We start from the raw sequence: 57,671 nt of genomic DNA, 5'->3' as shown, positions 1-57,671 counted from the left end.
ATACATGGCGCCTACAGGCTGACATGTTTTTGCAGGGTTTACCTTTAGACCACTTCTCTCTTTATATTCGCCTTTTGTATAATCTAGCATGCTTCTTCAACTCCTTCCACTTTTCCTTTTAATAGGGGCTCCTTGTTCCATGGTGGAGTAAGATAGCTCCATGCCGGAGTAAGTATTCCAGCCTCCACGTCTTTTGCAAAGTTTGCAGCCCCCTTGAAACCGGCATAAGGACCGGCATAGTCGTAAGAGTGCATTTGCTTGGAATAAGTTCCCATTTTGTGTACAATATATTTGTCCTTGATTCCCGAACCGAAAAATTCCGGTTTGAGTATCTCTATGATCTTTTCAGTTTCATAGTGGTTGAGGTCGTCGATTATAAGACTTCCATCTGCCATGTTCTTCATAAGTCCTTCATAGTCTGCGATTGGCATTTCTTTCTTAAGCTCATCAACCTTGTCTGCAGGAATTCTTAAAGAATAGTTTTTTTCATCCTTTTCAACCGTTATCTCTTCAATATTCCTTGTATCTGCATCAAGCTTGATGTATGGAATGACATCCCTTCCTTCATAGTCGTCTCTATGACCGAACTCATATCCGGCAACAATTGTCTCAATGCCTATTTCTCTTAATAGCCCTTGGTAGTGGTCTGCTCTGGAACCTCCTACATATAGAACTGCAGTTTTTCCGTTAAGTTTTTCCTTCGCACTATTAAGAGTATCTTTGATTTCTGCAACCTCTTCAGCAATAACTTCTTCTGTCCTTGCTATAAGACCTTCATCACCGAAATATCTGGCAATGTTTCTTAATGTCTTTGAAAAGTTTTCAACTCCTATGAAGTTACCCTTCAGCCAGTTTAGACCATATTTTTCCTCAATCATGTCTGCTATGTAGTTGATTGATCTGTGACACTGAACAACGTTGAGATCCGATTTGTGCGCATTGGCTATTTCATCTATAGTTGAATTTCCCGTCATTGTAGTTACTAGATTATATCCTATCTTTGAAAGAACTCTCGAAATCTCCCATTCATCTCCACCGATGTTGTATTCTCCAAGTAGATTTATGGAAAATTTTCCAACTGGAGAGTCGTTTGTTCCTACCACTTCCTTCATTAGCTTGTTGTTTGCGATATGGTGACCTGCAGACTGGCTTACTCCCTTGTATCCTTCACAGTTGAAAGACAATATCTTCACACCGGTCTTTTCAGACATTTCCCTTGCCACTGCATCAATGTCGTCACCTATAAGTCCTACGGGACATGTTGCTGAAATGGATATGGCCTTTGGCTGGAAGAGTTCTACTGCTTCTTCTATTGCCTTCTTAAGCTTCTTCTCTCCACCAAATACTATGTCACTTTCCTGCATATCAGTTGTAAAGCAATAATTGAGGAAATTCTGGCCACCTTCACGTGCTTTACCCTTGTTTCTTCTGGTACCCCATGCATAGTAGGCACAACCTACAGGACCGTGTACTATGTGAACCATGTCAACTATCGGACCTATTACAACACCCTTACAGCCTGCATAACAACAGCCTCTGTTTGTGATTATACCGGGTACGGTTCTAGTGTTTGCCGCTATTTCCTGTCCTGCCCCTTCCTTCACTACTACGTGTTTTTTCCTGTTTTTCATTACCTTGGCAGGATAAACTTCCATTAAATCATCTAGGAATTTATCTGCATTTTTTTTCAATTCCGACATATTATCACCTCTTTCTTATACGATTTTTTTATACGATTGCTGCATGATCTTTTTCGTCCGTCCTGATTCGTACAGCTTCCTCTATATTCGATATGAATATCTTGCCATCTCCCATGTTGCCCGTCTTGTTTTCCTTGATTATGATGTCAACCACCTTGTCAACATCCTCATCGTCAACTACAAGAAAAAACATTCTTTTGGCTATGAGCCTGTAGTTTTCTGTTATTGATTCCATAACCTCCGGCTCTGCCACATTTGGTGCCATGGAGCCTTCAATCAAGTTCTCAATGATTTCATAGTCTACCTTTTGCTTGCCCCTTCCGAATACCTTTCTGCAAGTGAATGCAGGATAACCGGCTTCCATAAGCGCTTGCTTGGTATCTCCTATCTTGTTCATCCTTATTATTGCAGCTATCTCTTTCACAGAGCACCTCCTAGAGTCCCGGTTTTCCTGAGCTTACAGTATAGGCATTTTCCACTTCCGTTACGAATATCTTTCCGTCTCCGTACTTACCTTCTCCTGTCTTTGCGTTCTTGGAGATTATGCCAACCACCTCATCTGCAAACTGATCTTCAACAACCATTATCAGAAGCTCCTTGGGTATCTCGTCGTATCTCACATCTCCCACCTTGACACCCCTTTGCTTTCCTCTTCCAACTACGTCCATCTTAGTCACAGCCGGATATCCAGCATCGCTGAGTTCACTTAGAACAATGGATGACTTTTCCGGTCTTACAATCGCTCTTATCATCTTCATATAATAAATCCCTCCGATTAAATTCAATATTTCATATCTCTTTATAATTTTATATATTTTGTTTTTCTCTATGGATACAATCTTTATTTGATAAACAATCTGTTTTTTGGTACAATAAAATGAGCTATGCAAAGACGACGTCAATGTCGCCACTTGCTGCGCTTACCCGGAATGGAAATAATCTCAATGCTTGCCGGCGTGAATTATTTCCATTCCTTCTATTTTATTATGCACCCAAAAATCCATATTGCATCAATATCTCTTCAAGTCTGTCCTGAGTCATAGGCTTTGGTATTACGAACATTTCGTTATCCTGTATCGCCTTGGCAAGAGTCCTGTATTCATCAGCCTGAGGATCCTTAGGATCGAAATCTATTACTGACTTCTTGTTTATTTCCGCTCTCTGAACAACATTGTCCCTTGGTACGAAGTGTATCAGTTGAGTTCCAAGCTCCTCAGCAAAAGCCTTAAGCATTTCGAATTCGTTGTCTACCTTTCTCGAGTTGCAGATTATTCCACCAAGTCTTGTTCCACCAGTGTCAGCAAATTTAAGTATACCTTTTGATATATTGTTTGCAGCATACATTGCCATCATCTCTCCGGATGCAACTATGTAAATCTCTTCCGCTTTACCTTCACGTATCGGCATTGCAAATCCACCGCACACAACGTCACCAAGAACGTCGTAGAATACATAGTCAAGGTCATCTTCATATGCTCCCAATGATTCAAGCATGTTAATTGAAGTTATGATACCTCTACCTGCACAACCTACTCCTGGCTCCGGTCCGCCTGATTCAACACATTTGATTCCTCCGAATCCTTCCTTCAGAATTTCATCAAGGTCAATGTCGTCTCCCTCTTCACGAAGAGTGTCAAGAACTGTCCTTTGTGCCAATCCGTTCAAAATCAGTCTTGTTGAGTCTGCTTTGGGGTCACACCCTACAATCATGATTTTGTTTCCCATTTCAGCCAATGCAGCTGTAAGATTTTGTGTGGTTGTTGATTTTCCTATACCACCTTTTCCATAAATAGCTATCTGTCTCATTTTGAACACCATCCCTCTTTAAAATATATTTATTTATATTATCCGGCAATCATTGATTCCGGAAAATATCTATATATGTTTATATGGAAATACAATAAGTATAAAGCGCTAAATCTTTATCTGTAATTGTAGAAAATAGTAACAAATGATTATGACAAGTTTTATGCTGTTTTGATAAAATTGTATAGTTAAAGTAAAATTGAATAATTTATTGATAAAAAGAATATATTATGAATAATTGTTGTTAATATAAAATTTAAGAAAAGTTGTTTTTTAAGTGTTAGTTAAGCATTATGCTCTTTTAGCGAACTTTTTGTTTTTTGTAATGTTATTCGTTCGTTTTTGCGTTAACATTATTTAAGTCTTCCGTTTTGTAAGTTTGTTGTTTTGTATTGCAGTTAATATAGCATAAATTAATAAATATTTCAAATGGTTTTTTTATGCATTTTCTTGGATAATTAAATCAAGATTTGTTGTAAGACTTAATATTTACAAAATGGTAACATTTTCACGAAACATTAAATTTTTTTAATATTTTTTATGTGTTTCTTTGTGGAATCGTTATCATGATCAAAAAAAATAATCACCGGTTATAAAAATGATACAACTTATAGAGGACTTCATAAGACTGGACTTTAGGTGAACGTTCGTGGAAAAGATTTTACCTTGAACGTCATATAAATAAAAAATCCAGACAATCATAAAATTGTCCGGATCCTAAATTATCTATTATATTTCAGTCCTGCCCTCTAGAGCCTTGACAAGGGTCACCTCGTCGGTATACTCTATGTCTCCTCCAATGGGTATTCCGTGGGCAATTCTAGTCACCTTTATGCCCATGGGCTTCACAAGCCTTGATATGTACATTGCTGTGGCTTCCCCTTCGATGGTAGGATTGGTGGCTAGTATTATCTCGCTGACCTTCTCATCAAGGCGTGTTATGAGCCCCTTGATATTGATATCGTCAGGTCCTATGCCGTCTATTGGAGATATGGTACCGTGAAGTACATGGTAATATCCTTTGAATTCCCTGGTTCTCTCCATGGCGGCAACATCCCTTGCATCCTCCACAACACAAATGACGGATTCATCCCTCTTTACGTTGCTGCAGATGCTGCACGGGTCCTTGTCAGTCATGTTCCCGCAAACGGAACAAAACTTTATGTACTTCTTTGCATCCACAATAGACTGGGCAAGTTTGACGACATCATCGTTTCTCATATCCAATATGTGGAAGGCAAGTCTCTGGGCCGTCTTCCTGCCTATTCCCGGCAGCTTTGACATTTCCTCAATAAGCTTGTTGATTGGTGCCGCATATTGTTCCATATTTAAACCCGACTAGAACATTCCTGGAATATTCATTCCTCCGGTGATCTTGCCCATTTCCTTTTCCATCATCTCTTCAGCCTTTTTAACCGCCTCGTTTACAGCTGCGATTATGAGGTCCTGAAGCATTTCAATATCATCGGGATCCACAACTTCAGGTTGGATCTCTATGTTTACAAGCTCCTTCTTTCCATTTACTACAGCCTTTACTGCTCCGCCGCCCGCAGTGGCTTCAACTTCCCTTGTTTCCAGTTCAGCCTGCATCTCGCCCATCTGCTTCTGCATTTTTTGTACCTGTTTCATCATATTGTTCATATTACCGCCCATTCCTCCGGGCATTCTTCTTCCTTTAGCCATAATGACCTCCTTGTTTAATCGATAATTTTCACTTTGTCTTTTCCAAATAATTCAAAAGCCTTCTCATTGATTTTCTTTCTTATTTCCTCATCAGACTCTTTTTTTTTTGAGTCTTCGATTATAAATCTAACTTTCAAATCTTTTTTCAATATATTTTTAAAGACCTGCTCCATAAACGCTATACTTTCCTTGGCATTTGCCCTGTTCAGATGGAATGTATATTGTTCTGCAAATCTTAAAATCACTTCTCCCTTTACAACCCTGTATGGCTGTGACTCCTTGACTATTGCATTGAGGCTTATCCTTTGCTTCTTTACTGTCTGCAGTATAAGGCCCCAGTTTTCCTGTACCTGTTTAAGGATTTCGGCATCATCCCCTGACAATACTACCGGTTCTTCAACAAGAACACTTTGACTTGCAGCAGCCTCATCACCAGCCCCATGGTCTGTGTTCCGTTTCGCTGGCGGCTCATTTACAGTATCCTTTGGCTGGGTTTCTACAACCGGTCTTTCTATATATACAGTTTCAACTGCAGCCGCCGTTTTTGTGCTAAGTAGCTTGATAAGGCTCGTTTCAAGGAGTATCCTGCTGTTTACCGCCCTCTTGCAAAGGGCCAAGGTTTCGGAAAGCTCCTCTATATACCTTATGTTGTCGTCGACGCTCACCTTCATGCTCTGGCCCTTCATAAGCTTTATGGCATCTTCGCCTGTATTCACAAAGCTCTGGCCGTCCTCTACGGACTTTAGTATTAGAAGGTTTCTCAAATGCTCTATAAGGCCTTCCAGAAACAAGGTTATTTCCTTACCCTGGGATAGTATTTCATCAAGTACCGTCAACAGCTCCTTGATGTCTTTTTCTATAAGAATATCGGTAAATCTTATTATTGTATTGTAGTTGACTGTTCCTAGAAGTGTCACTACATCTTCATATGTTATCTTGTCAACGCTGTAAACAAGGCATCTGTCCAGAATTGAAAGAGCATCCCTCAGGGCTCCCTCGGAACTGTTTGCAATCATCCTCAGCGCATTTTCCTCTGCTTCAATTCCTATATCATCGCAGATTTCCTTCATGGCACTCATCATGTCGCCAACGGATATCCTCTTCAGATCAAAGCGCTGACATCTTGACAGTATGGTGGCCGGTATTTTCTGGGGCTCCGTAGTCGCCAGAATAAACAAAAGATGCTCAGGAGGCTCCTCCAAAGTCTTAAGAAGGGCATTGAATGCTCCCTTTGAAAGCATGTGGACCTCATCGATAATATACACCTTGAACCTGCTCTGTGACGGCAAAAACTTCACCTTCTCCCTCAGATCCCTGATGTCCTCCACACTGTTGTTTGAAGCGGCATCCATCTCTATTACGTCCATATTCCTTTCGGACAGTATGCTGAGACACGTTTCACATTCATTGCAGGGGTTTCCATCTGTGTTGTTTGTGCAGTTGACGGCTCTTGCAAATATCTTGGCCGTGGAAGTCTTGCCCGTCCCCCTTATGCCTGAAAACAGATATGCATGGGCGGTCGAATCTCTCATTATTTGATTTTTGAGTGTTTCCGTTACATGGTCCTGACCTACAACCTCGTCGAAGGTCTTGGGTCTGTATTTTCTGTAAATAGCCTGATGTGACATATTGCACCACCCTTTTTCGTATCTTATTTATTATATCAAATATACCGCTATAATCAAGACACAATCCACCAATCTTTGCCTATGAAAGTTTTCATTATTATAAAATCGCTTGAAACGTTTCGATTTTATTTTATCGGTTAACTTTCTTCGGCGATATTATCCTCTTCGAGTCTAACGCAACATAGTTGCTCTATCCTGCCTATGAAAGTTTTCATTTAACAAATTCACCTAAAGCCTTGTGCTTTGCAGTTTGCTTGACTCGTTTTATTGTTTGTGATATATTGTTTTTTATTAATCGGTCGAAATATTTCAACTGACCGGTAATTTGGGGACTCCATGTCCTGAGAATTTTAAAAATATTGATTCATATTGATTAACTATTGGTTTGGAGGAGGATTCAATTTGAAAAAATATACCTGCTACAACAGGGAAGACATGATACTGAGGGATCACCTGGCAACGGACAGGACCGTACTGGCTAATGAAAGAACCTTTCTAGCCTACATAAGAACGGCACTGAGTTTGATAGTTTCCGGCGCATCTTTTATCAAGTTTTCCGATACACCATTAATACAGTATATCGGCTATTTCCTTATCCCCCTTGGTCTTTACATAGGAATTGCCGGAACGAAAAATCATCTGAACATGAGAAAAAGACTGTCTCATCTTCAGCATTTTGATTCAGAAGATAAACCCTACGAGCCTGAAGATGATTCAACCGAATAATAATAAAAAAACACACGTACATATGTACATGTGTTTTTTTAGATCGTGCACCCTTACTCGAAAAAGCAAGACCCGCGTTACCCTGGTAGTTAACTCAAACCCGGATTACCTGCGGCACATGAAAAAATCCGCTTACCGCTGCTTCATTCCTGACCTGACGGGGTTCACAGCATTCCATTGCGCAGGACCAAATTATCAACATCACTTGCCGGGGGCAGACCAGACCCTACAATCCCTAATAAGGGGATTCAACCCCGCTATAGCGGATTGCGGGCAACAAGGTACCGCTAACACCCCGTCTAGCACGATCGTTGGCAGAAAGGAAGGGATTCGAACCCTTGTGCCGGTTTCCCGACAACACGCTTTCCAGGCGTGCACCTTCAGCCACTCGGTCACCTTTCCACGACTAAATAATACTACAAATTAACGTAGCTTTAACATTATACATAATATAGACTGCCCTGTCAATCAAGATAATCCATTTTCCGACATATTAATTTTATTTAATTTTTTTCACCGACACGGGATAATGGCAATTGCCAATAATGAATATTTTTACGAAATATTTATGTAACCGCCGCAATACCTTTTGACTTTATAACTTCATATATATTATAATTAATTAAACAATACAAAGGAGGATTTGCCATGGCAATCACTAAAGACACTATGATAGGCCAATTATTAAGGGAAAAGCCTGAAGCTGCCGAGATACTGTTTCAATACGGCATGGGATGCATAGGATGCCCTTCTTCACAGATGGAATCTCTCGAACAGGCCGCTGCAGTTCACGGTATAGATTTGGAAGAACTCTTAAAGAGTCTCAACGAAGGTTAAACTGAAGCTCCGGATTTCCGGAGCTTTTTTATTTTTTTGCAATATCAACCTGTCCATGATACTTGTTTCTGCTCATTAGATACTGATTGACTACTCCCGAAACTATTATTATCAGACCGACAATTGAACTCGCCAGGATTTTTTCATCCAGAAATAAACTAATGTAGATCAAGGAAACAAATGGAGTCAAATACAGCAAATTTGCAATTATTTCCGTCCTTCCATGCTCCAGTGCCTTAAACCAAAATACATAGCTTATTCCATTTACAAAGCAACCGTTTAAAATTATCCAAATCCAGACTCCTCCTTGGGGCAAGGCAAATCCCACAGTCATAATCATGGTAGGTATTAAAAAAATCAAGGCAGTTAGAAAATATATGAACACACTGAAGGTATTGTCATATTCCACTTTTTTTCCAAGAACAGAATAGAGCGCAAATACAAAAGCTCCGCAAATAGCCAGAAAATCACCGTATGGGTTGGTAAACTCCATACTTAATATATTACCATTAGTAGCTATTATTATCATCCCCAGAAAGCTTATGGCAATGTTTGATATCTTGCTTCCTGTCACTTTCTCCTTGAGTATGACAAAAGAGAGCACCATGACGAAAATGGGCCACATATATGCTATTATAAATCCTTCTGAAGCCGTTGTTCTTGCCAGTGCTCCATATAGAAAAATATAATACAGATAATTGCCTAAAAAGCCGAGACTGCCCATGTGCAGGTAATCGGAAACCTTGTATGATTTTATCACCTTCCACTTTCTTTCCCAAACAACCATAAATCCCAGAATCAAAGTTGAAAAAACAGTAGAATAGAACAGCAGTTGGATATTGTCAATATCAATCATGGCTTTTTTTGAAACAACCGGAATTGCACCCCACAGCATAATGCACAAGCCAAGATTAAAGTATCCTATGATGGAATTGTTTTTACTTTTTGTTTTTATCATGACTTCGCCTCTTTATCGTTTATCTGTCCTTAAAATACAGGATTTACCAAAATATAACCCATCGTAAGATTCACTCCATTATACATCAATATAATTCATAAGGCAAAAGCTCAAAAAGGCAAAGACCCCCGGAAAACAAATCCCAGAGGCCCAATTTCTCTTGTATTCACTGATCTTCAAATTTTCTTAGTCTACTAGTCTCTCTGACAAAGCTCTACAAGAACTCCTGCAGTGTACTTTGGATGACAGAAAGCAATCTTTGCTCCGCCTGCTCCGTATCTTGGCTTCTCGTCTATCATTCTTACGCCTTTTTCCTGCATTTCAGCTATTGCTGCTTCAATGTCGTCTACTCTGTAGGCTATGTGCTGGACTCCTTCACCCTTCTTGTCTATGTATCTTGCGATAGGTCCGTCAGGATCTGTAGACTCAAGAAGTTCAACCTCAGTATCTCCTATTGGAAGGAAAGCTACCTTTACCTTCTGCTCTTCCACAACTTCTGTTCCTGCAAGATCAAGTCCCATTACTTCTTGATAAAACTTGAGGGTTTCTTCAAGATTCTTGACTGCAATACCTATATGGTCTACTTTTTTTACCATTATAATTCTCCTCATTTTTGTTTTTATGTTTATCTGCAGTAGCCTTCAGCTACAAATTGTCGTTGTAGTTATGATTTTCTTTACTGCTAAATTATCTTTGAAAGAAGCAAATCCCTTTCCGTAAAGGGGTCAGTCTCCTTCTTCATAAGTTTGCTTGAAGCATTGTCCATTTCTCCGTTGTTGTCGGTTTCCCTGAGAACAACTTTTCTGAGCTGCTCTTCGACAAGTTCTACAAGCTCCCTTTTCAAATTCAGCTTTCTTCTTTCTTCAAGTATCCCTTCCACTTCCATGTAGGAATAGTGCTTTTCAATTTCATGGTACATCTTGTCTATGTTTTCATTCTTGCTGGCTGTCACCATGACAACGGGAGGCCTTCTATCCATGTTCTGGTTGAGGTCAAGCATCATGTTGATCTCAGTGGCAGTCCTCTGCGCTCCCATTATATCGCTTTTGTTGACTACAAAGATGTCGCCTATTTCCATTACTCCGGCCTTTATGGACTGTATGTCGTCTCCAAGGCCCGGTACCGATACCATTACAACAGTATCTGCAGCCTTGACTATGTCAACTTCTGACTGGCCAACTCCTACGGTCTCGATTATTATATAATCACATCCGTATGCATCTAAAATCTTTACTGTGTTCCTGGTAGCCTTTGCAAGTCCGCCAAGATGGCCTCTCGTTCCCATACTCCTTATGAATACGCCGGGGTCAAGGGCAAGGTCATTCATCCTTATCCTGTCGCCAAGAATGGCTCCTCCGGAATAGGGACTTGTAGGGTCAACAGCTATTATTCCAACCTTCTTGTCATGCTTCCTTAGAAGCTTCACAAGCTTGTCCGTAAGGGTACTTTTACCGGCTCCCGGAGGACCTGTAATACCGATTACATGGGCATTGCCTGTATGCTTGTATATTTTTCTTATTACTTCTTCCGACTCATCCAAGTCATTCTCTACAATAGAGATTAGGCGGGCACAGGCCCGCTTGTCTCCATTCAACATTCTTTCAATTAATTCCATTAAATCATCATCGCCTTAATGTTTAATTAGTACTTCTGTTGTTAGTTTTTTACGTTTGCTTTTATGAATTCAGCAGTCTCCGAAGTCGGTGTTCCAGGTGTGAACACTGCAGCTATTCCAGCTTCAAGAAGTCCTGGAATATCGTCTTCAGGAATAACTCCTCCGCCGATTACAAGGATATCGTCTGCATTCTGAGCCTTAAGAAGCTCGATTACCTTTGGGAAAAGGTGGTTGTGAGCTCCTGAAAGGATGCTCATTCCTATTACGTCAACATCCTCCTGGATTGCTGCAGCCACTATTTGCTCAGGTGTCTGTCTAAGTCCTGTATATATAACTTCCATACCTGCATCTCTAAGAGCTCTAGCGATCATCTTCGCTCCTCTGTCATGTCCGTCAAGACCAGGCTTGGCAACTAATACTCTAATTGGTTTACTCATTGTAGTTTTTCCTCCTAATACTCAATCCTAAAGCATTACGCTTTGTTCATATTCGCCAAATACTTCTCTCATAACTCCACAGATTTCTCCAAGAGTTGCATATTCCTTGACAGCATCAAGAATGAGAGGCATAACATTGTCAGTTCCTTCACAGGCAGTTTTAAGAGCTGCAAGCTTCTCTTGAACTGCTTCGTTGTCTCTCTTGGCTCTTAGGTCAACAAGCTTCTGCTTCTGCATTTCACCAACGATAGGATCAACCTTGAGAAGTCCCTTAGGAGCTTCCTCTTCGATCTTGAACTGGTTCATTCCAACAACTATTACTTCGCCGCTTTCAACTTCCATCTGATACTTGTATGCAGCATCAGTTATTTCCTGCTGGATGTATCCCGCATCTATAGCTCTTGGAGCTCCACCGATCTCATCGATCTTAGTGATGTATTCCATGGCTTTTTCTTCGATTTCATTTGTTTTGGCTTCTACATAGTATGAACCTGCCAAAGGATCAACAGTATTTGTAACTCCACTTTCGTGAGCAACTATCTGCTGGGTTCTAAGTGCGACTCTAACTGAATCTTCAGTTGGAAGTGCAAGAGCCTCGTCCTTTGAGTTTGTGTGCAATGATTGAGTACCGCCAAGTACAGCTGCAAGAGTTTGAATTGCAACCCTTACGATATTGTTTTCAGGCTGTTGAGCCGTAAGTGTAGATCCACCGGTTTGTGTGTGGAACTTAAGCATCATTGACTTAGGATTGGTAGCTCCGAATCTATCCTTCATGATCTTCGCCCAAAGTCTTCTTGCGGCCCTGTATTTTGCAACCTCTTCAAGCAGGTCGTTGTGAGCGTTGAAGAAGAATGAAAGTCTAGGTGCAAATGAGTCAACGTCAAGTCCCGCCTTGATTGCAGCTTCAACATATGCAATACCGTCAGCAAGAGTGAATCCTACTTCCTGTGCCGCAGTTGATCCTGCTTCTCTTATATGGTATCCGGAGATACTGATTGTATTCCATTTTGGAACGTTTTGCGAGCAGTATTCGAATATGTTTGTTATAAGTCTCATTGACTGCTCTGTAGGGAATATGTAAGTTCCCCTTGCTATGTATTCCTTCAGGATGTCATTCTGGATTGTTCCTCTAAGTTTATCTGCTGAAACACCTTGCTTTTCCGCAACTGCAATGTACATTGCAAGAAGTACGGATGCCGGTGCGTTTATTGTCATTGATGTACTTACCTTGTCAAGTGAAATGCCGTCGAAAAGTATTTCCATGTCTGCAAGCGAGTCTATTGCAACTCCAACCTTACCTACTTCACCTTGCGACAGTTCATGGTCTGAATCGTATCCAATCTGTGTTGGGAGGTCGAATGCTACTGAAAGACCTGTAGATCCCTGGTCAACAAGATACTTGTATCTTTTGTTGGACTCTTCTGCAGTTGAAAAACCTGCATACATTCTCATAGTCCACAGTCTTCCCCTGTACATTGTAGGCTGATAGCCTCTTGTGTAAGGGTATTGTCCAGGATAGCCTATTTCATTCATGAAGTCCATGTCTGCAATATCTTCAGGCGTATAAAGTCTGTTTATGCTGTCTCCAGATCCAGTTGTGAATTCCTCTTTTCTTTCAGGTCCTCTCGCTAGAGATTTTCCCAAAGTTTTTTCTTCCCAGTTTTTTCTTTCTTCTGACAAGATTCCCAGTTTCTCATCATTAAACATAAAATTTTACCTCCAAAGTACGTTTTTACATACTAAATATATAGTTAATATATAGTTAATTATTTAAAAATGCAAGTTTTATTGCAAAAATGATTTATTTTTTTTAAATCTTGCATTTCCATTGCGTTTTAGTCGGCTTTTGCAGCCTCTTTTTTTGCGAAAACCTTGCTGAGATCATGAGGCGTATGCAGATGGGAGCTTTCTTTCAACGAGTTTTCATAGTATTCCATAAGCTCCTCCTTGAAATCGGGATGAACGCAATTTTCTATTATGGTTATTGCTTTTTCTTTTGGTGATAATCCCCTAAGATCCGCTATTCCCTGCTCCGTTACTACCACATGCACGTCATGCTCCGTATGGTCAACATGCTTTACGAAAGGAACCACGCTTGAAAGCGTACCGTTCTTGGCAGTTGACATTGTGATGAATATTGTCAGGTAGGCATTTCTAGCAAAATCTCCTGAACCTCCTATACCGTTCATCATCCTTACACCATTAACATTTGTGGAGTTTACATTGCCATAGATGTCAAATTCTATTGCAGTGTTCATCGCAATAACTCCAAGTCTCCTTATTACTTCAGGATTGTTGCTTATTTCCTGAGGCCTCAGTATTATCTTGTCCCTGTACTTGTCGAAATTCTCATAGAAATCATCGAGCCTTTCCGGTGATATGGTTAGTGATGTAGCAGACGCAACATCTACCTTTCCGCAGTCGATGAGATCCAGAACTGAATCCTGCAAAACCTCCGAATATATGTTGAGATTTTCGAAATCCGATTCACACAGTCCACCAAGGATTGCATTTGCAACACTACCCACTCCAGACTGCAGAGGAAGCAGCTTTTCAGGCATTCTTCCCGCCTTGATTTCATCCTTCAGGAAATCTATTATGAATTTTGAAACCTTCTTTGAATCCTCGTCTATGGGTGTTACTCCCCTTGTTTTATCTGTAATGTCCGAGTATACTATAGCCTTGATCTTTTCCGGGTCGCATGGAATATATGTAGTCCCTATCCTGTCTTCAGGATTAAGAACTGGTATCGGCTTCCTGTGAGGCGGATTTGCAGGACTGTATATATCATGGATACCTTCCAGTGATTCAGGCTGGGATGTGTTTATTTCAACTATGACAACGTCTGCCATATCTACCAGTACATTTGAGTTCCCTATTGAAGTGGAAGGTACTATTCCCCCGTCTTCAGTAATTGCTACAGCTTCAACGATTGCAACATCTATGTTTCCAAAGTAGCCGTACTTTATCCACTGAGGAACATGACTGAGATGCATGTCTGCATATGCTATTTCTCCTGCATTGATGCTGTCTCTCATACTTTTATTTGTCTGGTATGGATACCTTTTCCTGACAACCCCTGCTCTTGCCAGCGCTCCGTCCAGTTCATCGCCTACTGATGCTCCCGTTATCAGTGTTATCCCCAGTTTTTCCCCATTTTCAGCTCTTTCCGCTATGGCAAGAGGCACAGCCTTGGGATATCCTGCAGGTGTAAAACCGCTGGCACCAACTACCATTCCATCCTTAACCAACAAAGCCGCTTCTTCAGCACTTACAATCTTGCTTTCAAGTTCACTGCATCTGATTCTTTTATCCATCTCTGGACACCTCCATTTAAAATTAACCAATAGAATAAAAAAAGCACGAATAAAGGCATAGAATGCCATTAACCGTGCATCACTCGCTTAGAAATAAGGGGAAATCTTATTACCACGAATAAATAGGATATTCTTTTATGTTCTTATAATATACCATTAATCTGATTTTGTCAATTATTTGATAAAATATTGTCAATCTTCGTCATCCATGAGGGAATCGAATCTTTTCTTGCAGTTCTGCACGGCAGTCTTTATTGCCTTCTTCGCGGAACCGAAATAAGCAGTATCAATTGTATATTCAATGTCATCTATGTCGCTCAGGCATTTGCCTTTCAACATGTCGTTGGTGAACTTCTTTGCAAGATTTGTGGACAGGGTACAGTCGGCTTCGATGATCTCACCAGTCTGGGTCTTCACCAGCAGGGCCACAGCTATGACCTCGTAAAGCTTCCTCGCCGTGATGTTGGAAGGAAGCTTTGCATAACCCGTCACAATGATCTCATCTGCAATATTGTCTATCATAGGATTCTCCCGATGTCTATTTGCTCATGAATTTGGATACGTCGATTATGAATCTGTCATGTGTACCTTCGCCGATAGTCTTTTCATCCACAAATGTCCTCACCTTGAAGACAAGCTTTTTCCTGTCGACCTCTATAAGTTCGCATTCCGTCTTGTAGCTTTCTCCCAGATTGACTGCAGCCTTGTGGCTGACATTGACATGTGTTCCAACCGTGCTGAATCCTTCGGGAAGGTAGTCCTTCACACAAGCTGCACATGTACCCTCCATATTGGCGATCATCATCGGAGTCGAAAGAACCTCAACGAAGCCGCTTCCAATGGCTGCTGCAGTATCCTTGTGCTCAACAATATTTTCCGTCTGGAACTTAAGTCCCGGTGTTATGTTAAAATCCATGGCGACACCTACACTAGCTCGTCAAGTTTTGCTCTGTTGAATCCTTCAACAACTTCATCGTCTACCATTATTATAGGCACTCCCATATATCCCATGCCCATAAGCTCTTTTCTTGCTTCCATGTCCGTTGACACATTCTTTTCTTCGAATTCCACGCCCTTTTCCTTAAGATAGTCCTTTGCAGAGACGCAGTGAGGACATGTATTACTTGAATAAACAACTACCTTTGCCATAGTTGTACCTCCTATTTTTCTTTTTATTATATTTTTTATTCTACCACAAGTGAAGGGGAATTTCTATAGGATGAACGCAAGTTATGTTTATTAAATTCCTGTATTTTTCAGCAAATCGTTTACAGGTGCGAAAACAAAAGACCCGCCTGGATGAGCGGGTCGGTTTTGCTGACATGTATTTATGTTTTCCTAAAATCCCATGGATGACGATGAAGAAGTTGATGAGCTTGGCATTCCAACATCTATGGAATTCTCAAACATCATTCTTGATATATTGTATCCCACAAGAAGCTGATATCTCCCGATTTCAGCCTGCTTCAAGCTTGTTTCGGCATCGGATACATCCTGAATAGTCGCAAGGTCGTATTCATAGAAAAGTTTTGAAACCCTGAGAGCCTCTCTTGAAAGGGTTATGGTCTCATCCATGTTGTTCAGTGACCTTTCAGCCTTCACAAGCTCAAGATATTTTGTCCTTACATCAAGCTCTATGTCCCTGAATGACTGCTCGTAGTTGTGCATTGCCTCTTCAAGCTCCTCAACGGCATACTTGTACTGTCTGTTGCCGGAGGTATAGTATGATTTATAGGCACTGGTCTCAACCTCTTTAAGCTCATATTCAGCCCACTTGTTTGCACTTTCCGGCCTGTTGTCAAAGGCAAGTTCAACCGCCTCTTCTATTGACAGGTTTGTCATGTCACCATTCTCCACACCTGAAACAAACTTCACCTTCTCACCCAGTTCAAGACCAACGGTATTGTTGAATTCAAGCTTTTTGATTTCAAGTTCATCAATTGCGTTGTCAAGGTCGGTCTTTGCAGTATTCACTGCAAGTTCCTCCTGAAGGAGGTCAAGCTTAGTTATCACTCCTGTCTCATACTTTATCTGAGCCGTTTTCAAATGACCAAGTTCATTCTGATATGCAGTAGAATTAAGCTCTACGGACTTCTGTGCAAGAAGTACCTGATAATATGCTGTAAGGGCGCCGATCTTCAAGGCTTCCTCAGTCTGTCCTATTGTATTTTCAAGTACAAACAGCTGCGTTTCAGCTCCCTTGACTCCATAGCCCTTTTTAAGAAGAAGTGTATTGATAAAATCATCGGTTATGTTGCCGGGCAGATATGCCAGAGGCAGCTTCAATAGATTCTCCATATCTTCCTGAAGATCTTCCTGATCGTCGATCAACTCCTTCGTATTTCCTATATTTCTAAGAAGGCTTTTTACTGCATAGCTGTTTTCTATTGCAAGGTTTTGAGCCTCTTCAAGGGTAAGCTCCATTTCAGCCACTGCAGATGTTGTTTCCATTGATGTCGTTGTTGCCGTCAAGCCTTCCGTTGCAAATGCCGGCATTGACAACGCCAGAGCCGCTGCGCAGGCAATTGCTGTTATTTTAGTTTTCATTGCAATCCTCCTTTTCACCAAAACCTTCAAGAACCTGGTCCACTATGTATCCGTAGTCCGGCTCTTTTCCACCAGCCTTGAACATGACCATTCCGATGTAATGGTTGGACAATCCCATGATGCAGGAACAAAGAATCTCCTTGTCCACTGTCTTCCTTATTAAACCTTCATCAATTCCCTGTTCAATAAGTCTTATGACGTCCAAGGTATGCTTGCCCATGTTTTTTAAAAAAACATCCTTTACCCTTTTTGAAATAAGGTCTCCCTGGGCAAAGAATACCTCTGCAAGACTGGTATGTACTGTAATTATATTATACTTGTATTTAAGAAATTTCGCCAGTTTTTCTTTGAAGGACAATTCACTGACAAATATCTCATGAACCTCCTGGAGACCCATTTCAACATTCCTGATAAAGGATTCCTCGAAGATTTCCTTCTTGCCGGAGAAATATTCATATACTGTCCCCTTTCCAATTCCTGCATTTTTGGCAATTTCTTCTATTTTAGCATTGTGAAAACCCTTTGTCCTGAATATCTCAAAGGCGGAATTCAATATGAGGTCCCTTTTGCTCATCTCAGGCATTGTGGGCCTCCTCCCAGTGTATCTTCCTCTTTACAAACTCTGCAATATCGTCAATTATGGTATATATTACCGGCACATATACCAGAGTCAGTATGGTTGACAACAACAATCCTCCAATTACTACTATGGCAAGGGGCATTGACATCTCCGCACCTTCTCCTATTCCAAGAGCCAGAGGGAACAGTCCAAGGACTGTAGTCATGGCGGTCATCAGAATCGGTCTGAGTCTTATGGGGCCTGCATTGAGAATTGCTTCCCTTCTTTCCTCTCCATCGGCACGCCTCTTGTTTATATAGTCAACAAGGACTATGGCATTGTTGACTACTATACCTACGAGGACTATGAATCCTATGACTGCAGGAACGCTCAGGTCAACCCTTGTAATGAACAGTCCCAAAAATCCTCCCGACAGTGCAAGGGGGACAGTCAGCATGATTGAGAGAGGCTGGATAAGCGATTCGAACTGGGCTGCCAGAATCATGTAAACCAGGACTATTGCAAGTACGAGAACAAGTGAAAGGTCTCGGAATGCATCCTCAATCATCTCGGTCTCTCCTCCGAAGGAAAGTATGTATCCCTGGGGCATATCATACTGGTCTATCAGTGTACTGATATCTCCGGTAACGCTCTGGATATCCCTTCCGAAGGTCTCGCAGCTAACAGTCACAACCCGTGCCTGGTCCTCACGCTGAATGCTTACAGGACCTCTTGAAAGTTCTATGTCTGCAACCTGCGACAGAGGAACCGTACCTCCCGTCGGAGTCGATATCTGCATGAGACCCAGATTGTGGATACTTTCACCGTATATCTCGTCACCCTTGATTACAACATTGATCTCTTCACCTTCAAACTTGAAAGTCGTTGCCCTCTTTCCTGAGAGGGTGGAACTTACTCCTGTCGCTATGCCGTATGAAGTGAGGCCGTACTGGGACGCCCTGTTCTTGTCTATGTTCACATGAACCTCGGGAACTCCTTCCTCAATGGAGGTGGTTACTTCTCTTGTTCCTTCAACCTTCAGCATCATGTCCTTTACATCGGAGCTTATCTTTTCAAGTATGTCCATGTCGTTTCCTCTGATGCTGATGCTTATTCCACCGCCTCCCATGCCGGATCCCATCATCATGGATGCGGCAGATATGCTGAATTCCGCACCTGGAATGTCCTTGGCAAGCTTTCTAACTTCGTCTGCAACCTGGGATGAGGACCTGTCTCTTTCTGAAAGGTCAACAAGCATCACCATCATGGATGCCATATCCGAAGAACTCCCCCCCATGCTTCCGAACTGTCCTCCTGAACCGATTCTCGAGAAAACATAATCGATTTCAGGTATATCGTAGAGCAGATTCTCAAGCTCCGTCACAACCTCGCCGGTCTCTTCAAGTTCTGCGCCTGTAGGCAGATTCACTGTTATGTTGATCTGTCCTTCGTCAGTGGCAGGGAAGAAAGAAGATCCGACTGTGGTCAGCGATACCGCACTTACCACAAAGATGACTATGCTCAGTACCACTACCATTATCCTGTGGTCGAGACCTGCTTTGAGTACTCTTTTGTATATCTTTCGTATCTTGTTGAGGAATCCCTTTTCAAGCTTCTCCCCTTCTTCCTCGGCATGAACATCAAACTTGATGTTCTTGATTGTAAGAAGCTGGGAAGACATCATGGGTATGAGTGTCAGCGCAACTCCAAGAGAACTTATGAGGGCAAATGTTATAGTCATTGCCAGTTCCTTGAATATTGTGGACGTAATACCCTCAACGAATACTATTGGAAGGAATACCGCAATGGTAGTAAGAGTGGATGCCGTAACTGCAGTTGCAACTTCATTGGCTCCCGTCACGGAAGCCTCCTTGATCTTCATCCCCTCCGTCCTGTGCCTGAAGATATTCTCAAGAACAACTATGGAGTTGTCAACAAGCATACCTATTCCAAGAGCCAGTCCTCCAAGAGTCATCATGTTCATGGTAACGTCGGAGAAATACATAAGTATGAAAGTGGCTATTATGGAAATCGGTATGGTCAGGGATATGATGATCGTGGACCTTATATTCCTGAGAAACAAAAGAAGTATTAGAATCGCAAGTGTTCCACCCGTCAGACCTGACTGCACCATTCTCATTATGGCCTGGTTGATGAAATCAGCCTGGTCAAAGACTGTCTTAATATCGATGTTCGGATATTCCTTTTCAAGTTTCTCTATCTCACTGTTTATGAGCCTGCTTACATTAACCGTATTGACACCGGACTGTTTCATTATGGAAATTTCCAAGGTGTCCATGCCGTTGTACTTGGCGATTGTCGACCTATCAGTATTGACAAGGTCAACCGTACCCAGGTCCTTAAGCTTTACAATCCCTCCCGTCATGAGAGGTATGTTTGCATTCCTTATTTCATTTACGGACTCGTATTCTCCGAGAGTCCTCACTGTCAGAGCCTTGCTTCCCTTGAACACTTCTCCTCCCGGAAGATTGAGGTTGTCGCCTGCAAGTATCCCTGCTATATAATCAGAAGTCAGACCATAGCCCTCCACCCTGTCCTCGATGAGCTCTATTTCCACTTCCCTCTCGTACCCTCCAAGGACGTCAACGGAAGCAACACCTTCAAGCCTCTCCAATCTCGTCTTTACAATATCCTCGGCAATATTCTGGGTCGTATAGATATCTCCCTTGCTCTCTATTGTCATATACATGATGGGCATGGCGTTGGGGTCAAACTTGAACACCGTAGGACTCGTTGAATCCTCCGGCAGATACCCCTTCACAAGGTCTATCTTTTCCCTCATCTCCAATGCCGCAAAATCCATGTCCGTACCGAAGTCGAACTGCAACACTATGAGGGAAGCCCCTTCGAAAGAATAGGACTGTATTGTATCTATATTCTCAACAGTTGTAAGAACATCCTCCAGTGGCTTCGTTATGAGGGTCTCCATCTCCTCGGGACCTACTCCCGAATAGCTCGTGGACACTACCGCAATGGGAAATTCTATTGACGGCAAGAGGTCTACTGGCAGCATTGAAAGGGATACTGACCCTATAAGTATGACAATGAGGATTATCATTACAATTGTAACGGGTCTCCTTACTGCAAATCTTGAAAACATAATCACTCACCCCTTACAACTTTGACTTTTGTACCGTCGCTTACGTAGTTCTGCCCCTTGACAACTATGCTTTCCCCTTCCGAAAGGCCTGAAAGAATCTCTACGCGTTCTCCCGTATCAAGGCCTGTTTCAACAACCTTTGCGGCTACAAAGCCGCCGGACTCAACATACACTATGGAGTTTCCTTCCTTTTCAAGAAGGGCGTCTCCAGGTATTGAAAGAACATCTTCCCTCAGGTCCGTATTGATTATCACCTGTGCAAACATACCCGCCTTCACGCTTCCGTTGTTTTCAGTACTGATTTTAACAGGATACAGATTGGTCATGGAGTTTACGGAATCACTGACAGACAGTATTTCAGTATCTGTATCGATGTCCGCCGATTCAACCTTGAGATTGACCTTCTGCCCTTCATATATCTTGTTCACTATGTTTTCAGGCACGCTTATTTCAATCACTACACTGTCAAGGTCCATTATTGTCACTGCAGGACTTTGTCCTGTCGGCATTTCACCTGCTTCGATATTAACAGCTGTAACTGTACCTGATATAGGGGCAGCAACCTCAACATTGTCAAGGGCGTCAAGGGCCTGGCTGTAGCCAAGCCTTGCCTGCTCAAGGCCTCTTTCTGCTGTTTCAAGAGGCTTGTCAGAAGCTGCAAGCTCAGCCTGGTCGTACTGAGCCTTTGAAACAACGCCTTCCTCATAAAGCTCCTTTGTCCTTTCAAATGAATCCTTTGCAGTTGCAATCTGTTCCTTTGTCATCTCATAGCTTGCCAGTGCAGCCGAATATGCTGCATAGGCCTGGTCAACCTGGTTCTGGATACTGTCTCCGTCAAGGCTGAAAAGCAGTTGACCCTTTTCCACATAGTCTCCCACCTTTACATTGACAGTTTCAACTTCCGACATCACAAGGGGATTCACATCCACATCCTTGTCGGCAAAAACCTTTCCTGAAAAAGTATTTTCTATATAAAGCTGGCTCCTGTCAAGTTTTTCAGTCTCTACTGCTATATAGCTTTCTTCCACCTCTTCAACTTCGTTTCCTCCTCCGCACCCAGTCAATGCAAGGGCTAAAACCAAAGTCAAGACAATCAATACATGTTTCTTATTCATAGTAACTCTCCCTAATCCATCATTCCGACCGACCGGTCAGTTCTTAAATGATAGCACATGTTCACAATTAATACAACGTATAAAATGTAAAATTTTATTTATTAAGAAACTGTAAAATCTATTGAAATAGTTATTTATTATTTGTTTTTTCAAAAAATAGTGATAAAATAAATATATGCATTCGTATTGAATGGTAATTTCAAGGAGGTATTAAATGGAAAATCTAATTAAATGTACAGTATGCGGTTACGTGACCGAAAAGGAAAAACTGGGACACAAATGTCCAAAGTGCGGGGCTCCCAAGGAAAAATTCGAAGAACTTAGCGAAGAAGCAACTGAAAAGATCATTACTTCCGATAGAACCAATGACATACATATGGATATCATAAACCTTTGCATGGCCATAGAAGAGCTTGCAGAAGAAGGGGAAGAAATTGCTCTTGACCCGCCTTGCGTAGCTGTATTCAAAAAGGCCCAGGACAAGGCATGGCAGCTTAAGCAGATGTGCAAGGCTGAACTCGCAGGTCATGTGGCAAAGGGCAAGTGGTAGGATAAGTACTGCAGCCGAATTGATTGTAGAATTTAAAAAGCTTCTGTTAGGAATCATCCTTCAGAAGCTTTTTTGTGCCCGCCTACCCTGCAAATATTTCAACAACCGCCATAATAAGTGCCAGTATCAGGGCCATGGGTATTGTATACCTGAAGGATCTTCCGTCCATTTCATCGAAGAGGGATTTTTGGCTGTATCTGTCTTCCGACAGTATGTTGTGCCTCTTCAAAACACCGTACATTGATGCAAACAGTCCCGACCCTACAATTATTCCTATTAATCCTCCAAAAAGTCCGTCAATATATCCGTTTCCTACAGCTCCAGCCAGTGTTCCGGGACAGTATCCCAAAACGGCAAACCCGACACCGAATATCAGGCCTCCTATTATGGAATTCTTCACCGAGCCCGGCTTCACATGGAGCTTTACAAGACCTTTTGGATAAAGCAGGCTGACTCCCATCATTGTAACGATGACTGCAGAAAGCATGATTTTCAAAACTGTAAAATCCTGAAGTCTCAGCTGGCCCAGTATTACGTCATACTTTGTGGCGCCTCCCTTTTGGAGAAGAAATCCGAAACATATTCCTGTAAGAAATCCCAAAACAAGCTGCAGGGGTTTGTTTTCATGTAATTTATTCATCATATAATCACCGTCCTAAAACCCGTATATCAACAGTGCGGTTATGATGCCGCCTATGAAGAAGAATATTGCAGCAATCCAGCTCAATACGGAAAGCTGTCCCGTTCCGCTTATGCCGTGGCCGCTTGTACATCCTCCTGACCATCTTGATCCAATGGCTATGATGACACCGCCAAAGACAGCAACTATGAGTCTCAGGAAGAACCCTCTTGATATCTCGCTTGCCCACATGGGAGGCACTGCAACTATCCCAAAGTCTCCCGACAGCATGGCCGACAGGAATGAACCGAAGACAATGCCTATGACAAGCATGAATGCCCAGTCAACTTCAGGAGCGGTCTTAAGGTAGAACTCATTGTTCTCAACATATTCCCTGTCGAACAGCTTTCTTATCATCCCGCTTGCCCTGGCATAGGAAGTTGAAGTTCCAATCACCTTGTCCGACAGCAGCAGGGAAAATATATTTAGCACTCCTATCAAGGCTCCTACGACATAGGGCGACCATTCAACCATTGTAAAAACCTTCATTATAAAACCCCCTTATATGCAAGATAGCCATTCATTCCACCTGCAAGGTTGTATACATTCTTGAACCCCTTCTGCTTCAATATGCTTATTCCCATGTTTGATCTTCCACCGGAGTTGCAATACACGACGATATTCTTGTTGTCGTCAAGCTCACCATATCTTGTCCTAAGCTCATGGGCAGGTATGTTAACGGACTCTTCAGCATGTACTTCGTCATATGCATTATTGTCGCGTCCGTCTATGAGCACAGTATTTCCTTCTTTCATCATATCTTCAAGATCGGCAGGAGATATCTGCGCAATATGGTCTATGGGCAACCCTTCAACAACCCATTGATGCATTCCTGCCTGTAAAAAACCTGTTACATTATCTATCCCTACTCTCTTCAGCCATATGGAAGCAGCTGAAGCGATTGAATATGTCTCTGCCACGAGAAGTACGTTCTTTTCAGGCGGAAGAATCCATCCTGCAAAGATTGGTAGATTACCAGTGGAGTCTATACTGTAGGCTCCAGGCACATGAAGACCTCCAAAGGAAAAATAGCTTCTCACATCAAGGATGATGGTATTGGGATCCTGGTACGCCTCATTGAATTCAGCAGGCGTCATTGTCTTCATCTTTGGCAGCTTGTACAAGGGCAGAGGACCATGGCCGTTTATGGCGCTGCTTCTTGCAAAATGGTCTGGAACTTCAGGCATATCGTTGGTCAAAGCCTTGACGAATTCATCCATATCCTTTATCTGCAGTGTTTCATTGTATTTCTTTTCATATCCTATTGTTGTTGTATATTTAGCAGCCATTGATTTACCGCACAATGATCCTGCTCCATGGGCAGGATAAACCTCACAGTAGTCAGGCAGCTTAAGAAGCTTGTTGAAAAGGCTGTCATATAGCTTTTCAGCCAGTTCCTGAGCCCGGTCGGGGAAAAGATCAGGCCTTCCCACATCTCCAACGAAGAGGGTGTCTCCTACAAAAACGCCTATCGGCTCCTCTCCTCTTGAAAGGTCCGACAGCACATAGCTTACATGCTCGGGAGTGTGCCCCGGTGTTTCAACAACCTTAATCCTCATATCTTCCATATCGAAAACATATCCTTCCTTGACTTCTATATACTGGAAGGAGGCATTTTCAACTCCAGGCATGAATATCTTTGCTCCCGTTTTTTCGGCAAGCTCCACATGGCCAGAAACAAAGTCCGCATGCAGATGTGTTTCAAGTATATGGGTGATCCTAAGGCCAAGTTTTCTTGCCTCGTCAATGTAAAAGTCAACATCCCTTCTAGGATCGACAACTGCACATTCATTGTCTCCTGCAAGAATGTATGAGCTATGTGCAATTTTCTCTACGAAATAATGCTTTAGTAACATAGATTCCTCCTCTAAATGAATAGAATATATACTAACAATACAGCCACTACCAGGAAAATAGCAGTCATAATTCCTCCAGCCTTTATATAGTCCGAATTGTTGTAGCCTCCCGGAGTCATTAGAAAGGCATTAACCTGATGTGTCGGCAGTACGAACGAATTTGAGGTGCAGATTGCAACAAGTATTGCAAGCGCCCTGGGATTGATTCCAAACTGCTCACCCATGATCATTACAAGAGGCACAAGAAGTACAGTAGCCGCATTGTTTGACATGAAAAGTGAAAACAAGGTTGCAAGTATTCCTATTACAAACATTATGGGAAGCGTGCCCCAGTTTTTTATAATTTCAATTATATATCCTGCGGTAATGGCTGCCGCACCGCTTTCTTCAAAGGCTAGACCAAGGGGTATGAGTCCCGCGAGAAGAAATACCGTCTTCCAGTCTATTGCGGAATACACTTCATCAAGGGGTATGACTTTTGTAAGTATCATGAGAAATGCCCCCGTCAGAAATCCAAGAGACAGCCTTACACCCGCAAGAACTATGGCTATTGCAAAGAGAAGGGACCCCAGAGCGAAAATCCACTTGTTTCCACTTTCGTCCTCCACACTGGCAGTAATGGGGGTTAAAACGGCAAAGTCCCTGATTTCCTTAATTTTTCGTATATCCACCCATCTTCCGAAGACTATCATCTCCTGTCCCGACTCCATGGGCCTCTCAAAGAAGTCTATTTGCTCGCCTTCTCTGCTTATGAATATTATGGGCTCTACGCTGAAATTCTTCCTGACTGCAATTTCACAGAGGCTTTTACCGATGAAAGCCGATTTGGGAGGCACTATGATTTCTGCAAAGCCTGCATATTCCTCATTCTTGATATTTGAGAATATTTCCATTTCCTCTTTCATCGAAAGGCTGCAGCAGCCGGTAAAGTTCTCTACACATCCCCTTGTTCCCAGGACTGCCAAAACCTGTCCCACCTGGAATCTTGTCCTCCTCCAGGGGGCATATACCGTACTTCCGTCCTCAAACATTGCCAGTATATTTATGTTGTAGCGGCTCCAGAGATCTATCTCCTCAATGGTCTTTCCAACTATCCTGCTGTTTTCATTTACCATGATTTCGAACACATTGTCCGGGAGGTCGTATATTTCCTTTAATATATTTTGTGGTGTCTTAGTCACTTGAATCTCTGGCTTTGGCAGAACTTTGCTTCCCAGAGTATAGAAATAGAGTATTCCCGATGCAAGGAGCACTAGTCCAACGGGAGTTACACTGAATAGATTGAATTTACCATATCCCCTTTGGGTTATGAGATCATTCAATATTATGAGGGGACCTGATGCAACCATGGTTATTGTTCCGCCAAGTATGGCTGCAAATCCCATGGGCATCAAAAGCTTTGAAGGATGTATGCCTGTCCTTCTGCATATCCTTCTCAAGGCTGGCAGAAACAAGGCTGCAGCCCCTATATTCTGCATGAATGACGAAATGAGGCCTACTGAAAGTGATACATAAACCAGTAGTTTCTTCTCGCCGTTTCCTGCAAGTCTTATTATTTTTTTGGATAGTTTTTTCATGATACCTGACTTGTCTATTCCGTATCCCATTATCATAACTGCCATGATTGATACGACGGCATTGCTTGAAAAGCCTGAAAAAGCCTTTCCCACCTCTATGACTCCGCTCCACGCCAGGAGTATCATAATGAGAATGGCCACTATGTCAGGTCTGAGTTTTTCTGTTACAAAAAGTATAATCGCGAGAATGAGTATGCAGTAAGTTATAACAACATCCATTGATATAAAACACCTACCCTTAACCTAAGAAAGTATATATTAATTATACTTCACTTTTATACAAGAGACAAATGAAATAAAAAAACACCTTTGTCGGGCAAAGGTGTTTTGCTTATGTCTTATTCAACTGTCCATTCAAGGGCAAATGCGCCTGAATGTTGAACTCCGATAACTTCTATCTTGTATTTTCCAGCATCTTTGATTTCATATGTAAGTCTGTCTTCTATAACAACTTCAATCTCTCCATTTGGATTGACAAGCTGCGCCGATATCTCACCGCTGACAGTTCCGGCTGCATAACCAAAGGTGATTCTGTTTCCTTCAGCCAATTTTTCAGTCTCATAATAATTGCCGTCGAAGCTTTCATAGTCTCCCTGAATGAGTCCTTCGCCGGTTGTTATTTCTCCGTTGCTTATGTCGTATTTTCCATTTCCACAGCCTGTAATCATTGATGATATTATTATCAAAGCCATAACTAAAAATAAAAGTGTTTTCCTTTTCATTAAATCGCTCCCGTCTACTTGTAAAACGCTATAATATCTCGCGTCAATCGTCCATTAAATAGTATATCATAAACGAATTTTTTAACAACAGTTTTTTTGCAGCTTTTCTTTTCTGTCTTTTTTGAAATCATGCAATCATTATACCTTTGACTGCATCTTCATGATAATATCCCTGACTTCATTTTTCAGTTCTTCCGGTTCGAGGACGGAGCAACCGTCCCTCATGGACAGCACCCAATCCACAACGTCATTCCTGTTGCATGCAGTGGCTTCAAAATATATACTCCCATCGTGAAGATCCACTACAAGCTGGTCCGATGACCATGTCTTGAGAGATGCAATTGAAGAATAGGGAGATTCAATCTTAAGCTTGAACCTGATCTGACCTACTCCCTCCAGCAAAAAGCTGTTGGCGACATGGTCCTTCAACATCATGTCCAGTCCATTGTTGAACCGGTCCTCCATCACTTCAATGCTGACAATATCTTCAATTCTGATGTTTTTCAACATGCTTGTTGATTCGCTAAAGGATACCAGGTATGCATCACCGTTCCTGTATACTATCTTCATTGGACGGAAAACATCCTTTTCCAGTCTCCCGGCGCCTGACTTGAACGCGGCATCTATCTTTTTATCACAATAAATGGCGGATTGAATGTCAAGAATCATCTTCCTGTGTTCTATTCTTCCGTCATCTGTAAACTCCATATACACTGAAAATTTTTCACCCTTTCCGTATTCATTGTGGTTCATATACGCTATCAGTTTATCGTAAACAAGCCTGAAATCATTCTTGAATTCCGAATTTTCGGTCTCAAGCTTTCGTGCAACTTCATCCAGAACCCTTCTATCTTCAGGATCGAAGACCATGGTGTTGAGAAAAACATTTTGCTCAATATGGTACCCGCCGTTTTTTCCTCTTTCAGTCTTGATATCGACACCAATATCCGTAAGTTCCTTCTTGTATCTTTGTACCTGTCTCCTTGTAACTCCAAGCATATCAGCCAATTCCTGCGACTTCATTTTCCCCCTGCTGCTCAGAATTGCAAGCATCTTCAATGAATTGCTCAATTCTCCCATATTAATACTCCTCTTTTTTCTTGAAATCGAATCAAGTATAACCAACAACAAAACCCCTCCTGCAAGGGGCCTGGATTCCATCGCATACGCCCAATGGTTCAAGGGATTATGCATATACTAACATTCTTAAGTTAATAAAAATTCCTACATAATTATACTATGCAGGAATTCTCATTTCAATTTTGTTACGAATAAATAATATTTAAAATTCATTATTTCTTCAAAAGCATAAGTACAAAATACACAGCAGATGAGAAAAGTATTATTGTCGCTCCCGATGGTATATTCAAATAATAAGAAATCAGAAGCCCCCCTATATTGTAGGTAATGCCGAATGCCACAGACAAAAGCATCATGCTCTTAAGATTCCTGGTGAAAAGCTTGGCTGTTGAAGGCGGTACCGTAAGAAGGGCTATTGACAAAATTATACCAACAACCTTTATGAGTATGACTATGCTGAATGATACGAGTATGAAAAGAATGTTCTCAAGGAGAAGTACATTGACTCCTATTACCTGCATGTATTCCTCGTCGAACATGTATCCCTTCCAGTAGTCGAAAAAAGACACTACAACCAACACAACGACAACACTTAGAACTATCATTACATTAAGATAAAAATCAGAAACCGTCAATATGTCTCCAAATAGATAAGAGGTCATGTCGGGCTTGTATCCCGACGAAAGGGATACGAACATTATTCCAAGAGCCATCCCAATTGCCCAGAACATTCCCGTCAGCGTATCAGCCCGTGCAGAAGAACTCCTGTTTATCTTTGCAATAGACAGCGCTGCAAAAATCGAAAACCCAAGTCCGGGTATTATTGGCTCGATTCCAAGGAGGTATCCAAGGCCTATTCCTCCAAAGGATGCATGGGCGATTCCTCCGCTCATGCTCACCATCTTCTTCTCCACTATGATTGTGCCTACTATTCCGCAGAGGAAGCTTGAAAATATGGCTGCAGCAAAGGCGTTTTGTACAAAATTATAGTTAAACAATGCATCAATCATTTCCATATCTCCCATCAATCACCCTCTTGTTCAAGGTTCCCGTCTGGAGCAGTACGTTAATTGGACAGCCGAAAACATCTTCAATATTCTCAACGCGTATTGCCTTGTCTTCGTCATGGTAATGTATGCTCTTGTTGACACAGGCTATGCTGTCAATATAGTTGAATATTATTTCCATATCATGGGTGACAACAATGATAGTCTTTTCCTTGTTAAGCTCCTTGAGGAATTCGAACATCTCGTCCTTGGTGGCAGCATCAAGACTGGATGAAGGTTCGTCAAGAAGGAGAACATCGGGGTCGGTTACAAGGGCCCTTGCTATGAGCACCTTTTGAAGCTGTCCTCCGGACAACTCTCCAATCTGTCTCTTCCTTAAATCCTCTATTCCAATCCTTGCAAGTATTTCCTCTGCCTTTTTTATATCCCCCGGGTTGTATTTCCTGAATGGAGCAAGCTTGTGATCAAGCTTTCCCATCAAAACCACATCTTCCACGGAAATGGGAAAACTCCTGTCGAAGAGTGCAAACTGGGGCACATAACCAAGAGTAAGTCCTTCCTTTATTTTCACTTCACCGGATCTTGGCTTCTTCAGGTGGAGGATCACTTTCAAGAGCGTGCTCTTCCCTCCTCCATTTGGCCCTATTATCCCCAAAAATGACTTGTTCCTTATCTTCAGACTTGCTTTTTCAAGTGCACATACATCTCCGTAATATACATCAACATTCTTCACTTCTATATCATAATCGTACATGGAAGCCCTCCTTATTTCAACACAGGCTGAAGCTTGTCCAGTATGTCCTCCATAGCATTGACATAGTCGTAGGAAAGAGGAGAAACCTCAACTGCAGTCCCGTCAATCTCCTTTGCTATGGTTTCAGCCTGGCTGCTGTCGAATTCGTCCTGATAGAAAACAACCTTTATCTCCTTGTTCCTGGCAAAGTCTATTATTTCCGTAAGCCTGTCAACAGTAGCTTCCTTTCCGTTTTCCTCTACAGTCACCATTTCAAGACCGTAATCATCGGCCAGGTATCCGTAAGCTGGATGATAGATGATGAATGCCTTCCTGTCAAGTCCGCCAAAGGCTTCCCTAAATCGAGCATCGAGAGCCTCAAGTTTCCGGATGTATTCTTCAGCATTTTCCATATATACATCACTGTTTTTAGGATCTATTTCAACAAAGCTGTCCCTTATGGTTTCAACCATCAACGTCACCCTCCTGGGTGAAAGCCATATGTGGGGATCTGCTTCCTCAATGTCCTCGTCGTGGATTTCCCCCTCGTGTTCATGATTGTCCATCATAAGCATGGGATAAACTTCAGCTACTTTTTTCTCAAGTGAAACCAGCTTTATATCTTCATTTAAATCGTATATTTTGGGAATTATGTTGGCCCTTTCCGATGCCACTCCTATGGAAAAATACAGGTCAGCCTCACTGAGCTTCTGCATGTGTTTTGGAGTAGGCTGGTAGTTGGCTGGGCTTGCTCCTGCCGGTATCATGGCAACGACATCCACCAGATCTCCTCCGACCTCCCTGACGAACCTCTCCTGGGGAACTATTGAAACAGCCACCTTTATTCCTTGGATTTCCTCAGACTCATCCGCCGGATTGTCCCCGGAACATGAAATTAAAATCATTGAAAGCATTACAGCTGCACAAAGCAATATCATTTTCTTCATATTCTCATCTCCCAAAACAATTTTTTTCATCATTGGCTTCTTATATACGATATTATCACAGAGACATGAAATGTCAATTAATTAATGAATGCATATATGATATAATTATGGTAACAAGACGATTCACTGGCATGAAATAATCTTGAAAGGAGTAATGATGATTGCAGAATCCATCATTAAGCAATGTTATGAAAATAGTCAAGCTGTTGTTCCTGCTTTTGTTGGTCACAGTGCTTGCAGCCTGCTCTACACAACCGGAAACAACCGAGGAAACGACACCAGCATCAGAAGAAACTGCAGGTGATACAGACAATTCCGATGAAGAACTGTTACTGACCCTTACAGAACTCAAGAAATACAACGGACAAAATGGAAAGCCTGCATATATTGCAATAGACGGGATCATCTATGATGTAACAGAAGTGAGCCACTGGAAGGACGGCATCCACAACGGCCAAAATGCCGGAAGAGATCTGACGGATGCATTGAATGGCGCTCCTCATGGCAACGAGGTCCTTGAAGGACTTGAAAAAGTTGGTAATGTAAAGATGGAATGATAACCAAAACTCTATGAACCAGAAAGACAGACCACATGATCTGTCCTTCTCTCTAGTATTTTCTTCCAAGAAGCTTTTTCATCACTCCCATTATCTCTTCATTATTCCTGTATCCTGTATCTTTTAGGACTGTAATGGATTTTTTTGTATACTTGCCAGCAAGGTCCATGCTCTTTTCAAGACCGCCGTTTTCCACTACCAGCCGTTGTATCATATCCATATCAATCCTGTCCGAATCGATGCAGTCTCTAAGCATGCCTTTTTTATCATCTCCCAAGGCATAAATCAAGGGCAGGGTGTATATTCCGTTTGTCAGATCGGTTCTGGTATTCTTCCCCATGGTCTTTAAATCAGAAGAATAGTCCAGACAATCGTCAATAATCTGGAAAGCCATACCGGCATGATAGCCACACATTCCCATTGTCCTGCTTTCCTTCTCTGAAAAACCTGCTTCATGCATTCCAAGAAGGATGCTCAAACCGAAGAGGGCTGCAGTCTTCCCTGATATTATCCTAAGATACTTCCTCACATTCATATTGCTGTTATACCTGTTCTCATTCTGTATCACTTCACCCATGCATATGCTTTCCATCCTGTCGGCAAACCTGTCTATATGATCATTGTAGTTCATGGCCACAAGCCTGTACGCCTTTGCGAATATATAGTCTCCCGTGTAGACTGCCGTATCCTTTCCGAACTTGGACTGAATGCTTTCCTTGCCCCTCCTCATGTCCGAATCGTCTATGATATCGTCATGGACCAGGGTTGCAAGGTGAACCATCTCCATGGACGCAGCCAAAGTGGTTATCCTGTCAGAATCATAATCCCCATTGCCTGCTGCAAGAATCATGAGTCCGGACCTTATATATTTGCCGCCTTTCTCAAGGAGGTAGTCTATGATATGCCTCATTGAAGGAGACCTTGTATAAAGGGCTTCCCTCATCTTCATTTCAACCTTGATAATTTCATCCCTGACTCCAATATTATTGTCCCAAAATAATGTCATTCTTTTCTCCAGGTTAAAGTATTTTCAGCCAGAAGCAATCAATCAAAGTATAGATATGATTTTCTGACAATTCCAATCTTGCTCCACCTTCTCTTGAGAATGGGCATAAGGTAATAATCCAGTCCGAAGGTGCTTCCTGATCCTGCAACGAGAGCTATGCCGCCGAAGAAATACCAGATGATAGTTGCATCGGACATTCCCGTTAAAGTTATTCCCACAGTCATGACTACACTGATGGCGGAACACAGAAATGTGAAGAGGCCCGCTATCAGGCAGAGCCCTATTATAATCTCTGCCACTACCATCATCGTCTGGAAGGGAACAGCATAAGGTGCTACGATCTTGTCGATTATCCACTGCATGAATCCGGGAACATCACCCATTATAGGCTGTCCCCACCCCTGTGGAGAATGATTCACAACCCACTGTGCAAAGCCAGGCAGGTTGCTGACGGTTTCAACAACTCCATCCGCCGCACCCGTAGCCGATGAAACAGCATCTGCAGCGACTTCAGTAACTGTCTCTGCAGCCTGCGTAGCGCCTGCAGTTGAATCTGCAGCATTTCCCGCCCCCTGGATAATCCTGTTCAGTGCGGTTGACGAAAACATCTTTGGCTCCCTGAGCCACCCTTCATCCACCTTTTTTACCCCTTCGACAAGCCACATGAATCCAAGCCACAACCTGAATGGCACCAGCCAGAAATTCGGCGAAGCCTTTGAAAAATGGCCTCCTACGAATGATCTCTTGTGTTTTATATGGAAAAATTCATGCCTAATATAGTTCCAGAACTGCCTCAGCCCGCCTACAAGGAACCCGTAGTAGAAATTGACCATATGCTTTATCAGCATTGCAAACCAGCCACTGGTCTTGAATCCCGTGTCAGCAACTGCTTTCCTTGATCCGACGGAAACCATGAATCCATGGTAATTCTGCCTGTGTACATGCTTCTCCGACTTTTCTATATCGGCAGCTATATTCACGGCTGCCGTATGGCCCGACTGCTCGGCGGCCTCAACAATCTGTGGCATCCTTCCGTCTTCATCCTCATACTGGGCATTATCTCCGGCTGCATAAACATTCATGTAATTCATGGTCTGCATGTATTCATTAACTCTTATCCTTCCAAACTTGTCCGTATCAAGACCCAGCCCGCTTGAAAATTTGCAGTTCTTGATTCCTGCGGTCCAGATAAGCGTATATGTGTCTATGACCTCGCCCCGTTCAAGTACAACAGAGTCTTCCGTCACTTCAACTATCATGGAATTCTTCAGAAGCTCAATTCCAAGCCTTCTGTAGTACTTGTCCTCAACCGTTCTAACCTGGTCGTCCGATTCAAGCATATTGAGTATCCTGTCAAGAGCCTCTATATTGTATATAGTCACTTCTGACTTATCGATGCCGTATTTCTCACTTAGGTGCTTCTTGGCCTCGCCAAGTTCGCCTGCCATCTCAACACCCGTGAAGCCCCCTCCACATACTGCAAATGTCAGGAATTTTTTTCTTTTCTCATAATCATTTTCATAGGATGCCTTGAAGAACATCTCTTCGACATGCTGTCTTATCCTTATGGCATCCTCATATGACCACAGGGTGAATGCATGCTCCTCGGCACCCTTTGTACCAAAGAAGTTTGCTTCGTTTCCCGCAGCTATTATTAGATAGTCATATGAATATTCATTCCCATCAGACCTTAGCACCTGTTTTTCAAAGTCGATATCCCTGATCTCGTCAATCACCACATCCACTTTCCTGCCTGCAAATATCTTGAAAAGATCTATCTTTATGGAATCCGGCTCAGTCCTGTGTCCGGCCACCTCGTGAAGCTCAGTCATGAGGGTATGGTATGGATTTTTGTCAATCAATGTTATCTGAACATCATCATTGTCCTTGAATTTCTTGTGAAGAGTCTTTCCGGCTTTCACTCCGGCATAACTTCCGCCTATAATAACTATCTTAGTTGGCATGACTACCTCCCGTATGATTTTATGCATATTTACAATTAATATTCATTATATCACAACGAACCGCCTCAAACAATTTATTTTAAGTCAAATCGTCATATGCCTAATATGATTTGGTATTATACCCATATAGTTAATTTAATAAACTTATGCCCATATAATTTCGTTATTTATTTGTCGTTTTTCTTGTATTTGATTAATGAATGATATAAAATATACATACATTAAATTCAATAGGGAGGAGAACTATGAAAAAATTATTGGCAGTATTATTGATTGTTTTAATGCTTTTTTCACTAACTGTAGCCTGCACGCCCAAAGAGGAACCTGCTGAAGAACCAACTGAGGAACCAACTGAGGAACCAGCTGTGGAACCAGAAGAGGAGCCTGTTGAGGAACCTGCAGAAGAGCCCGCCGAGGAGCCTGCAGTGATGTACGCAGACGGCATCTACTTCGCCTCTGAAGACGATTTTGCCGGCAATGGATGGAAATACCACGCAGTAATAACTGTTGAAGACGGAAAGATAACAAAGGCTCTATGGAATGGAACGAACAGAGTACCCGAACAAGACAAGAAAACACTTTCCATGGAAGGTAACTATGGAATGGTTGCATTCGGCGACGCCCAAGCAGAATGGCATGAACAGGCGGAAGCAGCAGAAAATTATCTCCTCGAAATGCAATCTCCCGTACCAGCTGATGGATTCTACTCTGACGATGAAGGGCATACCGATGCAATAGCTGGCGTATCAATTCATGTAATAGAGTTCTTTGACCTTGCAGAGAAAGCATTGTCATCCGATCCGGTTCCCGAAGGAATGTATGAAGACGGATATCCAATGTCGGTCCTCGAACCTGATGACAAGGGTTGGCAATACATGAGTCAGTTCATAGTAGTCAACGGCACAATAGTCGATGCAAATTTCAATTCACAGTCCATAACAGAAGTTGATGAAGACGGCGATCCTGTAGACAAAAAAGGACTCGGATTCGAATACGGAATGAAGGAACAATCCGGTTCCGAATTCGGATGGTTTGAACAGGCTGAAAAAGCCGGTGAATTCGTAGTTGCAAACCAGGGATTCGAAATCAACTACATCGACGAAGAAGGTCACACCGACAGCATAGCTGGAGTTACAATCCATGTAAACCAGATGGAAGAACTATTCACTAAGGCATTCCAATAAACTCAAAGTATACAAGGCACCGGCTAGCCGGTGTCTTTATATTTGAAGCTGTTTTCTTATTCATTAACATTATACGTGAAATCATATTGATTTTTCTGTTATAATGGAATAAGGATTCTGCATAATGCACTTTATATATCAATGGCTAAACAGGAGGAGCATATGACATTAAAGGGCTTTCTAAAACTTGTTGAAATACAGACAAAACTTGCCAGCATGATTCCATTCATGACCGGTACAATATTCTGCATCTACAGATACGGCAACTTCAAATTCAGTAATTTCGTTCTCATGTTCGTTTCACTGCTGTCCTTCGACATGACGACAACGGCAGTAAACAATTATATGGACTACAGGAATGCAAAAAAGAGGGAAGGGTACGGTTTTGAAATCCACAACTCAATAGTACGGAACAACCTTACTGAAACATCTGTGAAAACTGTTATTTTCACACTTCTCACCATTGCTGTAGCATCAGGCATAATCCTTGCAATTAACACAAATATCATAGTTCTGATAATCGGAATCGTATCATTTTGCATCGGGATACTTTACACTTGGGGGCCGGTACCGATAAACAGGACCCCCTTCGGAGAAATATTCTCGGGATTTTTCATGGGTTTTGTCATCATATTTCTTTCTGTTTATATACACTTGGACATAAACAGCTTCCTTAAACTATCTTATAACGGACTATACCATTCACTCAGATTTGATATATTTGAGATAATTATCGTCTTCGCGGTTTCATTGCCATGTACCTTGTCAATTTCAAACATAATGCTGGCAAACAATATCTGTGACATGGAAGACGACAGGGAGAACGCGAGACACACCCTGCCCCTATACATAGGCAAGGAACAATCCCTGAGGCTTTTTTCAGCCCTGTATTTCATATCATATGCAGCAATAGTGTTTTCAGTCATTCTAAGGGCTGTTCCGATTTTTTCACTGTTGACTCTGCTCACAGTATATCCTCTTACTGTCAACCTGAGGCTTTTCTATTTCAAGCAAACAAAAAAACACACATTCAGCCTTTCAATAAAGAATTTCATGCTGATTTGTGTGTCTTATCTTGCAACAATAGTGCTGGGGCTTTTCATATAGCCCCTTTTATATGCAGTTTATCATTCAGGATTGTCAAGCTCTCTTGTATCAAGTATTCTTACAATGATTTCCACATCCAGTCCTTCACTGTATCCCCTGCTGTCGCTTGCGTAAAAGCTAAGCATATAGCTTCCTTCCCTGGATGTATCTATGAATCCATCAATTTCAACTTCATTGGCAATATTTCCGTCAAAATAGCTTTCCGCCCTTATATAAGGCCTTATAGCATCCGACCCCTCATTCAATCCGGTTGGAGGAAACAGCTTCCTTGAAACAAAAATACTGGGCTTCAGGGCTGCTTCTATCGACTCCACCACCCTGTCATCCTTTGTGAAAGCAAGGGTATCGCACACGCCATACTTGTCGACATAGGCTTTGATTCCGGTTGTCAATATTTCCAGACTGTCCTCAGTATACACTCTGTTCAAAAGACTGCAGTACTGCTCCAGATATTCCTCATTGTAGTAGATCTGTTCCTTCAGATTCAAGAGTAGATCATAGGTTATGCCGTTTGCAACTATAATATCGGCATGCCTGCTGTCGTTAATGAGCCTGATTTCATCATCCGGATAGCCCAGGTCCTTAAGGTTTCTATTCTCGTTTACTAAAATTGTTGCAGCAAGTATAACCACTACCAATACTACACTGATTAGAAAGTTTGATTTCATATATTTCCCTCTGATACGATGTATAAAATGTTCTTCATTCACATTATATATAAGGTGGATGGAATATACAATACTATAAAAAGCAGAAATAAAATTCTCAGGATATTGAGTCTTTTCGAATTATCGTGAACGTCATATAATCTTGTAGTATTTCTGAGGACGCCCGATTTTTCCGTGGGTTTGTATACTCTTCACAAGTCCGTTTTTCGAAAGATAGTTGATATAGCGGTGGACTGTCTGATATGCCAATCCGACACCATCGGAAATTTCGCGGATTGTAAGCTCCTTCTCCTGTTTCTGCAGATAGTCGGTAAGTATGGACAACGTAGCCGAGCTGACGCCCTTCTCAATGTACACGCTCTTCTCTATTTCCTTGTTCTGCAGCTGCATTTCGTTGATGCGGAAATTAAGCTTGATCCTGGATATCAAATCGGGTCCGCTGATGGGCTTTACGGAAAAGTCCGTAGCACCTGCTTCCATGAACCGGTCCGATACTTCCTGCCTCTCATCTGCTGTAAGAACGAGAATGGATACCGCATCATCTATTTTCCTGATTTCACCGACGGTCTTTATGCCGTTCCAGTTTGCCATGTGATAGTCCACAATGACAAGCTGGGGTCGGTGCTCCTTGAAAAGCTCCAGTCCTTCCATGCCGCTGAGGGCAGTCACCGCCCTGCAGGGAACAAAAGAGCAAATTTCCTTTATGGTATAGACAATATCCGGATCGTCATCAATAACAAGCACCAGTTTATCTTTCATCTTCATAATCCTTCTCCTCCAATCCTGTGAGTTCAGCACCCGGCAGCCGCATTGTCACTATGGTGCCTTCATTTACCCTGCTGTCTATCCTTACATCACCCAGGTTGTCTTCTATTACTTTTTTTACAAATGCAAGGCCAAGTCCAGTCGTATCCTTGGATGAATATCCAGCCTCCCAGATCCTGTCAAGGTTCTCGACCGGAATACCTATTCCGTTGTCCTCCACCTCTACAACAAGATATCCTTCACTTTCACGTATCCTGATGTCTATTTTCTTGTATTCCTCATTTGTAGGTATCACTATGGCGTTTTCAATTATGTTCACAAGAGCCCTCGACACCCTTATCTTGTTTATATGAAGCTTTGGCAGGTTATCTCCCATATCCATGTCTATCCTGATCCGTTCATCTTCAAGAGGTATCTGCGCCCTTACATAGTTCATAAGGTCCTCTGCACTTGTAATCTGCCTGGATGACTCGTATAGAAAGCCGGATATCATTTCATTCATCTTGATTGCGGCCCCTTCAATCCTCTTTGAATATTCACCGATGACCGAAGAATCATCTGTCATGGTAAGCAGGGAATTAAGCCCCCTTATGGTGACCAGGGGAGTCTTCAAGTCGTGGGTCAGGGTGTTGATTTCTTCATAAACCATATTCTCCAGCATCCTTGACTTCAGGGTTGCCAGGGCCTGCTGGTTCCTTATGTTCTCCTCGGCCATTGCCACGCTTCTCCTGTGCTGCACATAAAGTATCTTCGTTATTATGCCGCTGAAGACCAAGGGAATGAAAAATGAAAGCCCCGTAAAATTCATGATGGATTCGCTTCCCTGATACAGAGATGCCATCTTTATGCTGCTGGGAATATCCGTAACACCAAATCCCATAAATCCCAGGGCCGGCATTGAATTAAGCCACTGGAAGGCGTAGAAGAACTGGATTGTAAGTATGGTCTGCTCAATGAAATGCTGGGGCTTTTCCTCATCGGAATATATGTATACTGCACCGAAGGTTGCTGAAGAAGCAACCAGGGCCGTTACCGGCTCATGGATTCCGTACATCCATCCGTTGATCAGCCACTGAAGCCCCAGGAACAGTGCGAAATGGATGAACCTGAAGCATTTGATCCTTTCCTTCTCATTTCCAATCCTTCTCATGAGAAGTCCGGTACCCACAAACAAAAGAATCGCCTGCAGCATGAAAACAAAACCGTTGATTGCAGATGCCAGTATTAGATGTCCTGTGTTCCCTGTAACAATGGACTCCCTTAAGTCATGTATTATTCTTCCCCAAAACATGTCGACTCTTCCAGGCAACATGAAGGACACTGCGATTGTTATTATCATCAGCGTCGTTGTTAGTATTCTCTTGTATTCGGCCATTCCATCCTCCTTACCTGAACGCTGAAACGAAAGCTTCATTGAGTCCCCTTACATCTTCCACCAGAGTAACGGGGATTCCGTGTTCCTGAGCCATCCGAATATATTCTTCACTTTTTCCCCTTGACCCCATTATTATTACATAGTCTGACTGAGGCAACACTTTCGAAAAAAGCCTTTCCGTTTCTTCATTGGACAATGTCTGTTCATTTACAACTATGGATATCAGCGTAAGATCCTTTTGTTCTATGTATTTGACAAGATTGTCCATCCTGTCAAGCTCCTCTTCCATACTGCTGTCCTTCAAGTCCATGCCGATGGTGCTGTACCCTACAACCACGGCTACCGAAGATACATTGTCCATTTTGATTTCCTCAACCTGGGGCATGAAATAATGGTGTATCCTCTGTTTGTCGGCCATGTCCTTGATTATGTAGGAATCCGTATTCTGCCCTGCCGAGGTTATGAGAAGCATCTCTTCAGCAATGGGCCTTGGAAGAGATGAGAAGAGCAGTTCCTTTTCTCCCTTGACTAAATCCAGCTCAAAAACTTCAATGTATCCGGATATATCATAATTGAAACCCTTCACCTGTTTGTTGATTCCCATTGCCGAAATGGTATGGGTCAGAGGAATGGATGCCACCTCGTCATGAAGTATCTCCAGGATATTCCTGTAAATGCTCTCCCTGAACTCCTTGTCCTGAATGATTCTTCCCTGCTTGAGAAAATGGTCAACCTTGTCATTGCTGTAGAAGGAATAATTCAAAACAGTTCCCCTCTCCGCATTCTCTGAAAAGAAAAGAGTATAGAGAAAATTGTCGGGATCGGCAAAATCTCCCGACCACCCCGCAAGGGCCATCTGGTGCTTTCCTTCTCTCAGGATTTCCAGGTATTCCTCCCATGGAAAACTTCTGACAGTCACCTCTATTCCCCCTTCATGGAGCTGTTCCTTTATATAGTATGCAACCTTCAAAGGGTCCGGATAATAAATACGCGGCTGCTCCATGACCCAAAGTTCAGCTTCAAAACCTTCTTCAAGACCGGCCTCCCTCAGGAGTTCTCTTGCGCCTGCGAAGTCATATTCCTGAAAGGCAAGTCCTTCATGGTATCCCAATATGGTAGGCGGAAGGAATGTGGCTGCAGGCCTTGCAAATTCATCAAAAGCTGTTTTCATCATCTTGTCGTAGTCAATCAGTTTGGAAACCGCCTTTCTCACTCTCACATCATTAAAAGGCTCCACTTCATTGTTTAGTGCGATGTAACTTACATTCATGAAAGGTGAATAGTGTATCTCGGTATCCTGGCTGTCCTCCAGCATGTGTACCTGTTCCTGGGACAACTGGATTATTATGTGTATTTCGCCCTTTTCCAGAAGCTCGACATAATCCGATTCCCTGTCAAGCTGACGGAAGATCACCTTGGATATGTCTGGCACCCCGCCCCAGTAGTCATCAAATCTTTCAAGAACAACTTCACTGCCTCTGACCCAGGATTCAAAACTGTATGGCCCGGTGCCTACAGGATTGGTCCCTATATCATCATTGTACTTCATCAATGCATGAGGGCTTGCAATACCAAAGGAAGGCAGAGCCAAGGTACCTAAAAGAGGAGCATAGGGCTCGTTCATCAACAGTTTGACCTCATATTTGGATATGGCCTCTACTGACCTTATGAGTCCCTTTTCGCCCATGAAGCTCTGATTCCAGTATCTGAACTCCCCTACATGGTAAGGGTTGTCCTCATCCATCCAACGCTGAAAATTAAAAACGACAGCTTCAGCATCAAATAGTGTCCCATCGTGGAAAACTACATCTTCTCTCAATTTAAAGACAAATGACAGTCCGTCTTCACTCATCTCCCATTCTTCAGCCAAGCCGGGCAATATGTCTATTCCGTTGTCGGCAGTCCTGACAAGCGTCTCGTATATGTTCACCGTCACCTGAAAAGACTCCCGGTCTGTCTCAACCGCAGGATCGAGGCTGATGGAATCGCTGTATCTTCCTATTATCAGTTCCTTGCCAACATCACTATTTTCAACCACATGCCCACACCCTGCAATAAATGCCACAAGGCAAATCAATATTATCAATACTGCATTTCTTCCATTCATAAGACATCCCCACTATGTTTTTTCAATTGTAAATAGATGCTTTCTTAATATAATTATAAAGGCTAAGGAAACAAAGTACAAACAAAAGCCTGATTTCGAATTCCCACTCGAAATCAGGCTTCATGTCTAGTCTCTGTCATTTCAACTTTTTATAATCACGGTCTAGGCCGTCTTGATCAGCTCCAACACCAGTCTTGCGCTGTTCTCAAGGTCCTCTATGGAAATATACTCCTCCAGGGTGTGAACCTTCTTCATTCCTATTCCAAGGTTTACCGCCTTGATTCCATTTTCATTGAATACATTTGTGTCGCTGCCTCCACCTGATGACTTGAGGAAAGAGTCAACACCTATGTTCTCGCATGCCTTTCTGGCTATTTTTACGATATTTTCATCACTGTCTACGCTGAATGCATTGTATGCCCTAATCACTTCAACTTCCACCTGTGCTCCATGCTCCTTTGCAGCTGTCTCAAAGCATTCAACCATATGATCTGACTGTTTTTGAAGCTTGTCATTACAAAGGCTTCTGGCTTCAGCCTTTATCTCAACTTCAGGAGTTACGATATTTGTAGCTTTACCGCCGTTGATGCTGCCGATATTTGCAGTTGTATTCTCGTCAATCCTGAGGAGGTTCATCCTGCTGATGGCCTGGGCTGCAACATTTATTGCGCTGATGCCATTTTCAGGTGCCAAACCTGCATGGGCAGCCTTTCCAAATACTCTGGCACTTATCTTATCCTGTGCAGGTCCGCTGACTATGATTTCACCAGGACTCCCACCGCTGTCAAGAACAAATGCCATCTTTGAATCAATGCTGCTGTAATCCAGATTCTTTGAACCCATCAATCCTACTTCTTCAGCAATGCTGAAAACCACCTCTACAGTTCCGTGCTCAATTGAATTCTCACCAAGAGCCCTCAAAGCCTCTATGACTACTGCAATCCCCGCCTTGTCGTCTGAGCCGAGAACAGTCGTACCATCGCTGTATATAGTATTGTCCCTTACAACAGGCTTGATACCGATGCCTGGAACTACGGTGTCCATATGGCAGCTGAAAAGTATTGGATCTGCACTCCTGTTTCCCTTCAGTTTTCCTATCATATTGCCGGTATTTCCGCCTATCTTGTCTCCGGCAGAATCCACAGTCACTTCCATTCCCATTGATTCAAGCTCAGCCCTGATATGCTCGGCAAAATTCATCTCATCCCTGGACGTGCTGTCTATCTGCACATACTCAAGAAAACTGTCCACAAGCCTTTCTCTATTTATCATTTTTATCCTCCAAAATCAATCTCTTATCTTCAAAAATTTTTAGACCAAACTCAGCAAAGCTGCTTTCTGGTAAAAATACAGAGGCACCTGCAAGATGCCCCTTAAACTATGGGATTCGTTATTCCCGTTATTTATATCCTAAAGTCCTATGAATGCACCAGGTCCTATTGGCAATCCAAGTAAATACCAGATTCCAAGAAGGATAGTCCATCCAAGAAGGAATATCATTGAATATGGAACCATTGTTGAAATCAGTGTTCCTATTCCCGAATCCTTGTCATATTTCTGTGCAAACACTACTATTACTGCGAAATAAGACATTAGAGGAGTTATGATGTTTGTTGATGAATCACCTATTCTGTATGCAAGCTGAGTGAATTCAGGAGTGAATCCAAGATGATACATCATAGGTACGAATATAGGTGCCATGATTCCCCATTTTGCTGATGCGGACCCTATGAACAAGTTGATGAAACCAGCCACGAGTATGAATGTCACAATTAGAGGGAATCCTGTGAAGCCTATGCTCTTAAGGAACTCTGCTCCCTTTACTGCAAGTATGATACCAAGGTTTGTATGTGAAAAATAGTTGATGAACTGTGCTGCAAAGAAACAAAGCACCAGATATCCTCCCATGGTTGACATGGATTTACTCATATAGCCTATTACATCCTTGTCGCTTTTCACTGTCTTGGCCGCTATACCAAAGGCAAGACCAGGTACCAGGAAGAACAGCATTATTGTAGGCACAAGTCCGTTGTATGTGAATTCTTTCAAACTGCCGTCAACCTTAAGCATTGCATTTTCAGGAACTGTAAGGAAAAGCATCACTCCTGCAAAGATTGCCAGTGCAATACCTGCAGCCTTAAGACCTTTCTTTTCATCCCTTGAAACGAGCATGGAATCTTCCGTGTTGTGGCTTCCCTTGTATTCTCCAAGCCTTGGCTCAACAATCTTTTCAGTAACCCAAGTACCCAATATAGTGATAAGGAAGGTAGAAACAAACATGAAATAGTAGTTCGATGTAGGCAATATGGATGCTTCTATGCTTCCTGCCACAAGAGCTTCGTTTGTAATACCGCTTAGCAGTGGATCAAGAGTTCCGATCAGCAGGTTTGCAGAAAAACCACCTGATACTCCGGCAAAAGCCGCTGCGATTCCTGCAAGGGGATGACGATTCATACTCACGAATACTATTGCTCCCAGAGGCACCAACACTACATAACCTGCATCAGATGCAACGTTTGACATAACTCCAGCGAAAACTACTACAGCTGTAATCAACTTGGGCGGTGTGCTCAAAACAAGTTTCTTCAGCGAAGCGTTGATCAAACCCGTACCTTCAGCTATTCCTACACCCAGCATTGCAACCAGCACTGTTCCCAATGGATGGAATCCGGTGAAGTTCGTGGTTGCACTGTTAAGCATGAATCTTAAGCCTTCTGCATTCAACATTGATACCGCTTCCACGGTCTTTTCCGTCTTGTACTTAGCGTCGTAGAAACTGACTGCCAGACCTGATCTGAAAGCTATCTCCGATATGACCACAACAATAACAGCCAGTAGCAGAAAAAGCGTTGCAGGATGGGGCAATTTGTTTCCAGTTCTTTCAATACTGTTCAGGAATTTGCCGAAGAGGCCTTTTTTTCCTGTTTCCTTTTTTTGTTCCATTCTTTGATCGAATTTTTCCAAAATGATCCTCCTAAAAATTACTATTATTACAAATATTAGATTAATTCTCATAACTGTCTAACTTATAAGTTCTGTTCAATAAAATCAATAAAATGACAACTATGAAAATTATCGAAGTTGTTTTCCACAATTCATTTGATAATGATATCGTGTAAACATTTTCCTTTGTGACAAGTCCTTGATGATAACCATTACTTAAGAATGCTGCAACATGTTCTTTAACTTAGGTTGATTTGACTATATCATTTTTGAATTCAAATTGATATTTATTAACTTTTTTCTCTCTCTCCACAAGAGTTATTAACTTATTTCTCTCATGATAAAAAAATGCAAAACCGCCATATCCCAATGATTCCAAGGATTTCATCATCCGCTATATATTTTGTGATTTTCCACATTTTAAAGTATTTTTCCTTGTTTTTTAATAAAATCCGGAATAGTTTAACATTCCCGTTGAAATGAATATCCCGTGAATATATAATTATCCTATGAATCCAAGGAGGAAATGACATGCCATTTATAACAGTAAAAGTACCAAAGAAGGAAATGAAACTTGATATCGAGAAACTGGGAAGGGATATTTCAGATAAGACAAGTCTGGAAATGCACAGGGTAAACCTGATGGTTGAATATCACGACAAGGACACCTTCTTCAAGGGATCAGGTGACGACTATCCTGCAGTGCACCTTGCAGCCGGAGCAGGAAACGGGCAGGAATTCATACAGAATCTTGCAAAAGCCACTGCGAACCTCGTAGAAGAGCAACTCGGTCTGCCGGAAAATTCAGTCTTCGCCTACTGTCACCCTATAGAAAAGGGATATCTACTTGTCAATGGAGAATTCAAATAGAAGATAAGCCACAGAATATTCAAGAGCAGAAACCTAAACAAAAAAATAGCTGTCCCGGATATCTCCCGGACAGCATTTTTTAACTTTGCTTATGTTACAAAATAGTCGCTTATTCAGTTTCTTCTGCTTCCTCAGCTTCCTCTCCAAGCTTTGTTCCGCATTTTCCGCAGAACATTGCGTCTGCAGGATTTTCAGCTCCGCATTTTGGGCATGTTGACATTTCCACAGTTTCAGCTTCAACCTCTTCAGTTTCTCCCGTTTCCTTCTGGTCAACATTTTTCTTTGCTTCCTCTTTTTGTTCTATTTCCTTCTCAATCTCAAGTATTTCCTTGAATTTCTCTTCAAGGACCTCAAGTTCAAAGCTGTCGCTTTTCAGCATTTCATAAGTCAGTTTGCCAAGCTCGTTTATGCTTGACTTCTTATCATTTTTAAGGGATATAATTTGCGACTGAAGCTTGCCGGTTTCAACCAACTCACCTGATTTCTGACTTGCAACATGAATACCCTTATCTATGCCTTTTTTAATCTTTCCAAACAAATCTGCCATTTCCATACCTCCTAAAAATTATTCCTCGTCTTTATTTAATTATATAATATATCCGTATTCAATACAAATTAATACTGGATTAAAATATAATTTTTTCATTTTTGCATATTCCTATCTCTTCAGCTTGTTTTCTATTGTTTTCAGCAATTCTTCCTCGAACAGGAGGTCTTCCTGTCTTTTTCTCTTCTTCGGCCCTCTTGTCCGTCCTCCGCCCCTTCTGATTTTCTGACCCATATACCTTTTCATCAGCAGCTTGTCCATATTCTCATAGGTGTATGTGAATCCAACGGGATTCAGTATCGCATATACCTTATCAAGAAGGAGACTTGCCAGTCCATAGTCCTGTGTGACAACAACATCATCCTTCCTTGCTATTTCTATGATTCTGAAATCGGCGGAGTCCCTTCCCTTGTCTACAATGATGGTCCTGAAGTCACCATACATGTTGTGATCTATGCTGGACACTACGACCATGTCTATCATAAAATAGGCTGCATATTCTTCGCATATTTTCCTTGCCTTTTGCGGACATCCGTCCCCGTCAACTATTATCTTCATCTTTGCCATACCTTCTATCCTGTGAATATAATCCGGACCTTCGGTCCCCGGGAAGATAAAAAAACCTTCCTGCTATATTAATTATATATCCAGGAAGGCAATTTAACAAATGTTAAATCTTGAATCTTGAAAAAGGTTTTATTAATATCATTGCTATTATGATTCCTACTGCAAACTGAAGTACGTTCCAAGGTATGCTCACAAGTGGTGCCGCCAGATTACTGTACAGAAAAGCTTCATATACATAGTACCCTGCCACCATTACAAGTCCTCCCACAATCATGGAACCCGCAATTGTACTGTTATTCTTGTTCCTTGCAAGACCTGTAATATATGCCATGGCACCCTTTAGGATCACAGTTGCAGGAATGTAGACCACATATCCCTTCAAGCCGTCAGCCATTGCAGAACCAAGTACTGAGGCAAGCATTCCGTAGTGTGGTCCCAACAGAAGACCCGACAGGAAAACTGCTGCATCTCCCAAATGAATGTATCCCGAAAAAGGAAGTGCAGTACCTATATATGTTGCTACATAAACCACTGCAGCCATTAGCGCCGATAAAGTTATTATTCTTGTTTTATTTTCTCTCATAAAAATTCTCCTTCACATTGTTTCTTTAATACAATATAATATACATGTGACCACTTGGAAAGATACAGATTTAATATTTTGAATAAGGACAGAGGTGGATTATGATATTTACTTTCATTCCCGACAAGGAATCCAAAAAGCCCGTTTACATACAGCTCTATGAACATATCAGAGATGAAATCAAGAACCAGACAATCAAGAAAGGAGAAAAGCTTCCCTCCATAAGGGAAACTGCCTCCACATACAAGATAAGCAAAACTACAGTTGAAAATTCATATTTCCAGCTCCTGACGGAAGGGTATATAGAAAGCCTTCCAAAGAAAGGGTATTTCGCACAGGACCTGAGGGACTATTTCTCAGGTGAAGGTATTGAACCAACACCTATGGAATCCGAAAATACAACTTCTTACAATGAAGCGGAAAACCATGACAAGTTCAAAAATGAAAATGTTCACCTTGGAAGCATAGACACAAAAATATGGAAAAAGCTCTACAACAGGGTATTGACGGATTTCGAGGAAGAAGTCTACAGTTCCGGTTCCTACCAGGGCGAATACAAGCTTAGATATGAAATATCCAACTTTGTAAACAAGACAAGAGGAGGCAAAACGAGGCCTGAACAGATAGTAATAGGAGCGGGAATACAATATCTCATAGGCATACTTGCAGGAATGGTAAAAAACCAAATAAAAACTGCAGCAGTTGAATACCCCGGATACGAAAAGGCAAAATACATATTTGAGGACTACGGATTCCAGACAGTTGACATCCCTGTAAAGGAGGACGGTCTAAATCTACAGTACCTTGAAGACTCCCAGGCAGAGATAGCCTATGTGTCCCCATCCCACCAGTTCCCGACAGGATCACTTATGCCCATAGGAAAAAGGCTTGACCTTCTTTCCTGGGCCGAAAAGAACAAAAGCTTCATACTGGAAGACGACTACGACAGCCTCATACGCTTCGAATCACTGCCCGTTCCGTGCCTCCAGGGTCTTGACAAGGACGACAGGGTGATATACCTGGGATCCTTCTCAAAAATACTTACTCCGGCCATGAGAATGTCATACATGATACTTCCTGAGCGGCTACTGGAAAGCTACAGGATCATTTCATCAAAATACACACAGTCTGCTTCAAAGCTTGAGCAGCTCACCCTTGCTTCTTTTATCGAGGAGGGACATATATACAAGCACCTGAGGAAGATAAAGAGGATTTACAGCAGAAAGAGAAATCTCATAAAAGAATACCTTGAATATCTGTGGGGATATGAAGTGACAATGATAAGTGCAGACTCAGGCCTCCATGCAGTTGTTTCACTTGAAAGCAAAAAGTCTGCAGAAGAAATCATCGATTTCTTTGCAGACAAGGGTGTTCTCGTAAATATAATAAGAAAAAAGGGTGACGTTTATGAAATTTCAATTTCCTACAGCGGATTATCCTTTGAGGAGCTTGAACTCTCCCTTTGAGCAAGTCGCAGTTCCACATCCTCTTCAATGAGAGTCTTTACAAGCACTACAGTAGGCACTCCAAGAATCATTCCAAGGGGACCTGCTGCAATTGCTCCCATGCTGACTCCGGATATTACCCAGAAGGGACTTACTCCTACGGCTTTTCCTATTATTCTTGGGTCTATGAAGTTTGCATCAACCTGTCCTACGGCAATGATAATTATCAACGCAACGAGAGCCTTTGGAGGGTTGACGAACAGCGACACGACTATAACGGGCACCGAACCGAAGAAGGGACCGAAGTAAGGTATCATATTTGCAGCCCCAACAAGGATTCCCATAATAAGGCCGTAGGGAACCCCGAATATGGTGAAGAGAAATATGTTTATCATTCCAACGATTGTGGAATCAAGAATTTTCCCGTTGAAATACATCTTGAAGATATGATTTGCCTTTTCCAGTACTTCTTCAAGCTTTTTGGCCCTGTTTTCACTGAAATATGCATGGTTTGTCCTTTTCACCCTATTCAGAAGGTCTTCCTTTTCAAGGAGCATGTAGATGGACATTACAAAGCTCGACAGGAATGCCAGGATGCCGCCTCCAATGTTGGATACGAGGCTTACGACAAAATTTGAAATATATTGAAGCGCCGCTGTTATATATTCAATAACCTGCTGGCTGGTCTCGCCGGTTGAATCCGTAAAATTGTCAAGGACCCATGTAACAATTGCATTGTTCGTCCTGCTACTCAAGTCTTCAATATACCTGTTCACATCTATGTCCCCGTTTACGAAAAAATCCACCAGTGAATTGAAGTTTTCCGATATTACAGGCACTACGAATGATATGGCCGCAGCCACTGCTCCTACAAAAATCAGATAGGTAAGGAGTATTCCTACCGTCCTTTTCATCTTGAGCCTTTTGATGAATACATTGGCCACTGAGTCCAGTATGTAGGCTATGGCAAAGGCCAGTATCACAGGCCTGAACACGCTTATTATTGATGTCAGTGCACCGCTGTTGAAAAACAGGAATGCAATAACTATGGCTATGGTTATCAGCGGCAGATAAAGCCTTATTATGCTCTTTGTTGCAGTTTTCATACATCTCTCCATTTAATATATTTAATCTATCCAGTCAGCTTCGACCCTTCAAGTAGACTTCAATCATTCCACATTATAACATCTTTGAATGTTTTTGTGAATTGAAATTCAAGTCATTGCTTAATTCCATTGCATATATTAAAATATTAATATAGCTACAAAACCATGTTAAGTTAATCCAATAAAAGCAGATACATTGTAAAGGAGGAATCATATGTTTGGGTCATCTGCAAATCTTGAAAGAGAATTGATTGAAAGCATTGAAAAGTCAATAGTTGAAAGAAAAGAAAACCTATGCGCCACCTGAAACGCCACTAAGACACTGTCGCTCCCGTGGGGAGTCAAGGAACCTGTGGACCCTGAAAATGCACAGGCTGTAATGCACTATATACAGGATCTCAAGGACAAGGTTATCGTCCTGCCCTCTGAAAACGAAGTGAAAATGCTTGCAGCATCAGTGAAGGAAAGAAAGGGAAAATACCTGTTGATCTACAGATATGAAATAACGAAACAAAACAACAATATACTGCCGGATATGGATTTTCTGTAAATCAAGAAATAAACAACAGAGCCGCACTGCAATGGACAAAAGGCAGGTATCTTTACACGGATCTGCCTTTTTAATTGCAATAAAAAAACCCCGTGCTATTGCACAGGGTCCGAAAATTCAATTATCTTGCGATTTGGATATTTTCTGCTTGAGGTCCTTTTTGACCTTGAACTACGTCAAAAGTAACGCTTTGTCCTTCTTCCAAAGTCTTGTATCCGTCTACCTGGATTTGAGAGAAGTGTGCAAAAACATCTACTCCGTCATCTCCTGTAATAAATCCAAAACCTTTCTCTGAGTTAAACCATTTTACTGTACCATTCATCATGTGTACCTCCTAATTATATTTTCCTTAAATTCGTGTAACTAATAACATTTTTCTTAATCAGGACAGCACCAAGTGAATATGAACACCAATCAGAAATTACCTGTTACAAATTTACTACTCTTTAAGCAACACCTAATATTACCATTAATAATTGATTTTGTCAAATACTTAGGGCTGTAAATACATTAAGAAAATGTAAAAATATAAAAAACCCCGCGCTTACAGCACAGGGTACGTAAATTCAATTAACCAACGATTTCGATGTTTTCAGCTTGAGGTCCTTTTTGACCTTGAACTACTTCGAAAGTTACGCTTTGTCCTTCTTCCAAAGTTTTGTATCCATCTACTTGTATTTGAGAGAAGTGTGCGAAAACGTCAACTCCGTCATCTCCTGTTATAAATCCAAATCCTTTTTCTGCGTTAAACCATTTAACTGTACCACTCATTGTGTGTACCTCCTAATCATTTTTTCCTTAAACACTTGTAACTAATAACATCTTTCTTAATCAGGATGACACTAATGAATACGAGCACCAATCAGAAATTACCTGTTACTAATTTTACTGTCGATTTAAGCAACAAAATTATGATACCACTAAAACAATGTCTTGTCAACAAAAAAAGATGGCCTAAAACAAGCAAGCCGCCTAAGCTTAGCCGCTTCCAAGCCTTCAATCAATAAAAAAATCCCGAACCATATGGTTCGGGATTTGAAAATTCAATTATCTTGCGATTTGGATATTTTCTGCTTGCGGACCTTTTTGACCTTGAACTACATCAAAAGTCACTTCTTGTCCTTCTTCCAGAGATTTATAGCCATCAACCTGGATTTGTGAGAAATGTGCAAATACATCTACTCCGTCATCTCCTGTTATAAAACCAAATCCTTTTTCTGCATTAAACCATTTTACTGTACCACTCATTGTGTGTACCTCCTAATTTTATTTTTCCTAAAATTCTTGTAACTAATAACATTTTCATAATCAGGATAACACTTAATGAATACAGCACCAATCTGAAATTACCTGCTACTAAATTTACTTTCGTTTTAAGCAACTATAAAATAATAACACTAATATCTCATCTTGTCAACATAAATCTGTGTATGTCTTAGTTGTATATCTGCATCAATTACATTCATAACACCAATATATAGGAAAGAAAGTTGCCAAATTCCATCCTCAGTTTCATCTTAATTACTGAACCTTATTTTTTATTCAAATTCCATTGACACCCAATATAGGGTATGTTAACATCTATATGTAACTAAATATTGTATAGGTGCTTCAAGAGAAGATAATAGGGAAAGAGGTGAAATTCCTCTACAGCCCCCGCTACTGTAAGGATGACGAAACCTTGTGACCACTGGTGAAATCGGGAAGGAAAAGGAAGTAGAATGAATCCGAGTCAGGAGACCTGCCTACACGAATTTGAGAAACTTCGGAGGGAAGTCGACTTGATTTAAACATGTGATTAAGCCGCAAACTCCTGCCCAGCAGGAGTTTTTATATTAGCTTGAAAAGTTAAAAATATGTAAAATCCACGACACAGCTATTTACGGGGTCCGGTATCCCATATATAATCTATGCATTTCCATAATTTAATCAGGAATACAATTAAATCATGGAAATGACACAACATAAAAAAGGGAGGAAATATTTTGATAACATCGGTAAGAAAGAGAAGCGGAGAAATCAAGGAATTCAAGGACATCAAGATTGCAAGGGCTATATTCAAGGCCGCCATGGCCTGCGGGGGAACAGACTTTGATCTGGCACGGGAACTTACGGACCAGGTAAAGGAAGTACTTGAAAAAAAATATGATTCACCCATAGAAATAGAAAAAATCCAGGATACCATAGAAAAGGTTTTAATAGAAAACGGTCATGCCCAGACTGCCAAGAAATTCATACTTTACAGGCAGCAAAGATCGGAGGCCAGGCAGAAGGACTCACTGGTTGGAGCAACCATCAACCTCATGAACAACTACCTCAACGAATCGGACTGGCAGATAAAAGAGAATGCCAACGGTTCCGACAGGTCTGTCATGGCACTTTACAATTATACAAGAGAGGAATTCGTAAAGCTTTACTGGTTAAACGAAATATATCCTGTAGAGGTGTCAAACGCCCACGAAAGCGGAGACCTCCACATCCACGACCTCGGCTTCCTTGCGCCATACTGTTCCGGATGGGACCTTTATCAGCTCATCGTAAACGGATTCAGGGGTTCAAGACAGTCAAGCTGTCCTGCATCACACTTTTCAACAATACTGGGACAGCTTGCAAACAGCATATTCGCAACACAACAGGAAAACGCAGGAGCACAGGCATTTTCATCCTTTGATACCTACCTTGCTCCATTCATACGATACGACAAACTGACCTACGCAGAAGTCAGGAGGCATCTAAGGTCATTCATATTCGAAATAAACATGCCCATGAGAATAGGCGGACAGGCTCCCTTCTCAAACCTTACCTTTGACCTGACCTGTCCTGCAAACCTTAAGGACACCCCTGTAACCATAGGCGGCAAGGTTATGGACACAAACTACGGAAACTTCCAGGCGGAGATGGACATCCTCAACAAGGCTTTCGTGGACTGCATGATGGATGGTGATGCAGACAACAGATTCTTCACCTTCCCTGTTGTGACCCTCAACGTCGACGAAAAATTCCCATGGGATACGGACGTTGCGGACAAATGGATGGACCTTACAGTGAAATTCGGTGCGCCTTATTTTGCAAACTTCATAAACTCGGACCTTTCACCTGAAGATGCCAGGTCCATGTGCTGCAGACTTAGGCTTGACAACAGAGAATTGAGAAAAAGGGGCGGCGGACTCTTCGGTTCCAACCCCCTTACCGGAAGCATAGGAGTTGTAACCCTTAACATGCCTAGAATAGGATACAAGGCAAGGACAAGGGAGCAGTTCTTCAAGATACTTAAGAGCAATATGGAAATAGCAAGGGAATCCCTTGAACTCAAGAGGAAAAACCTCGAAAGATGGACTGAAGAAGGACTGTATCCTTACTGCAGCGAATATCTGAAAGGTAACTATGATGCGACAGGAAAATACTGGATGAACCATTTCTCCACTATCGGACTTGTAGGCATGAATGAAGCCGTGGAAAATTTCATGGGCAAGGACATAGGCTCGGATAAGGGCCTTAAGATGGCAAACGACATAATGGACTTCATGAGAGAAGAGATAAGCCGGTTCCAGGAAGAAACCGGAAATCTCTACAATCTTGAGGCCACTCCGGCGGAATCCACTGCATACAGGCTTGCTCTCAAGGATAGAAAGCTATATCCTGACATAATCACCCAGGGAAGTGTAGAAACCCCATACTATACAAATTCAAGCCAGCTCCCCTCGAAATATACGGACGATATCTTCGAGGTAATGGACCTTCAGGACGAGCTTCAAACCAAATATACCGGCGGTACGGTGCAGCATCTGTACACAGGCGACAAGGTTACGGATCCCAAGGTCGTGGGAAACCTGATAAAAAGCATATTCTCACAGTACAATATGCCCTATATCTCCTATACCCCTACCTTCTCCCATTGTCCCGACCACGGATACATAAAGGGAGAATACTGGGAGTGTCCTGACTGCGGCAAGACCACAGACGTATACAGTCGTGTAACGGGATACTACAGACCTATTCAAAGATTCAACGACGGAAAAACACAGGAGTTCAAGGACAGGACAAAATTCTCCATGGAAAGGATAACTATTTAATGAAAGTTGCAGCATATGTGAAGACCTCCCTGGTGGATTTCCCCGAAAACATAGCTTCGGTGATTTTCACCCAGGGATGCAATATGAACTGTCCCTATTGTCACAACAAGGACCTTTGCACCATGAAGGATATGGTTGACAACCAGGACATAATATCCCACCTTGCCAAAAGGGCGGGAACAATACAGGGAGTGGTGATCTCCGGAGGAGAGCCAACCCTACAGCCCAGACTCAAGGACAACTGCAGGAAGATAAAATCCATGGGCTTCAAGGTAAAACTTGATACAAACGGCACAAATCCCCGGATCATCAAAGAATTGATTAAGGAAGATCTGGTGGACTATATAGCAATGGATGTAAAGGCTCCTCCCCAAAAGTACAGGGACCTATGCGGTCTCGACTTCCGCGATGTGGAGGAAAGTTTCAACATAATAAAAAGTTTCAAGAACCATGAATTCAGAACTACCTTCTATCCTTTGCTGGATGCTTCAGACATAAAGGACATTGTAGATATGACCGGTACTAAAAATTACTACCTCCAACAGTACAGGCCCATATCCGATGACTCTCCTCCCTCCTATGAATCTGAAAGCGTCCGGGACCTATGCCGGGATCTGAAGATCAAATACAGAGGAATATAACATGAAAAAGACCATGCATCGATTTAATCGTACATGGCCTTTTTTGGTCTTTCTTGATTTGTTTTATAATCAGGAACGTTCATATTGGCTTGTTTAACCAAGATTGTTGATGTTGTCTAATTGTTTGTTGATTTTGTGTTTGTATATAAGGAGTTTTTCCAATATGATGTTCCATAATTAACGCTATGGCTCAGTCATATGAAAGTTGATTATGCTTTTACAACCTGCTTCAATCCAAGAATCTCCCTTGCATCTTCCACAGTTGCAACCTGGTTTCCGAACTCCCTGATTATATTCGCAGCTCTTGTTACAAACTGTGAATTGGATTCGGCAAGAACACCCTTTGCAAACAGTACATTGTCTTCCATTCCCACTCTGATATGTCCACCCATTGCAATTGCAGCCATGAGTATAGGCATGTGTCCTCTTCCTATTCCTATAGCCGACCATGTTGATCCTTCAGGAATAAGGTTCTTCAGGTATACAAGGTTGTCAACAGTTGCAGTGGTTCCACCTGGAGCACCAAGTACAAACTGATAGTGAACAGGTGCTTTAAGTACGCCCTTCTTCAAATAATATAGGGAGTTGTAAACCATTCCAGCATCGAATATTTCAACTTCAGGCTTGACTCCGTTGTCCTGCATAGTCTGTCCGAGCTCTTCAAGAAACTTCGGATGGTTTATGAAAAGGGCATTGTGTCCCCAGTTCATTGAACCGCAGTCGTATGATGCCATATCAGGCTTGATTGCCTTTAGGTGGGCCTGTCTGGTTTCATCCGTTGCATTAAGGTCTCCGGATGTTGTAAGGTTGAGGATTATGTCGCATTTCTCTCTAATAAGCTTGACTGTCTCTTCAAACTTCTCAGTGCTCATAGTTCCCATACCTTCGTCATCTCTCATGTGAAGGTGTGCAACAGCGGCTCCCGCCTTATAGCATTCGTATACATCGTCAGCAATTTCCTGAGGTGTAAGAGGTATGTTCGGATTATCCTTCTTTGTAGGCCACGCGCCTGTTGTAGCCACTGTAATAATTGTTTTAGCCATTTTATTCATCTCCTAATTCGTAATTTGCTTTCTTGCAGTTTTTCTTACAGCTTAGGAAAGTTTGAAGTGCATAACCCCTTGAAGCATTGGTGTTATGCATTAAAGGTAACTTTCCTTCGCGTCTTAAAAACTGCTAAAGCAGTTTTTCTTGTCTTATATTATTCCCGGTAAAACCAGAAGTCCTATTGTTGTCACTATTGCCCATATAAACCATATGAATGCCATGAATCCCCATACTTCCTTGAGCTTGATATTAACAAGTGCTAGGGCAGGTATTACATATAGAGGCTGGATAAGGTTTGTAGCCTCGTCTCCAAGTATGAATGCATTTACTATTGTAGGTATGTGAGCATTCAGCGCCTGTGACGCTTCAACCAGTACAGGACCCTGGATAATCCACTGTCCACCCTGTGAAGGTACAAACAGGTTTACTATTGATGCCGAAAGGTATGCGAAGAAGGGCATAGTTGTAGCTGTTGCAACCTGGATAAGCCCGTTTGCCATTACCGCAGTAAGACCTGACCCCGACATGATTCCCATGATTCCACCATAGAATGGGAACTGAAGCATAACCTGTGTTGCCGGCTGTATGGCATCCTTAAATGCACCAACAAACTTGATAGGTGTGTTGTAAAGGAATGTGTTGAGGGTAAGGAACAGGAATATTACAAAGTTGAAGTTAAGTGAACCTATGAATCCCTTTGTGGCGAATGAATATCCGATAACTATGATACCTGCTATTCCAAGTATATACATAAGAACCTTGTTGTTGTTCATCTTGTCTGCAGGTGTCATATTCTCGATTACTGCTTCTTCATGAACCTCTTCCTTGTATCCTTCATATGAAACAACTTCATGCTTTGGCGGCTTTGTCATTATACCTATGAGAATTGTAACAACTGCCAGGGTGAAGAACAAAACTGTATTTACAGGGTTGTATGTAGTAAGGTTTTGAGGAATAACTCCAATCTTATCTGCAAGGAAGTGTCCTTCCGTTGCCAAAAGGGCATATGCTGAAGCACTTGGGCACCAGCTTTGTCCAAGGATCATTGTAGAGTATCCTGCTGCTATCATTAGAGGGAAGTGCATTCCCTTTACATTCTTTGAAAGCTGCATTGCAAGTATAGGCGTAAGTATAAGTGAAAATGCCCAGTTTATTAGACTTGATGCAAGTCCGAACACCAGCAGTATAACCATTGCAGTGGCTCTTGATTTCGGCAGCGATGCAACCTTTTTGAGTATCTTCTCAACTTGTGGAGACTTGGCAGCAGCACCACAGCAGATAACCATGAATGACATCTGGAATGCAAACGAAATCATTGACCAGAGACCTCCGTACCAGCTGTTGATAAGAGTTATCGGGCCTGTTC

Annotated in this window: 58 protein-coding genes, 1 tRNA gene, 1 other RNA gene and 1 riboswitch (2 of these 61 only partly in view); of the genes, 11 read left to right on the top strand and 49 right to left on the bottom strand. The window is 42.0% G+C overall.

The window, feature by feature from the left end; translation table 11 throughout:
• The 8 genes from nifK to dnaX all read right to left on the bottom strand — a co-directional run.
• A protein-coding gene (nifK, locus tag BUB05_RS03290) for a nitrogenase molybdenum-iron protein subunit beta (RefSeq protein ID WP_073047056.1) crosses the window boundary here: on the bottom strand, window positions 1–90 show its start. 1,278 nt of this gene lie to the left of the window's left edge; only the first 90 of its 1,368 coding nucleotides appear in the window; its start codon is at window positions 88–90; its stop codon lies off the left edge, out of view.
• A complete protein-coding gene (gene nifD / locus BUB05_RS03285; protein WP_073047054.1) occupies window positions 84–1,700 on the bottom strand; it encodes a nitrogenase molybdenum-iron protein alpha chain in 1,617 nt (538 codons plus the stop codon). The genes nifK and nifD overlap by 7 nt, the downstream gene beginning before the upstream one ends.
• A gap of 28 nt (window positions 1,701–1,728) precedes the next feature.
• Complete coding sequence (locus tag BUB05_RS03280; RefSeq protein WP_073047051.1) at window positions 1,729–2,124, bottom strand: P-II family nitrogen regulator; 396 nt, start codon at window positions 2,122–2,124, stop codon at window positions 1,729–1,731.
• A 10-nt stretch (window positions 2,125–2,134) separates the two neighbouring features.
• On the bottom strand, window positions 2,135–2,458 hold the full coding sequence (locus tag BUB05_RS03275) for a P-II family nitrogen regulator (protein ID WP_073047048.1): 324 nt from the start codon (window positions 2,456–2,458) through the stop codon (window positions 2,135–2,137).
• 226 nt (window positions 2,459–2,684) lie between these two features.
• Window positions 2,685–3,506: a nitrogenase iron protein gene (gene nifH, locus BUB05_RS03270; protein WP_073047220.1), complete on the bottom strand. Its 822-nt coding sequence runs from the start codon at window positions 3,504–3,506 to the stop codon at window positions 2,685–2,687.
• 729 nt (window positions 3,507–4,235) lie between these two features.
• Window positions 4,236–4,832, bottom strand: coding sequence for a recombination mediator RecR (recR, locus tag BUB05_RS03265; RefSeq protein ID WP_073047045.1), 597 nt, complete (start codon window positions 4,830–4,832; stop codon window positions 4,236–4,238).
• Between the two features lie 12 nt (window positions 4,833–4,844).
• Window positions 4,845–5,189 (bottom strand): YbaB/EbfC family nucleoid-associated protein, encoded by a 345-nt coding sequence (locus tag BUB05_RS03260; RefSeq protein WP_073047042.1) that lies wholly within the window; start codon window positions 5,187–5,189, stop codon window positions 4,845–4,847.
• A gap of 14 nt (window positions 5,190–5,203) precedes the next feature.
• The gene (gene dnaX, locus BUB05_RS03255; protein ID WP_073047039.1) at window positions 5,204–6,817 is read right to left on the bottom strand and encodes a DNA polymerase III subunit gamma/tau; all 1,614 of its coding nucleotides are present in this window, start codon (window positions 6,815–6,817) and stop codon (window positions 5,204–5,206) included.
• Between the two features lie 402 nt (window positions 6,818–7,219).
• Between dnaX and BUB05_RS03250 the strand changes: the two genes are divergently transcribed.
• The gene (locus tag BUB05_RS03250) at window positions 7,220–7,543 is read left to right on the top strand and encodes a DUF202 domain-containing protein (protein ID WP_245819725.1); all 324 of its coding nucleotides are present in this window, start codon (window positions 7,220–7,222) and stop codon (window positions 7,541–7,543) included.
• Between the two features lie 43 nt (window positions 7,544–7,586).
• Here BUB05_RS03250 and ffs read toward each other — a convergent pair.
• Together ffs and BUB05_RS03240 are read right to left on the bottom strand one after the other, a co-directional pair.
• Window positions 7,587–7,851, bottom strand: an RNA gene (gene ffs, locus BUB05_RS03245) — signal recognition particle sRNA large type.
• 4 nt (window positions 7,852–7,855) lie between these two features.
• Window positions 7,856–7,945: transfer RNA gene (locus BUB05_RS03240), tRNA-Ser, on the bottom strand.
• 246 nt (window positions 7,946–8,191) lie between these two features.
• On the opposite strand from BUB05_RS03240, the gene BUB05_RS03235 reads away from it, so the two are divergent.
• Window positions 8,192–8,380: a DUF1858 domain-containing protein gene (locus BUB05_RS03235; RefSeq protein ID WP_073047036.1), complete on the top strand. Its 189-nt coding sequence runs from the start codon at window positions 8,192–8,194 to the stop codon at window positions 8,378–8,380.
• A gap of 28 nt (window positions 8,381–8,408) precedes the next feature.
• Here BUB05_RS03235 and BUB05_RS03230 read toward each other — a convergent pair whose 3' ends face one another.
• The 13 genes from BUB05_RS03230 to BUB05_RS03170 form a co-directional block, all read right to left on the bottom strand.
• On the bottom strand, window positions 8,409–9,338 hold the full coding sequence (locus tag BUB05_RS03230; RefSeq protein ID WP_073047033.1) for a DMT family transporter: 930 nt from the start codon (window positions 9,336–9,338) through the stop codon (window positions 8,409–8,411).
• A 194-nt stretch (window positions 9,339–9,532) separates the two neighbouring features.
• Window positions 9,533–9,934: a methylmalonyl-CoA epimerase gene (gene mce / locus BUB05_RS03225; RefSeq protein ID WP_073047031.1), complete on the bottom strand. Its 402-nt coding sequence runs from the start codon at window positions 9,932–9,934 to the stop codon at window positions 9,533–9,535.
• Between the two features lie 86 nt (window positions 9,935–10,020).
• Entirely contained in the window at window positions 10,021–10,953 is a 933-nt protein-coding gene (meaB, locus tag BUB05_RS03220; protein ID WP_073047028.1) for a methylmalonyl Co-A mutase-associated GTPase MeaB, read from the bottom strand.
• Window positions 10,954–10,994: 41 nt separating this feature from the next.
• The gene (locus tag BUB05_RS03215) at window positions 10,995–11,390 is read right to left on the bottom strand and encodes a cobalamin B12-binding domain-containing protein (RefSeq protein ID WP_073047025.1); all 396 of its coding nucleotides are present in this window, start codon (window positions 11,388–11,390) and stop codon (window positions 10,995–10,997) included.
• Between the two features lie 27 nt (window positions 11,391–11,417).
• Window positions 11,418–13,097 (bottom strand): acyl-CoA mutase large subunit family protein, encoded by a 1,680-nt coding sequence (locus tag BUB05_RS03210; RefSeq protein WP_073047022.1) that lies wholly within the window; start codon window positions 13,095–13,097, stop codon window positions 11,418–11,420.
• Between the two features lie 128 nt (window positions 13,098–13,225).
• On the bottom strand, window positions 13,226–14,707 hold the full coding sequence (gene scpC / locus BUB05_RS03205) for a succinyl-CoA:acetate CoA-transferase ScpC (RefSeq protein ID WP_073047020.1): 1,482 nt from the start codon (window positions 14,705–14,707) through the stop codon (window positions 13,226–13,228).
• Between the two features lie 192 nt (window positions 14,708–14,899).
• Complete coding sequence (locus BUB05_RS03200; protein ID WP_073047017.1) at window positions 14,900–15,229, bottom strand: DUF3870 domain-containing protein; 330 nt, start codon at window positions 15,227–15,229, stop codon at window positions 14,900–14,902.
• Between the two features lie 16 nt (window positions 15,230–15,245).
• Entirely contained in the window at window positions 15,246–15,623 is a 378-nt protein-coding gene (locus tag BUB05_RS03195) for a thioesterase family protein (protein WP_073047014.1), read from the bottom strand.
• An 8-nt stretch (window positions 15,624–15,631) separates the two neighbouring features.
• Window positions 15,632–15,856, bottom strand: coding sequence for a glutaredoxin family protein (locus BUB05_RS03190; protein ID WP_073047011.1), 225 nt, complete (start codon window positions 15,854–15,856; stop codon window positions 15,632–15,634).
• 189 nt (window positions 15,857–16,045) lie between these two features.
• A complete protein-coding gene (locus BUB05_RS03185) occupies window positions 16,046–17,254 on the bottom strand; it encodes a TolC family protein (protein ID WP_073047008.1) in 1,209 nt (402 codons plus the stop codon).
• On the bottom strand, window positions 17,244–17,837 hold the full coding sequence (locus BUB05_RS03180; RefSeq protein WP_073047005.1) for a TetR/AcrR family transcriptional regulator: 594 nt from the start codon (window positions 17,835–17,837) through the stop codon (window positions 17,244–17,246). The genes BUB05_RS03185 and BUB05_RS03180 overlap by 11 nt, the downstream gene beginning before the upstream one ends.
• Window positions 17,830–20,934 carry an efflux RND transporter permease subunit gene (locus BUB05_RS03175; protein ID WP_073047001.1) on the bottom strand — a complete coding sequence of 1,035 codons (3,105 nt, stop codon included), beginning with the start codon at window positions 20,932–20,934 and terminating at the stop codon, window positions 17,830–17,832. Before BUB05_RS03175 ends, BUB05_RS03180 begins: the two co-directional genes overlap by 8 nt.
• Before the next feature lie 2 nt (window positions 20,935–20,936).
• Window positions 20,937–22,049, bottom strand: coding sequence for an efflux RND transporter periplasmic adaptor subunit (locus BUB05_RS03170; RefSeq protein WP_073046998.1), 1,113 nt, complete (start codon window positions 22,047–22,049; stop codon window positions 20,937–20,939).
• Between the two features lie 214 nt (window positions 22,050–22,263).
• On the opposite strand from BUB05_RS03170, the gene BUB05_RS03165 reads away from it, so the two are divergent.
• Complete coding sequence (locus tag BUB05_RS03165; RefSeq protein ID WP_073046995.1) at window positions 22,264–22,599, top strand: rubredoxin-like domain-containing protein; 336 nt, start codon at window positions 22,264–22,266, stop codon at window positions 22,597–22,599.
• Window positions 22,600–22,681: 82 nt separating this feature from the next.
• Here the strand turns inward: BUB05_RS03165 and BUB05_RS03160 are convergent, their stop codons facing one another.
• The 9 genes from BUB05_RS03160 to BUB05_RS03120 form a co-directional block, all read right to left on the bottom strand.
• On the bottom strand, window positions 22,682–23,242 hold the full coding sequence (locus BUB05_RS03160) for a YeeE/YedE thiosulfate transporter family protein (RefSeq protein ID WP_073046993.1): 561 nt from the start codon (window positions 23,240–23,242) through the stop codon (window positions 22,682–22,684).
• A 12-nt stretch (window positions 23,243–23,254) separates the two neighbouring features.
• Window positions 23,255–23,767 (bottom strand): YeeE/YedE thiosulfate transporter family protein, encoded by a 513-nt coding sequence (locus BUB05_RS03155; RefSeq protein WP_094762677.1) that lies wholly within the window; start codon window positions 23,765–23,767, stop codon window positions 23,255–23,257.
• Window positions 23,767–25,134: an MBL fold metallo-hydrolase gene (locus BUB05_RS03150; protein WP_073046985.1), complete on the bottom strand. Its 1,368-nt coding sequence runs from the start codon at window positions 25,132–25,134 to the stop codon at window positions 23,767–23,769. Before BUB05_RS03150 ends, BUB05_RS03155 begins: the two co-directional genes overlap by 1 nt.
• Before the next feature lie 11 nt (window positions 25,135–25,145).
• Complete coding sequence (locus tag BUB05_RS03145) at window positions 25,146–26,930, bottom strand: SLC13 family permease (RefSeq protein ID WP_073046982.1); 1,785 nt, start codon at window positions 26,928–26,930, stop codon at window positions 25,146–25,148.
• 119 nt (window positions 26,931–27,049) lie between these two features.
• Window positions 27,050–27,433 (bottom strand): hypothetical protein, encoded by a 384-nt coding sequence (locus BUB05_RS03140; RefSeq protein ID WP_073046979.1) that lies wholly within the window; start codon window positions 27,431–27,433, stop codon window positions 27,050–27,052.
• A gap of 138 nt (window positions 27,434–27,571) precedes the next feature.
• Complete coding sequence (locus BUB05_RS03135; protein ID WP_175548499.1) at window positions 27,572–28,564, bottom strand: helix-turn-helix transcriptional regulator; 993 nt, start codon at window positions 28,562–28,564, stop codon at window positions 27,572–27,574.
• 161 nt (window positions 28,565–28,725) lie between these two features.
• Window positions 28,726–29,538, bottom strand: coding sequence for a metal ABC transporter permease (locus BUB05_RS03130; protein WP_342747076.1), 813 nt, complete (start codon window positions 29,536–29,538; stop codon window positions 28,726–28,728).
• Entirely contained in the window at window positions 29,516–30,274 is a 759-nt protein-coding gene (locus BUB05_RS03125; RefSeq protein ID WP_073046974.1) for a metal ABC transporter ATP-binding protein, read from the bottom strand. Before BUB05_RS03125 ends, BUB05_RS03130 begins: the two co-directional genes overlap by 23 nt.
• Window positions 30,275–30,285: 11 nt before the next feature.
• Complete coding sequence (locus tag BUB05_RS03120; RefSeq protein ID WP_175548498.1) at window positions 30,286–31,200, bottom strand: metal ABC transporter solute-binding protein, Zn/Mn family; 915 nt, start codon at window positions 31,198–31,200, stop codon at window positions 30,286–30,288.
• Window positions 31,201–31,526: 326 nt separating this feature from the next.
• Between BUB05_RS03120 and BUB05_RS18825 the strand changes: the two genes are divergently transcribed.
• Entirely contained in the window at window positions 31,527–31,757 is a 231-nt protein-coding gene (locus BUB05_RS18825; RefSeq protein ID WP_073047211.1) for a cytochrome b5 domain-containing protein, read from the top strand.
• A gap of 52 nt (window positions 31,758–31,809) precedes the next feature.
• Here BUB05_RS18825 and BUB05_RS03110 read toward each other — a convergent pair whose 3' ends face one another.
• Window positions 31,810–32,763, bottom strand: a complete 954-nt coding sequence (locus BUB05_RS03110) for a polyprenyl synthetase family protein (RefSeq protein ID WP_073046967.1) — start codon at window positions 32,761–32,763, stop codon at window positions 31,810–31,812.
• Window positions 32,764–32,801: 38 nt separating this feature from the next.
• Window positions 32,802–34,727 carry an FAD-dependent oxidoreductase gene (locus BUB05_RS03105; RefSeq protein WP_073046965.1) on the bottom strand — a complete coding sequence of 642 codons (1,926 nt, stop codon included), beginning with the start codon at window positions 34,725–34,727 and terminating at the stop codon, window positions 32,802–32,804.
• Window positions 34,728–34,972: 245 nt separating this feature from the next.
• Between BUB05_RS03105 and BUB05_RS03095 the strand changes: the two genes are divergently transcribed.
• Window positions 34,973–35,911 (top strand): hypothetical protein, encoded by a 939-nt coding sequence (locus BUB05_RS03095; protein WP_175548497.1) that lies wholly within the window; start codon window positions 34,973–34,975, stop codon window positions 35,909–35,911.
• 162 nt (window positions 35,912–36,073) lie between these two features.
• A complete protein-coding gene (locus BUB05_RS03090; RefSeq protein WP_073046956.1) occupies window positions 36,074–37,018 on the top strand; it encodes a prenyltransferase in 945 nt (314 codons plus the stop codon).
• 20 nt (window positions 37,019–37,038) lie between these two features.
• Here BUB05_RS03090 and BUB05_RS03085 read toward each other — a convergent pair whose 3' ends face one another.
• The 6 genes from BUB05_RS03085 to BUB05_RS03060 all read right to left on the bottom strand — a co-directional run bounded on the left by BUB05_RS03085 (window position 37,039) and on the right by BUB05_RS03060 (window position 44,876).
• The gene (locus BUB05_RS03085; RefSeq protein ID WP_073046953.1) at window positions 37,039–37,686 is read right to left on the bottom strand and encodes an immunoglobulin-like domain-containing protein; all 648 of its coding nucleotides are present in this window, start codon (window positions 37,684–37,686) and stop codon (window positions 37,039–37,041) included.
• Between the two features lie 132 nt (window positions 37,687–37,818).
• Window positions 37,819–38,451, bottom strand: a complete 633-nt coding sequence (locus tag BUB05_RS03080) for a response regulator (RefSeq protein ID WP_245819722.1) — start codon at window positions 38,449–38,451, stop codon at window positions 37,819–37,821.
• Complete coding sequence (locus BUB05_RS03075; protein ID WP_073046949.1) at window positions 38,435–39,826, bottom strand: sensor histidine kinase; 1,392 nt, start codon at window positions 39,824–39,826, stop codon at window positions 38,435–38,437. The genes BUB05_RS03080 and BUB05_RS03075 overlap by 17 nt, the downstream gene beginning before the upstream one ends.
• Before the next feature lie 10 nt (window positions 39,827–39,836).
• On the bottom strand, window positions 39,837–41,933 hold the full coding sequence (locus tag BUB05_RS03070) for a DUF6305 family protein (protein WP_073046945.1): 2,097 nt from the start codon (window positions 41,931–41,933) through the stop codon (window positions 39,837–39,839).
• A gap of 162 nt (window positions 41,934–42,095) precedes the next feature.
• Complete coding sequence (locus tag BUB05_RS03065; protein WP_073046941.1) at window positions 42,096–43,205, bottom strand: M20/M25/M40 family metallo-hydrolase; 1,110 nt, start codon at window positions 43,203–43,205, stop codon at window positions 42,096–42,098.
• 138 nt (window positions 43,206–43,343) lie between these two features.
• Window positions 43,344–44,876 carry an AbgT family transporter gene (locus tag BUB05_RS03060; protein WP_073047205.1) on the bottom strand — a complete coding sequence of 511 codons (1,533 nt, stop codon included), beginning with the start codon at window positions 44,874–44,876 and terminating at the stop codon, window positions 43,344–43,346.
• 531 nt (window positions 44,877–45,407) lie between these two features.
• On the opposite strand from BUB05_RS03060, the gene BUB05_RS03055 reads away from it, so the two are divergent.
• Complete coding sequence (locus tag BUB05_RS03055) at window positions 45,408–45,746, top strand: hypothetical protein (protein WP_073046937.1); 339 nt, start codon at window positions 45,408–45,410, stop codon at window positions 45,744–45,746.
• A gap of 109 nt (window positions 45,747–45,855) precedes the next feature.
• On the opposite strand, the gene BUB05_RS03050 is transcribed toward BUB05_RS03055, so the two are convergent.
• From BUB05_RS03050 to BUB05_RS03040, 3 genes are all read right to left on the bottom strand, one after another.
• Window positions 45,856–46,293 (bottom strand): zinc ribbon domain-containing protein, encoded by a 438-nt coding sequence (locus tag BUB05_RS03050; RefSeq protein WP_073046933.1) that lies wholly within the window; start codon window positions 46,291–46,293, stop codon window positions 45,856–45,858.
• Window positions 46,294–46,404: 111 nt separating this feature from the next.
• Window positions 46,405–46,860 carry a DUF188 domain-containing protein gene (locus tag BUB05_RS03045; RefSeq protein WP_094762670.1) on the bottom strand — a complete coding sequence of 152 codons (456 nt, stop codon included), beginning with the start codon at window positions 46,858–46,860 and terminating at the stop codon, window positions 46,405–46,407.
• Between the two features lie 103 nt (window positions 46,861–46,963).
• Window positions 46,964–47,443 carry an ECF transporter S component gene (locus tag BUB05_RS03040; protein ID WP_073046930.1) on the bottom strand — a complete coding sequence of 160 codons (480 nt, stop codon included), beginning with the start codon at window positions 47,441–47,443 and terminating at the stop codon, window positions 46,964–46,966.
• A gap of 101 nt (window positions 47,444–47,544) precedes the next feature.
• Between BUB05_RS03040 and pdxR the strand changes: the two genes are divergently transcribed.
• A complete protein-coding gene (gene pdxR / locus BUB05_RS03035; protein ID WP_073046927.1) occupies window positions 47,545–48,909 on the top strand; it encodes a MocR-like pyridoxine biosynthesis transcription factor PdxR in 1,365 nt (454 codons plus the stop codon).
• On the opposite strand, the gene BUB05_RS03030 is transcribed toward pdxR, so the two are convergent.
• Window positions 48,867–49,994 carry an AI-2E family transporter gene (locus BUB05_RS03030; RefSeq protein ID WP_073046924.1) on the bottom strand — a complete coding sequence of 376 codons (1,128 nt, stop codon included), beginning with the start codon at window positions 49,992–49,994 and terminating at the stop codon, window positions 48,867–48,869. The genes pdxR and BUB05_RS03030 overlap by 43 nt on opposite strands.
• Window positions 49,995–50,346: 352 nt before the next feature.
• Here BUB05_RS03030 and BUB05_RS03025 point away from each other — a divergent pair, with 352 nt between their 5' ends.
• Window positions 50,347–50,544: a hypothetical protein gene (locus BUB05_RS03025; RefSeq protein WP_073046921.1), complete on the top strand. Its 198-nt coding sequence runs from the start codon at window positions 50,347–50,349 to the stop codon at window positions 50,542–50,544.
• 121 nt (window positions 50,545–50,665) lie between these two features.
• On the opposite strand, the gene BUB05_RS03020 is transcribed toward BUB05_RS03025, so the two are convergent.
• The 3 genes from BUB05_RS03020 to BUB05_RS03010 all read right to left on the bottom strand — a co-directional run bounded on the left by BUB05_RS03020 (window position 50,666) and on the right by BUB05_RS03010 (window position 51,792).
• A complete protein-coding gene (locus tag BUB05_RS03020; protein WP_073047200.1) occupies window positions 50,666–50,866 on the bottom strand; it encodes a cold-shock protein in 201 nt (66 codons plus the stop codon).
• A 248-nt stretch (window positions 50,867–51,114) separates the two neighbouring features.
• Window positions 51,115–51,315, bottom strand: a complete 201-nt coding sequence (locus BUB05_RS03015) for a cold-shock protein (RefSeq protein WP_073046918.1) — start codon at window positions 51,313–51,315, stop codon at window positions 51,115–51,117.
• 276 nt (window positions 51,316–51,591) lie between these two features.
• Window positions 51,592–51,792: a cold-shock protein gene (locus BUB05_RS03010; RefSeq protein ID WP_073046914.1), complete on the bottom strand. Its 201-nt coding sequence runs from the start codon at window positions 51,790–51,792 to the stop codon at window positions 51,592–51,594.
• A gap of 339 nt (window positions 51,793–52,131) precedes the next feature.
• A riboswitch (cobalamin riboswitch) is annotated at window positions 52,132–52,307 on the top strand.
• 222 nt (window positions 52,308–52,529) lie between these two features.
• Between BUB05_RS03010 and BUB05_RS03005 the strand changes: the two genes are divergently transcribed.
• Together BUB05_RS03005 and BUB05_RS03000 are read left to right on the top strand one after the other, a co-directional pair.
• Entirely contained in the window at window positions 52,530–54,617 is a 2,088-nt protein-coding gene (locus BUB05_RS03005; protein WP_073046911.1) for a ribonucleoside triphosphate reductase, read from the top strand.
• Window positions 54,617–55,258, top strand: a complete 642-nt coding sequence (locus tag BUB05_RS03000) for an anaerobic ribonucleoside-triphosphate reductase activating protein (RefSeq protein WP_073046908.1) — start codon at window positions 54,617–54,619, stop codon at window positions 55,256–55,258. The genes BUB05_RS03005 and BUB05_RS03000 overlap by 1 nt, the downstream gene beginning before the upstream one ends.
• Window positions 55,259–55,467: 209 nt before the next feature.
• Here the strand turns inward: BUB05_RS03000 and BUB05_RS02995 are convergent, their stop codons facing one another.
• On the bottom strand, window positions 55,468–56,301 hold the full coding sequence (locus BUB05_RS02995) for a beta-keto acid cleavage family enzyme (RefSeq protein ID WP_073046905.1): 834 nt from the start codon (window positions 56,299–56,301) through the stop codon (window positions 55,468–55,470).
• A gap of 153 nt (window positions 56,302–56,454) precedes the next feature.
• On the bottom strand, window positions 56,455–57,671 hold the 3' portion of the coding sequence (locus BUB05_RS02990; RefSeq protein ID WP_073046903.1) for a short-chain fatty acid transporter. 166 nt of this gene lie beyond the right edge of the window; 1,217 of the gene's 1,383 nt are visible here — the last part of the coding sequence; its start codon lies beyond the right edge, outside the window — the gene reads right to left on this strand; its stop codon occupies window positions 56,455–56,457.

The sequence above is a fragment of the Dethiosulfatibacter aminovorans DSM 17477 genome (assembly GCF_900142005.1).
Lineage (GTDB): Bacteria > Bacillota > Clostridia > Tissierellales > Dethiosulfatibacteraceae > Dethiosulfatibacter > Dethiosulfatibacter aminovorans.
The sequence above is the reverse complement of the archived record's forward strand: the minus strand, read 5'-3'. Positions and strand labels throughout refer to the sequence as shown.

Bases quoted from the DNA above. Each gene is read 5' to 3' on its own strand.
- BUB05_RS03120 (WP_175548498.1), bottom strand. From the start codon at position 31,200: ATGAAGAAAATGATATTGCTTTGTGCAGCTGTAATGCTTTCAATGATT.
- BUB05_RS03140 (WP_073046979.1), bottom strand. From the start codon at position 27,433: ATGAAAAGGAAAACACTTTTATTTTTAGTTATGGCTTTGATAATAATA.
- BUB05_RS03210 (WP_073047022.1), bottom strand. From the start codon at position 13,097: ATGTTTAATGATGAGAAACTGGGAATCTTGTCAGAAGAAAGAAAAAAC.
- BUB05_RS03155 (WP_094762677.1), bottom strand. From the start codon at position 23,767: ATGAAGGTTTTTACAATGGTTGAATGGTCGCCCTATGTCGTAGGAGCC.
- BUB05_RS03050 (WP_073046933.1), bottom strand. From the start codon at position 46,293: ATGGCAGATTTGTTTGGAAAGATTAAAAAAGGCATAGATAAGGGTATT.
- BUB05_RS03230 (WP_073047033.1), bottom strand. From the start codon at position 9,338: ATGATAAAAACAAAAAGTAAAAACAATTCCATCATAGGATACTTTAAT.
- BUB05_RS03090 (WP_073046956.1), top strand. From the start codon at position 36,074: ATGACATTAAAGGGCTTTCTAAAACTTGTTGAAATACAGACAAAACTT.
- BUB05_RS03235 (WP_073047036.1), top strand. From the start codon at position 8,192: ATGGCAATCACTAAAGACACTATGATAGGCCAATTATTAAGGGAAAAG.
- BUB05_RS03190 (WP_073047011.1), bottom strand. From the start codon at position 15,856: ATGGCAAAGGTAGTTGTTTATTCAAGTAATACATGTCCTCACTGCGTC.
- recR (WP_073047045.1), bottom strand. From the start codon at position 4,832: ATGGAACAATATGCGGCACCAATCAACAAGCTTATTGAGGAAATGTCA.
- BUB05_RS03165 (WP_073046995.1), top strand. From the start codon at position 22,264: ATGGAAAATCTAATTAAATGTACAGTATGCGGTTACGTGACCGAAAAG.
- pdxR (WP_073046927.1), top strand. From the start codon at position 47,545: ATGATATTTACTTTCATTCCCGACAAGGAATCCAAAAAGCCCGTTTAC.
- BUB05_RS03045 (WP_094762670.1), bottom strand. From the start codon at position 46,860: ATGGCAAAGATGAAGATAATAGTTGACGGGGACGGATGTCCGCAAAAG.
- BUB05_RS02995 (WP_073046905.1), bottom strand. From the start codon at position 56,301: ATGGCTAAAACAATTATTACAGTGGCTACAACAGGCGCGTGGCCTACA.
- BUB05_RS03105 (WP_073046965.1), bottom strand. From the start codon at position 34,727: ATGCCAACTAAGATAGTTATTATAGGCGGAAGTTATGCCGGAGTGAAA.
- BUB05_RS03175 (WP_073047001.1), bottom strand. From the start codon at position 20,934: ATGTTTTCAAGATTTGCAGTAAGGAGACCCGTTACAATTGTAATGATA.
- BUB05_RS03070 (WP_073046945.1), bottom strand. From the start codon at position 41,933: ATGAATGGAAGAAATGCAGTATTGATAATATTGATTTGCCTTGTGGCA.
- BUB05_RS03215 (WP_073047025.1), bottom strand. From the start codon at position 11,390: ATGAGTAAACCAATTAGAGTATTAGTTGCCAAGCCTGGTCTTGACGGA.
- scpC (WP_073047020.1), bottom strand. From the start codon at position 14,707: ATGGATAAAAGAATCAGATGCAGTGAACTTGAAAGCAAGATTGTAAGT.
- BUB05_RS03055 (WP_073046937.1), top strand. From the start codon at position 45,408: ATGCCATTTATAACAGTAAAAGTACCAAAGAAGGAAATGAAACTTGAT.
- nifD (WP_073047054.1), bottom strand. From the start codon at position 1,700: ATGTCGGAATTGAAAAAAAATGCAGATAAATTCCTAGATGATTTAATG.
- BUB05_RS03110 (WP_073046967.1), bottom strand. From the start codon at position 32,763: ATGACATTATTTTGGGACAATAATATTGGAGTCAGGGATGAAATTATC.
- BUB05_RS03060 (WP_073047205.1), bottom strand. From the start codon at position 44,876: ATGGAACAAAAAAAGGAAACAGGAAAAAAAGGCCTCTTCGGCAAATTC.
- BUB05_RS03185 (WP_073047008.1), bottom strand. From the start codon at position 17,254: ATGAAAACTAAAATAACAGCAATTGCCTGCGCAGCGGCTCTGGCGTTG.
- mce (WP_073047031.1), bottom strand. From the start codon at position 9,934: ATGGTAAAAAAAGTAGACCATATAGGTATTGCAGTCAAGAATCTTGAA.
- BUB05_RS03180 (WP_073047005.1), bottom strand. From the start codon at position 17,837: ATGCCTGAGATGAGCAAAAGGGACCTCATATTGAATTCCGCCTTTGAG.
- BUB05_RS03150 (WP_073046985.1), bottom strand. From the start codon at position 25,134: ATGTTACTAAAGCATTATTTCGTAGAGAAAATTGCACATAGCTCATAC.
- BUB05_RS03160 (WP_073046993.1), bottom strand. From the start codon at position 23,242: ATGATGAATAAATTACATGAAAACAAACCCCTGCAGCTTGTTTTGGGA.
- BUB05_RS03170 (WP_073046998.1), bottom strand. From the start codon at position 22,049: ATGAATAAGAAACATGTATTGATTGTCTTGACTTTGGTTTTAGCCCTT.
- BUB05_RS03130 (WP_342747076.1), bottom strand. From the start codon at position 29,538: ATGGGAGATATGGAAATGATTGATGCATTGTTTAACTATAATTTTGTA.
- BUB05_RS03030 (WP_073046924.1), bottom strand. From the start codon at position 49,994: ATGAAAACTGCAACAAAGAGCATAATAAGGCTTTATCTGCCGCTGATA.
- BUB05_RS03195 (WP_073047014.1), bottom strand. From the start codon at position 15,623: ATGGATTTTAACATAACACCGGGACTTAAGTTCCAGACGGAAAATATT.
- BUB05_RS03075 (WP_073046949.1), bottom strand. From the start codon at position 39,826: ATGGCCGAATACAAGAGAATACTAACAACGACGCTGATGATAATAACA.
- BUB05_RS03125 (WP_073046974.1), bottom strand. From the start codon at position 30,274: ATGTACGATTATGATATAGAAGTGAAGAATGTTGATGTATATTACGGA.
- BUB05_RS03095 (WP_175548497.1), top strand. From the start codon at position 34,973: ATGAAAAAATTATTGGCAGTATTATTGATTGTTTTAATGCTTTTTTCA.
- BUB05_RS03010 (WP_073046914.1), bottom strand. From the start codon at position 51,792: ATGAGTGGTACAGTAAAATGGTTTAATGCAGAAAAAGGATTTGGTTTT.
- BUB05_RS03145 (WP_073046982.1), bottom strand. From the start codon at position 26,930: ATGGATGTTGTTATAACTTACTGCATACTCATTCTCGCGATTATACTT.
- BUB05_RS03040 (WP_073046930.1), bottom strand. From the start codon at position 47,443: ATGAGAGAAAATAAAACAAGAATAATAACTTTATCGGCGCTAATGGCT.
- meaB (WP_073047028.1), bottom strand. From the start codon at position 10,953: ATGGAATTAATTGAAAGAATGTTGAATGGAGACAAGCGGGCCTGTGCC.
- nifH (WP_073047220.1), bottom strand. From the start codon at position 3,506: ATGAGACAGATAGCTATTTATGGAAAAGGTGGTATAGGAAAATCAACA.
- BUB05_RS03085 (WP_073046953.1), bottom strand. From the start codon at position 37,686: ATGAAATCAAACTTTCTAATCAGTGTAGTATTGGTAGTGGTTATACTT.
- BUB05_RS03200 (WP_073047017.1), bottom strand. From the start codon at position 15,229: ATGATAGACAATATTGCAGATGAGATCATTGTGACGGGTTATGCAAAG.
- dnaX (WP_073047039.1), bottom strand. From the start codon at position 6,817: ATGTCACATCAGGCTATTTACAGAAAATACAGACCCAAGACCTTCGAC.
- BUB05_RS03080 (WP_245819722.1), bottom strand. From the start codon at position 38,451: ATGAAGATGAAAGATAAACTGGTGCTTGTTATTGATGACGATCCGGAT.
- BUB05_RS03015 (WP_073046918.1), bottom strand. From the start codon at position 51,315: ATGAGTGGTACAGTTAAATGGTTTAACGCAGAAAAAGGATTTGGATTT.
- BUB05_RS03020 (WP_073047200.1), bottom strand. From the start codon at position 50,866: ATGAATGGTACAGTAAAATGGTTTAACTCAGAGAAAGGTTTTGGATTT.
- BUB05_RS03065 (WP_073046941.1), bottom strand. From the start codon at position 43,205: ATGATAAATAGAGAAAGGCTTGTGGACAGTTTTCTTGAGTATGTGCAG.
- BUB05_RS03000 (WP_073046908.1), top strand. From the start codon at position 54,617: ATGAAAGTTGCAGCATATGTGAAGACCTCCCTGGTGGATTTCCCCGAA.
- BUB05_RS03275 (WP_073047048.1), bottom strand. From the start codon at position 2,458: ATGAAGATGATAAGAGCGATTGTAAGACCGGAAAAGTCATCCATTGTT.
- BUB05_RS03260 (WP_073047042.1), bottom strand. From the start codon at position 5,189: ATGGCTAAAGGAAGAAGAATGCCCGGAGGAATGGGCGGTAATATGAAC.